The following is a 55,830-nucleotide window of genomic DNA, read 5'->3' on the forward strand; positions in this document are numbered from 1 at the left end:
CTGCCCATTTCACTTCACTTGAATATACGTTTTTGCCCACGCAAAAACACCTCCGATGCTAGCACTTTTTTAAAGTGTACCACTGCGAAGGTGTTTTTATATTGTCTCAAAAATTTAGGTTAGCCCACTCAACTCGTGAGAACGGGCCTGTTTTCAGGTGACGATTGAAATGAATAGCGGGATGCCGACGAGCAGATTGAACGGGAACGTGACGGCGAGGGCGAGCGTCAAATAAAACGACGGTTCCGCTTCGGGCACCGACGCCTGAAGCATGGCCGGGGCGGCGATATATGACCCGCTCGCGGCGAGCGTCATGAAGAGAATCGTCCCCCCGTCCGACAGTCCGGCCATCCCGGCCGCGATGTAACCGATGACGGCCCCGACGAGCGGAAACGTCATGCCGATGACTAAAAACTTGAGGCCATAGGACGGCACCGCCTTCAACTGATGACCGACCTTGACGCCTAGGCTGAGCAGGAACAAGAGCAAGACGCCCGGGAACAAGTCGATGAAAAACGGTTCGAGCGCTGATGTATCCGGTGTGACGATTCCGACGACGAGACCGGCCAACAACAGCAGGATGCTCTTCGAGAGCAGACTGTCGCGGATGACCGTGAACGATTGAGTCGGGGCCGCCGTGATCCCGAGGACCCGGCTCTGATTGTATAGCAACAGCGCGACGACAAGACCCGGAATCTCGAGCACGACGACGAGCGTCGTCATGAACGGTTCATAGACGATACCGAGACGTTCGAGTTGGGCCGTCGCGGCGACATATGTCACGAGCGAGACCGAGCCGAACGTGGCCGCCATGGCGATCCGTTCCGGGAACGTGAATTTGAGTAGCGAGCCGATTCCAAAGGCGACGAGCGGCAAGATGATGCCGACGACGAGCGTCACTGCTAGCGGGAGCGCCAACTCGTCCATCGACACCGAGGCGAGACCGATTCCCCCTTTCAAACCGATGGCGAGCAGTAAGTACAAGTTGAGCGTGATGCTGAGCGACTCCGGGATTCGTAAATTCGATTTTCCGAGAGCAGCGATCACACCGGTCACGAATAGGAGCACCGGGGCGCTCGTCAATAAAAACGTCAATAGTTCCATACATTTCCTCCTAGACGACAAAAGCGCACACCAAAGAAAGGTGTGCGCTGCATGCCGACGGCTCGAACATGTTCGCTCCGTCTAGCCGACAACTGTCGGATGTGTAGTTGGTCAGCTCCGGGTCAGGACGAAGGGGATGTCTCGCGGACACCACCCATCCTGAACCGTCTCTGCTTCTAGTGTAAAAACGTCGTCACGGCTTGTCAATCCCGTTCTCCCACGGTGCATCGAGTCGAAAGACGATGAGGCGTTCCCCTGTCTTCGTGCTGATGTCCGTATGGAGCGAGACGAGTCGCCGCCCGAGTACGTCGTGCACGATGGCCTCGAGCTGAGGCCGACCGGATTCGACGAGGTTGTTGCGGTACTTCTTCAATTGCTCGCGTCCGGCCGATTTGGCGGCCAGTTCGTACTCGGCCGGGGTCAAGACGCCTTGGAGCGTCACGATCGCCAGGTCGCGGAGCAAATCTGCTTTACACGTCAAGGAACCGCGTCCGAGATACTCTTTCTCCCATTGGGTGATGCGAGCACTCAGCTCCATCTCGAGCTGACCTTTTTTCGGCATCGTTACTTCACGAACCCGATCATCATCTCGCGAAGAATCTTCGCGGCGGCGATGGCCGTCATGTCCGACTGATCGTACGCCGGTGACACTTCGACGAGGTCGGCCCCGATGACGTCGACGTCAGCGTTCGCGATGGCGTGGACCGCTTCAAGCAATTCTTTCGTCGTGATGCCACCGATCTCTTGCGTTCCCGTTCCCGGTGCAGAAGATGGGTCGAGGACGTCGATATCGATCGTGACGTACACTTTCTTCCCGGCGAGCGTCGGCAACACACGTTTGAGCGGTTCGATCACTTCATATTTATACATGTTATAGCCGACTTCTTTGACCCAGTCGAACTCTTCTTTCATCCCAGAACGAATTCCGAACGAGTAGCAGTTCGATGGCCCAATCAAGTTGGCCGCTTTTTTGAGTGGTGTCGAGTGCGACAACGGCTCGCCTTCGTATTCGTCACGGAGGTCCGTGTGCGCATCGAAGTGAAGAATGACGAAATCGTCGCCGTATTGATCATGCATCGCCTTGATGACCGGCCAAGTGACGAGGTGTTCCCCACCCATACCTAGTGGGAACTTGCCTGCTTGAATGACGTCCTTGACGAACGACTCGATCATGTCGAGCGACTTCTGAGCATTCCCGAACGGAAGCGGGATGTCACCAGCGTCATAGACGGCGGCTTCACTCAAATCTCCGTCCAAATACGGGCTGTACTCTTCAAGCCCGATTGAGACTTCACGGATTCGGTTCGGACCGAAACGTGATCCTGGACGGAAACTGACCGTCCAGTCCATCGGCATCCCGTAAAGGACCGTCTTCGCATCTGCGACTTCTGGCAGGCTCGCGATAAACACTTTGCCTGAATAGGCTTCATCGAAACGTTTAATCATTTCGTCAAGTCCTCCACGAATTTAGGAAGGACGAATGCTGCATTGTGAAGCTTCGGCGTGTAGTACTTCGTCTCGATGTCGTGGAAACGCTCCGGAGCCACTGCTTCCGGGTCATACTGCTTCGAACCGATTGTGAATGTCCACATGCCGCTTGGGTACGTCGGTACGTTCGCTGTGTAGAGCTTCGTGATCGGGAAGATTTCTTTCACGTCACGTTGGACTGTCTGGATGAGCTCTGGCGTGAACCATGGGTTGTCCGTCTGCGCGACGAAGATTCCATCGGCTTTGAGCGCTCTCGAGATTCCGGCGTAGAATCCTTTCGTGAACAAGTTGGCCGCTGGGCCGACTGGTTCTGTCGAGTCGACCATGATGACGTCGTACTCGTTCTCAGACTCGGCGATATGCATGAAGCCGTCGCCGACGATGACTTCAACGCGTGGGTTGTCGAGTTCGCCTGCGATATTTGGTAAGTATTTCTTCGAATATTCAATGACTTTCCCGTCGATGTCGACGAGAACTGCTTTTTCGACTGATGGGTGTTTCATAATCTCACGGATGACGCCGCCGTCTCCACCGCCGACTACAAGCACATGCTTCGGATTCGGGTGCGTGAAGAGTGGGACGTGAGCCACCATCTCGTGATAGACGAATTCGTCCTTATCCGTCGTCATGACCATTCCGTCAAGTAACAACATTGTTCCGAACTCGTCCGTTTCGACCATTTCTAGTCGTTGAAACTCCGTTTGTTCGCTCTCATAAACGTGGTTTACACGGAACGTGATTCCGTAATCTTCTGTCTGGTGCTCCGTAAACCATAATTTTAATTTTTGGTCCATCGATAGAACCCCTTTCTGATTAAAAAGTTGTTCGTATGCGAGTGGCGTTTTGAGGCGCTTCTTATTCATACGATAGGAAGTATACAAAAACTACCCGCAATTTGCACGATTTTTTTATTTATTTGTCCTGCCATGTGAGTTTTATGTGAGTTTTATCCGATAAAGTATAGAGAGAGTACTTTAATCATTCGAAAGGAGGGATCTTATGTGGTCTCCGTGTACTGCCTGCTCTACAAACATCCCATTTTTTGAACGAGGCCTTGTCGTCGTCAACGACACTTTCCATCCGTATGAATCGTTAGATGAATTAACCGCACACCTTTCCACCGTCGAAGAGGACGTCTATTGCGTCGATCAAGTGACGAAACGGCAAACCGCAATCATCTCGGCCAGCAATCTGCTCGAACAGATTGCCAACCGCGATACGATCGAACTCATTCAACACGGTGAATTCGAGAGCCATCTGCAACCAATCGTCCATCTCGATACCGGTGAACGATTCGGTTACGAAGCGTTACTCCGCAGTCGCAATAACGTCTCTCCCGGAGAACTGTTCCGCGCGGCCAACCGTTTCGGCCTGCATTCCAAGCTTGACCAGCGCGCTCGCGCCGAGGCCATTAAAGCGACCTATCATGCCGTCGCCCCGCACGAAAAGACGTTCATCAACTTCTTGCCGTCGACGATTTATAACCCGGACTATTGTCTGCAACACACGTTCGAGATTATCGATCAATACGGGCTCAGTCCCGACCGTTTCATCTTTGAAGTCGTCGAGACGGAAAAAGTACAAGACGTGGCCCACTTGCAGCACGTGTTCTCTACATATAAGAAGCGCGGCATGAAAGTCGCCCTCGACGATGTCGGGGCCGGTTTCTCGACGCTCGATATGTTGAAACGCCTCGAACCAGACTATGTCAAAATCGACCGGTCGTACATCTCGTTTTGCGATCAAGACGCCGAAAAACGGGCATTCTTGAAAAATGTACGTCAATTGACCAAATCGATGGACATCACGATTCTGGCCGAAGGCATCGAACGCGCCGAAGAAGTCGACGTCTGTCGTGAACTCGGCTTCGACCTCGCCCAAGGCTATTACTTTGGCAAACCGTCCCCGTATTCGCTTTGACGCAATGAAGGCCTAGAGCATCCGCTCTAGGCCGTTTTTTTAATCGTCTTCTTCTTCATCCATATCTTCTTGCATTTCTGTATCTTCATTGTTCATCGGTTCTTCGTCTGCTCCTCCGCAAGCCCCGAGAATGATGCCTGTCGCCAAGAGCGACGCGGCCAATGCACCTTTCTTCTTCATCGCTAACACCCCTTTTACGTTGTGTCGTACAGTTACGATAATTCCCTTCGCCCATATCGTGAAACGTAATTTTAGATTAACAATGTGTAAACGGTGGAATGAATTCAGTGATGACAACTGAACAGAAAGAAGGTGTACGTGTTGAAACGACGCGTCTGGCAACTCCTCACCATGATTGTACTCGGCCTCCTCCTTCTCCTCGTCCTCTACTCCGTGGACGGATTGATCCCATTCCTGATTGGTCTCGCGATCGTGGCGCCGCTCCTCGTCGGCTGGCATATTTTATTCGACCAGGTCCAACCGCAGGCCAAGCTCGCTTGGCTACTCGCCGTCCTGTTCATCCCGTTCCTCGGCGCCCTCGCCTGGGTACTATTCGGAAGGACACCGCGACGTCACCGTCGGATCAAACGGACCTCGGCCGAGATTCGTATGTTCCGCCAAGCGATTGAAGAGGAACGCGTCGAGACTTCCAATGACGTATCCGATCGTTATCCGCTCACGCGCACGCTCGAAAAACTCGGGGCGACCGGCGCGGACGGCCACACGTCGACGAAACTACTCGTCAATGGCGAGCAAAAATTCGATGCAGTGATTAAAGATATCGAGCAAGCGACCCATCATATCCACGTCCAGTATTATCTGTTCCGGACCGATGAAATCTCGCTCAAGATTCGTGACGCTCTCATCAAGCGATCCAACGAGAACGTCACCGTCCGCCTCTTGTATGACGGCCTCGGCAGTCAAGAGATTAGCGAAGCGTTTCTCGAACCACTCCGCGAGTCCCGTGTCCACGTCGAGGCGTTCGACCCGGTCGTCCACCCGCTCCTCGTCTTTAATGCCAACTTCCGCAATCATCAGAAGTTGATCGTCATCGATGGACGAATCGCTTACACGGGTGGCCTGAACGTCGGAGATGAATATTTGGGCAAACATAAAAAGCTCGGATTTTGGCGCGATACCCATCTGCGTCTCGAAGGGCCGCTCGTCCGGGAATTGCAGCGCCTGTTCGTCGAGAATTGGCTGTATGCCGGTCATGAGGAAGACAAAGAGACGTGGGCCTTGTTTGCCGACAGCAAACACTTACCGGAATACTTTATCGATGAGCCGCAACAAGAAAACGGGGCGACGCAACTGCTCGTCACATCACCAGGGAAAGACGTGACGATTCGAGACGGGCTCATGGCTCTGTTGATGCAGGCGAAGGAATCGATTTGGATGACGACCCCTTACTTGATTCCGCCTCCCGAAATGCTCGCGCTGTTAGAAGTCGCCGGCAAGCGCGGCATCGACGTCCGAATCGTCGTCCCCGGAAAAGGAGACGAATGGTTCAGTTTCCATGCGACCGAGTATTATTTTGAGCAATTGCTCAAACGGAACATCCGGATTTATAAATACAATCGTCATTTTATCCACGCAAAAACCGTCCTCATCGATGGCAAAATTGCGCTCGTCGGGACGGCTAACTTTGATTTTCGGAGCATGTATTTGAACCATGAGATGACGATCGCCCAGTTCGAGACGTCATCCATTCAAGAGTTGCACGAAGCGTTCTTGAACGACTTCGATGAATCGATTCTCGTCGACTGGTCGATGATGCGTAAGAAATCGAACGGCAAACGCTTCGTCGAAGCGTTCTGTCATATCTTCTCGCCGCTTCTCTGAGACAAACGCCACACGGCGTACAGCACGGCGAGTACGGCGATGAGAACGAGTTGCCACCCGCTCGCCACGGTCAGGACGGCCGTGACGGCAAGCGCCTCAATCAATAGCGCCGGTACTTTTCCAATCGTGCTCGCTACAGCGAACGAGGGGAGCGACATCCTGCTAAATGCAGCCGACAGCGTGACGAGACCAGACGGCACGATCGGTAACAGCCGGAGCCCGAGGACGAGGAACCAAGCCTCGACCCCTTCGGCTTCACGGAGACGCCGCAGCCGCTTTCCGTCCGGTGATGTGTAGCGATGGAGTGCCTGCCGATACAGGATAAAGCTGAGCACGGCGCCGACGGCCTCACCGACGATGGAGACGGCGACCCCTGGTCCAAATCCTAGCAGTTGAACGTTCAGTGCCGTCAAAAAGGCGCTCGGCAACACGCCCGCGATGGCGATGATGCTGTTTAAGATGATGCTGACCACGACAAACAGCGGGATTGGCAGAACTTCCCATTCCATTCATTAAAACCTCACTTCATTTGAAAAGGCTGGCCCGGTATGAACCGGGTCAGCCTTTAGGTTATTTTGCGTCCACTTCATCCCACGAGTCTTCGTCGACTGGAGGAAGATGTTTCTCTTCGAGTTTCGAGACGACGACCGCACAAGCGGCGTCACCTGTAATGTTGACCGACGTCCGGAGCATATCGAGGATCCGGTCGACACCGATGATCAGGGCAATCCCTTCGACCGGTAAGTTGACGGATTGTAAAACGAGCGCGAGCATGACAAGTCCGACACCTGGTACGCCCGCCGTCCCGATTGAGGCGAGTACCGCTGTGATGACGACCGTCAAGAGCTCTGTCATCGTCAAATCAGCATTGAACACTTGCGCGATGAAAATCGTTGCGACCCCTTGCATGATGGCCGTTCCGTCCATGTTGACCGTCGCACCGAGCGGTTGGACGAACGACGAAATCGAGCGCGGGACACCGAGTTTCGTTTGAGCCACTTCCATCGACACCGGGAGTGTCGCATTCGATGAAGACGTCGAGAATGCGAACGTCATCGCCTCATAGAAGTTTTTAAAGAAGAAGACGGGATTCATTTTCCCGAGCAACGCCACTGCACCGCCATAGACGATGACTGAATGGAGCGCCAACGTCAAGACGACGGCAATCATATACCATGCCATCGCTTGGACAGCCTCTAATCCAATGCCACCGATGGCTGAGGCGATCAAAGCGAACGCACCGTACGGCGCAAGTTTCATGACCAAATGAATCAAGTACATCATGATGCGGTCACCTTGTTTGACGAATCGGCGCCATGTGCGCGCTTTTTCACCGAGCGCAATCATCGCGAATCCGATGAGTGCCGCGAAGACGATAATTTGAAGCATATTGCCTTCGGCAAGTGCTTGAACCGGGTTCGTTGGAATCATGTTGACGAACGTCTGCACGATATTCGAAGATTCTTCCGAACCTGACGCATCAAACTCTAATCCCGTCGTCGGGAAATCTCCACGTTCTCCTGGTTGGATGACATAAGCGACACCCATCGCCAAGACGATAGCGAGCGCCGTCGTCGTCAAGAAGAAGATCAATGATTTCGTTCCGACACGACCGAGTTCTTTCGGGTCACCGAGACCCATGACACCAAGAATGATCGAGAAGAAGACGATCGGGACGACTAACATTTTAATTAAGTTCAAAAATACGGTTCCGACTGGCGAGAGGACATACGTATTGGCCATATCATAAATATTGCCCGGTAATCCTGCTAATGCTAAACCGACGGCTACCCCCAACAGTAGCCCAATCATAATTTTCTTAGTTTCACTCATCGTGTCACCCTTTCTCTTTTACACAAGTGCGTTTATTATAGCATAATGCTGAATATTCATACAATTACGGTGAAATCACAACATCATAACAAATTCATGTTCCCAAATCGGAGCACATGAAAACAAAAAAGATTGGAGACCGAAACGGTCCAATCTTTTCACTCGGCGCTCAAACGCTCAAGCTCGGTTTGAAGTTCGGTCGATTGTTCCCAGATTTCAGGACGATGTTCTTTCAAAAAGGCAGCGAGCACGTCGCGTGACGGTGCATCCATCATGTCAATCAAGATGCGGCCTTTGAGCGACTTGTCCATCTGGTTGACGTGATACGGCAACAGTTTATAGCCGCGCCGTGCCTCGAGGTCAATCGACATGTCACAAGCTGCGACACCGCCGTAATAGAATCCTTCTGGCTTTCGTCCGACCGTGACCCAGACGATCCAATACGGTTTTCCGTTCGGCACCGCTTCTGGATCCGTCAAAAATTTGATGCGTTTCTCGATCGCCGATTTGGCATGCATGGCCCCCATATCGATGACCGCGGTCCCCGCCTCGACATCGATGATGACGGGAGACATATTGTTCAAACTGAGCGAACCGACCCCAAAACCGCCGTGGCCATCGGTCGAATCGTCAGCGACGATGTTAAAATTAATCTCTTTCATGGCATTCCCTCCCTCTCTACTGTACACAAAGACGAGGGAATGTGGCAATCCGGAACGTCAACACCACTCGATTCGAAACTTCGTGCCCGGTCCGATCGATTGGATGAGCGGCCGGTCTGCCTCGATGACGCGCCCAAGGACGTTGATCCGATCGTCTGCCACCAAATCGCGTTTTGTGATTTGCAGCTCACCGGCATAGCGCCCGTACTTCGCATTATCGACCGTGATCGTTCCGAGCGGACGCGGTCTTGCTGCCATCGGCTCGAACAAGCGGTCCCCCGGACGTCCATAGCCCCTCGATTCGACCGAACGGACGACGTCACGTGCCGGGTCCATCCGGTTCGTCTGGACGCGATAGAAGGCGGCCTCAATCGTCGTCTCCGCTTCGGCCCGAAGAACGAGCATTTTGTCGGCGTGTGAGGCGAACTGTTCAATCGTCTCATCGGTGAGTCCCGGGTCGCCGATTAAGATGCGATCGACTGAATCCATGAGGTCCATGTAGCAGGCGAACGTCGACAACAGGCGATGGTCCTCGAGCGTCGGCAGCCGTTCGAACAGCGGTCCTCGGAGTGTCCCGTCACCAGGGATGAACGCCTGGACGCTCAACCCTTGCCGCTTCAGCCAATCGTTCTTGGCATCGAACCAGTTACGATCGAGCCCCGTCTCCGGGCGCGGATAGAAGTTGTGCCACGCCTCGACGTTGTCCGTCACGAGGCCGTGTTGCTTCATCTCTATGAGTTCCGCTTCAGACAGCGTGCTCGCGTTCAAGGCGACCGTCATTCGGGTCGACAAGTCGGCGACTTGTTTCGGCGTCACGCCGTAATCGACGCGCAGCCCCGTCACGCCCCAATCGAGAAGTGTATGGGCATCGTCCCACGTCTTGCCGAGCGCGGCGAGCGACGTCGGTGCGATATCCGCAAACAGTTCCATGTCGAGTTCTCGTGCGAGCGTCCCGAGGTCACGAAGCCGTTCCGCATACACCGACGTGTCGTCCTCGGGGATATGCAGTGACGTGAACATCGAGGTGAAGCCAATCTCGCGCATGCGTCCGACCCATATCTTGAACTGCGGTGTGAGCGGTTCGCTCAAATAAACCGATAATCCCTTCATCAGAAATTCCTCCTCATCAAATGAAAAGGCGACTCCAAAGAGCCGCCTCAGTTGTTAAATCCCGTCTGCCATTTCTTCTTTGAAGCCGAAGAAATACGTGAAGATGAAGCCAGCCGTATACGAAATGACAAGACCTGCGATGTACGTCAAGTACATGCCGTTATCGATGAGCGGCGTAAGCGAGAGACCCGAGACCCCAATCCCGAGTGCTGCCGTCTTCATCGTCGCTTGGAAGGCACCGCCGACCGCGGCCCCCATACAAGCCGTCAGGAACGGACGGCCAAGCGGGAGTGTGACCCCGTAAAGGAGCGGCTCGCCGATTCCAAGGAATCCGACCGGGATGGCCCCTTTAATGATGTTACGAAGACGTTGGTTGCGTGTCTTCACGAAAATCGCGAGCGCCGCCCCGACTTGTCCAGCCCCAGCCATCGCCAGGATTGGCAAGAGTGCCGTGTTACCGACCGTGTTGAGCAATTCCAAGTGAATCGGTGTGAGTCCGTGGTGCAACCCGACCATGACGAGCGGCAAGAAGAATCCAGCAAGGACAGCCCCTGCTACCGGTCCACCGACTTCAAGCACGGCGTTCAACCCTTGCATGATCCCGTCTGACAAGATGCCTGCGACCGGCATGATTGCATAGAGCGCCGTGAAACCGACGACGAGGACCGTGAGAAGCGGTGTAAAGATGATATCGACCGCCGTCGGCATGAAGCGACGAACGTGTTTCTCGATGTACGTCATGAGCCAAGCGGCAAAGATGACCCCGAACAGTCCACCCCGCCCGACAACGAGCGGTTCCCCATAAATCGTGATGTCCGCGAGCACCGGGTTGAAGAGAATCCCCCCGGCGATGGCACCGAGTACCGGCGTCCCGCCGAACTCTTTGGCCGTGTTCCAACCGACGAGGATGGCGAGATACGCGAACACTGTGCTACCGAGCAATAAGAGGATTTGCATCCACGTCTCGGTCGGGTCAACGCCGGCGTTCTTCGCGAAGTTGGCTCCCCCGTTAATGATACCTGAAGCGACAAGCCCTGGAATGAGCGGAATAAAGATGTTCCCTAAGCGACGCAAGAAGCGCTTGAACGGCGACTTCTGTTTGTCTTTCACTTTTTGACGTTCGATGGCCGCCCGTTCGTCCGGCGTCAAATTCGCATCGACCGACTCTTCCCCGATGGCGAGCCCCGTCTCACGACTGAGATGGTCCGCCACGCGGTTGACCGTCCCCGGGCCAACGACGATTTGCAACGTCTCGTCATCGATGACACCCATGACACCATCGATTTGTTTCAATGCAGTGAGATCCGCTTTCGTCGGATCTTTGAGCGCTAAACGCACACGTGTCATACAGTGCGCGAGTTGACGAATGTTATCTTTCCCCCCGACATGCTCTAATATCGCATGTGCAAGAACCTCTTCTTTCTTCATCTCGAATCCCCCTTATAATGCGTCACGGACGAATCCGTTCGCACGCTCTAATCGCTCGACTGCCTCCGCATGCGGGACGTCGGCTAAAATCATGACAATCGCCGTCTTGACGTGACCACCGGATGAATCGAAATAACGCGCGGCCGTCTGTTCGTCGACCCCTGTCGCTTCCGCAATCATCCGTTTGGCCCGCACTTCCAACTTTTCGTTCGTCGGCTGCACGTCGACCATCAAGTTTTGATACACTTTCCCTACCCCAATCATCGACGCCGTCGAGATCATGTTGAGGACGAGTTTTTGCGCCGTCCCTGCTTTCAATCGGGTCGATCCGGTCAATACTTCTGGTCCCGTCTCGACTTCGATTTTGAACTCGGCGTGTTCGCTGATTTTTGAACCTTTGTTACACGATAGCGCGGCTGTCGTCGCGCCGACCTCGCGGGCGTAATCGAGTCCGCCGATGACGTACGGTGTCCGTCCGCTCGCGGCAATCCCGATGACGGTGTCGAACGCATTCAAGTGAAGCGCTTTCAAATCATTGACCGCCAAATCCTTGCTATCCTCTGCTCCCTCGACCGCTTTAATCAACGCCCGTTCGCCACCTGCGATGAGTCCGACGACCATGTCCGGTGACACGCCAAACGTCGGCACACATTCCGCCGCGTCTAAGATTCCGAGCCGTCCGCTCGTCCCTGCGCCGATGTAAATCAAACGTCCGCCTTGTTTGAAGGATGCGATGGCACGCTTCGTCACTTCGGCAATGACCGACAGTTCTTCTTGAATGACGTGTGGGACCGATTGATCTTCCTCATTCATCACTGCAAGGAACTCCTCGACCGCCATCTCGTCCAAGTGCATCGTTCGTTCATTTCGTCTTTCAGTAGCCAGTTTGTCTAACATCGCCACCATCCTTTCTTCTCTCTAATTTTATTGTACTAACTTGAAATTAAAAGTCAAACTTATTTAAAAAAATAAGGAAATAAAATTTCATTATAGGTCAAGCGTATACGTGTATGCATGTAAATTTGTATACATGTATACATGTATGGAAAACGCCCGGCCCTATTGGACCGAGCGCTTTAGCTGATGACTTTTTTCAACACGTGGACGTGATCGCCGCGTGCCGTGATGGAATCTTTTTCATAGACGTAGCCTTGCCGTTCCCAAAAGCGACGCGCCCGCTCATTGTGAGGTAACACCCCGAGTCGGAACACCGTCTGGAACGGACGCATATATGTTTGTTCGAGATGTTCATACAACCGCGTCGCAATCCCGGTGCCGTGCAGCCGTTCATCGACGACGAACAGACCGAGCCAAAGCGAGCCGTCGACCGGGTGTTGCTTCAACAAGTCGGCGACGGCGATGACGTCCCCGTCCTCAAAGACGAGGCTGACGGTCTCCTCCGTCTCAAAATCGGCCACGTTTTCATCGCGGAACGTTTCGGGCGCCTGTCCGTTCAATTCCGCGAACGACCGTTGTTGTAAGAGGAACGCCGCCACCGCATCGCGCCACGTTGGGTCATAGACGTGAATCATCGGCGCAACTTCACCATCTCGTCACGTGCCTCGGCGTAGCGATCAATCAATCCCTCGCCTTTTCGGTGCAACAGCCCCATATAAAGTGTGTCGATAATCGTCAACTGTGTCATCCGTGAAGCGATGCTCGCAATCCGGAAATCACGTTCGACGCTCGGCGTGCATAGTCGGACATCCGCTTCTCGATAGAGCGGAGATTTATCGAGGTCCGTGATGGCGACGACCGGCACCCCTCTTTTCTTGGCGAAGCGGACGAGTTCGAGTACGTCTTTCGTCCGACCCGACGTACTGATGGCGACGAAAACGTCGTTCGGGCCGAGATGCGGAATGAGAGACAACATGTAATGGAAATCTTGCGATGTCTGGGCCGCATAGCCGAGCTTTGTGAATTTATATTGCGCGTCATAGGCGGCCGTCGACGAACCGCCGACCCCATAAAACACGACCCGGTTCGCTCGGGCGAACGTATCGATCGCATGCTCGAGCTCACGCTTGTCCATCGCCTCGGCACATGCCTCGATGGCCATTTTGTTCACATGGATGACTTTTTGAAACGAATCGTAAGGTGTGTCTTTCTGCTGCAACACGTTGAAATCGGTGAGCGTCGTCTCGGTGATCGCCAAGTCTTTGACGAGGGCGAGTTTGAACGCCTTGAAGCTATCGATTCCGACGACACGCGCAAAGCGAACGATACTCGCCTCGGACACGTCCGTCTTTTGAGCGAGCTCTTTCGTCGTCATATTCGGAACGAGCGTCGAGTGGGATAAAATATAATCGGCGATTTTTTTCTCCACGGACGTCATCTCGCTTTTGGCGAATTCGATTTTTTTGAGTAAGGATTCCATCGGGTCATCCCCTTCCTACTTCTAGTTTCTGTTTCCATGATAGCGGATTCTTTCTTCACAAGCCAACTTGGACATGGAAAAAGGTCAAGCCATCGCTTGACCTCATGGTTATAAGTTTTTAGCGTTGAACGTATCGCCGCCTTGAATCGTCCCGTTTTGGAACCCTTTATCGAACCAACGTTTCCGTTGTTCGGACGTCCCGTGCGTGAACGAATCCGGCGTCACATAGCCGCGCGCCTGTTTCTGAAGGGTGTCATCCCCGATTTGGTGCGCCGCATTCATCGCCTCTTCGACGTCGCCGGACTCGAGGTAACCCATCCCTTGAGCGTGGTGGGCCCAAACGCCTGCATAATAATCGGCCTGGAGTTCGAAGCGGACCAAATATTTGTTGAACTGTGTCTCACTCATCTCGTTTCGGAGCGGCATAATCTCGTCCGTCGTGCCGAGCAACGTCTGGACGTGGTGACCGACCTCGTGGGCGACGACGTACGCCATCGCGAAGTCACCCGGTGCATTGAACTGTTGACTCAGGTCATCATAGAAACTCAAATCGATATACAACTTCTGATCACCCGGACAGTAGAACGGTCCGACAGCCGATCCGGCAATCCCGCACGCCGATTCGACTTGATCTTTATAGATGACGAGCGTCGGCTCCCGATACGTCAATCCGTTCTCCGCAAAAATATCGGTCCACACTTCTTCGGTATCCCTTAGCACGACCGACACGAAGTCGGCCATCTCTTCTTCCCGCGCCGAGCCTTCATACGCTCCAGAGGACTGTTCCGGTTCTCCGAGTCCGATGTTGTTGACGATATCGCCCGGATTGCCCCCGTTGAGCAGTGTGAAGACGATGACCAAGATGAGACCAAAGCCCCCACCGATTCCTGCGATGCCTTTCCCTCCGACACGTTGCCCCCGTCGATCCTCGACGTTTCGACTTGCTTGTCTACCCTTCCATTTCATCCGCCTGTTCCTCCTACGACTAGTCTGTCTTGTTCCTTACCCCGTTTTCACATATTTCGCACCTGCATTTTTTATTTGTACCGTCCGCCCAATCGATTTTCTGCTTTCCACTTGCCTCACCTTTCACTAGAATGAAAGGGAACGAACTAAAAGGAGGAAATGTGATGCCATACGTAACGGTTAAAATGCTCCCAGGTCGCACGGTCGAACAAAAACGTGCGTTGATTGAAAAGGTGACAGACGCCGTCTCCGAGACGACGAACGCCCCGAAAGAAAACATCACCGTCTTCATCGAAGAGATGGACGCGACGCACTACGGCCAAGCCGGCGTCATGCACGCAGATAAGAAGTAAACACAGCGACCGCCCTTCCATCTCGGAGGGCGGTCGTTTTTCAATCTTCCAGATTCACTTCAAACCGCTCGCTCGGGACGGTCGGTTTAATGAGGTGACGCGTCGCTCGCCAAATATGATAGCCAATCCGGTCGAGCCAGAGGAGCGCCTGGACTTTTTGAATCGTCTGGTCCATCTCGAGCTGATTCGCCGCCGTCTCCTCGAGCAGTTCGGCCCGATGCGCTTTTCGATATTCAGCGAGCTGTTTCGAGGCCGTCTTCCACTGACGCGACTCTTCCGGGGGCGTGTGATGGTTAAGCGTCTCGACCATGTCGAGTTCATGCAAGACGAGCTGACGCGCGACCAGGAAGTCCGTATCGCGGAGCGCGTCGACCGGGTCGACTTCACGCATGACGAACAGCCACCGCTCCAAGTGGTCGATTGTATGGAGCAGCGACAGATGTTGGCCGTAGTCGTTGCGTCCTCGCCCTTCTTCCAATTGAATCGTGCTCAAAAAGACACGGACGTCGCCGAGCGTCTTCTCGACGAGTTGAAGCTCGTCGTCGCGTTTACGTGCCTCGTTCAGCAACAGTTGCGTCTCTTTGGCCAAATAGCGCTCAATCTCAATCAACGAGCGCCGGGCCGCCTCGAGCGCGACCGTCGGGATGCGGGCCATATTCGGGTCGAGGAACCGGGTCAGCTTTTCCGCCCGGCTCGGGATCCACTTGAGCAACTGACGACTGAACGCCTGATGGAACGGCAGGAACGTGAACACCCCGAGCAAATGGAACGAGGTGTGGAACAAGGCGAGCCGCAACAGTTCGTTCCAATTGAGGCGATCGGCCACACCGTTCACGACACCGAACAAGAGCGGGAACGTCAGCCAGCCGATGAGTAAAATCGAGCCGTGGACGAGCACGTGCGCCAAGACGATGCGGCGGGCCGACTTCCAGCCTCCAATCGACCCGATGGCGACGACGAGACTCGTCCCGGCGCTTTGTCCAAGCACGAGCAGACAGGCTTGGGCGAGCGTCACCGTATCGGTCGCGAGCGCCGTCATCGTCAAGACGAGACCAATGCTCGAGGACTGTAATAGGACGGTCATCAGTAATCCTGTCCCAAGCAGTGCGAGTTGATGCAACGGTGTGTCCGCTTCCCAACCGGCGAATGAGAACGTGACGACGTCGCGCATCGCCTCTTGAAGTGTCCCGATGCCAACGAAAATCAGACCGAGTCCGACCATGAGCATACCGATGCGCTTGACGCGCCGTCCGATCAAACGTAGCGTCATACCGACCCCGATGAGCGGGAGCAACAGTTCGCGAATATCCACGTTATAACCTAAGAGCGCCACAATCCATCCGGTCGTCGCGCTGCCCGCGTTCGCTCCGATGACGAGTGTGAGCGCTTGGGTGAACGTCAACAGACCGGCGCTGACGAAACTGATCGTCATGAGCGTCGTCACGGTCGACGACTGGAAGAGTGTCGTCATTGTAGCCCCGAGAAACGCACCTGAAACCGGTCCCTCTGCCAACAGGTTCAAGCGTTGCCGGAGCCTTTCCCCGGCCATGTTTTTCAACGTATCCGTCAACAGCATCATCCCGAGCAAGAAAATCCCGACCCCGCCGACCAATGTGCCAACTCCCATGGTGTCACTTCCTTTTCAACGATTCACTCTCCCCGTAACGTTGACAACATCCATGTTTTTTCTGACGCGTAATCTTTCAAATTGAGGAGCACGTCCTCAGGATAATAGATTTTCTCGTCTGACTGGCGCGAGTTCAAAATCGATTGGACGAGCATCGATACTTCTGAGATTTCGCGACGGTCGCCGTCGTTCATTTGCAGGTAGATGCCTTCGTATTTGCCATGCCCTTTATACAAGTCGTACGGCAGTTGACTGAGCTGGTCCTCGAGTAAGTAGTAGCGGGTCGGCAACCCGATTGACTCCATCGTCGAACGCAAGCGGTCCATGTAGCGGACGCGGTTCGCTTCCGGGAAATTCTTATACTTCAACAGGCGGCGGTTGACGAACCGGCTCGCGAGATCGGCCAAAATCGGGTCCGCCTCGTCCATCCATTCTTGGAAATAGAAATAGACGATCGTCTCATCGAGCTTCAAGTAATGCTCGAGCGTCATGTCCTCATGATTGAAAATCGGCAAGAAATGCTTCGGCGTCATCTCGAAGGCGTAGCCCGACTCGTACAGCTCTTGCGCCCGCTCGAGCACGGCTTTGAGCAACAGGTCGCTCGACCGCGTCGCCGGGTGCAAATAGACTTGCCAATACATTTGATAGCGCCGCATGATATAGTCCTCAATCGTATGCATGCCCGACTGTTTGACTACGACTTGGTCCTCATCGGGACGCAACACCCGAAGCATGCGCTCAAGGTCGAACTTACCGTAACTGACACCGGCGAAATGGGCGTCACGGAGCAGATAGTCCATCCGATCGACGTCGAGTTGCGAACTGAGGATATTGACGAGCAGTCGGTTCGGGTGTGTCTTATTGATGATGGCCGCCACTTCTTCCGGGAAGCCGCCCCCCATCTCGGACAGCACTTTGTTCACTTCCGTGTCCCCGAGGATGATGCGTTCGGTCCACACCTCGTGACGGACGGCGAAGACGTGCTCGAACGCGTGCGAGAACGGACCGTGTCCGACATCGTGCAGCAGCGCCGCCGCGAGCAACAACTCCCGGTTGCGGTCATCCCACTCCGGATACTCATGGAACTGATCGATTAGCTGTCGGGCGATTTCGTAGACGCCGAGCGAATGATGGAAACGCGTATGCTCGGCCCCGTGGAACGTCAAAAACGACGTCCCGAGCTGCTTGATGCGACGTAACCGTTGAAACTCTTTCGTATTGATCAATTCCCAGACGAGATGATCATAGACGTATATATATCGATGAACCGGATCTTTGAACACTTTCGATCCTGACAATTGACCTCGTGACGTATACATGACGTTGCCCCCTACGTTTCATTAATGATTGGATTCGACTTCTAGCGCGTGGTTCCTCCCATGTTATAATGGGAAGGAGATTATTTATTGAAAAGGAATTATGTATATGACCCATCCATTATTACGACAACCGACCTACCGTGTCATTGACCAATCTTCGCTCGGTTCGGCGTTCCAAGCCGAGCAATCGTTCGCGACGGACGATACGCTCTGTGCCTCGACCGCGACGTCAGGTGCCGTCCTGCGGGCCTGGGTTCATCTAAACACGGTCGTGCTCGGGATTCAAGACGCCCGTCTGCCCCACTTGGCAGATGGCATCCGTTTGCTTCATGAACACGGCTTCCGTCCTGTCGTCCGCAATTCAGGAGGACTGGCCGTCGTCTTAGACGCGGACGTGTTGAACTTATCTTTGATTTTACCCGAGAAAGACGGGATTCAAATCGATAGCGGCTACGAGGCGATGACGTCGCTCATCCAACTCATGTTTCAAGACGTGACGACAGACATTGTCGCTGGCGAAATCGTTGGGTCTTACTGCCCCGGCAGTTTCGACTTATCCATCGGTGGCAAGAAGTTCGCGGGCATCTCACAGCGCCGTGTCCGTGGCGGTGTCGCCGTCCAAATTTATTTGAGCGTTCGCAAGAGCGGGAGCGAACGCGCCGCCCTCATCCGTGATTTTTATGAGCGCGCCATCCAAGGCGAAGCGACAAAGTTCACCTACCCGGCCATCGTCCCTGAGACGATGGCGTCACTCGAGGACTTGCTTGGTATCCCGCTCACCGTCGATGACGTGTTGCGCCGCGCCTACACCGTCCTTAGTGACGTGAGCCGGCTCGTACCTGGCACTCTCGATGCGGAAGAGCAGGCGACGCTCGTGACCCAGCTCGACCGGATGTGGAAGCGCAATGAACCGATCCGTGAGATTGAACAACAATTAATAGAGGAGTGACCGCATGTTTAAAATCATAACCGATACCGGCGCCGATTTGACCCAAGACCAGATCGTCGAGTACGGTCTCGAAATGCTACCGCTCGGTGTCGTCATCGACAACGACGAATTTTTAGACGGTGAGACGATTCAACCAAAAGACGTGTACGACGCGATGCGTGCCGGGAAGACGCCGAAGACGTTCCAAATCGAGGCGGCCCGCCTCGAACAATGTTTCCGTCAACATCTCGAATCGGAAATCCCGTTCCTGTACCTCGCCTTCTCCGGTGAGCTTTCAGGCACCTATCAGACGGCCGTCATGGTCGGCAACCTACTTAAAGAAGAATACCCGAACAGCACGTTCCATATTCTTGATACGCGTGCCGCGTCCGTCGGCCAAGGACTGTTCGTCAAGACGGTCGCCGAGTATGGTCAAGACCATACGTATGAAGAGACGGTCGCCTACGCTACGTCGCTCGTCGGCAAAATCCGGCATTTGTTCACGGTCGAATCGCTTGAATATTTGATGCGCGGCGGTCGTGTCTCAAAAGCGAGCGCGTTCATCGGGGATTTGTTGACGATTCTACCGCTTTTGACAGTCGAAGACGGCAAGCTCGTCCCAATCGAGAAGGTGCGCGGTCACAAGAAAGTGTTACGCCGCATCGTCGAATGGATGACCGAGTCGAAACCGCTCGTCGAGGGTGGGCACGTCTTCATCGGCCACGGCGATGATCCAGTCAAAGCCGACCAATTCGAGGCGTTGTTACAGGAACATGTGAACCCGGCGAGCGTCACGAAGACGATTGTCGGTTCGGCCATCGGGGCGCACACAGGCCCAGGCCTTCTCGTCGTCGGCTATTTTGAGGCGTGAAGAAACGACGCGTTTGGCTCACAATCGGATTACTCCTGATTATTGGAGCATATGCATTGTTTCAAATCGATGAAGCCAATAAACGAAGGTTTCTTCAGAATTATTTGCAGGAACATCATGCACTTTCTGATTCGTCTTATTCATCGCATGCCAGTATTACTCAATTCGGTACCATGTTCCATGTCACGTTAGTTGATGAACCGGACATCATGTACGACTTTTTTATCAAACGACGCGATGGTGTCATGCATGTCGTTTACAGTTTTAATTTGGAACAAGGACACGGTCTCCGTGACCGCGAGTTCAAAACCGTCAACTACGCCATCCTTGATACGTTATTCAAATGACAAACCGCGAGCACCCTCATGGGCGCTCGCGGTTTTTTGTTCATTTATTCCAGTTGCGGAATCCGTCACCGAATTCAAGGTGGAGATCGTCGCCGAACGCGCCGTTCTCGAACGTGGGTACGTCGACCGGGAGTTTGCCCGTCGGTTTGACTTCGCCGAAGATGGCGCGAATGCCGGCCGGGAGGTTCGGTCCTGCCGATTTGGCATTGCCCGCCTCTGAGTCCGGTCCGTTCGGGTCACCTTTGAAGCCGTAGATGATGAGCTGGGCCGGTGCGTCCGGCTGAACCGCCACATCGTACGGGTTACGCAGGCTGAGCAAGACTGACTTCTTGCCCGTCTCGTTCGCGTAACGGAACACTTCGGCCGGCACGTAGTTGTCAGCCGACGTCGATTTCAGCTTGGCGCTGTTGTTCACGTTCGAACCGACAATGATATAGTCGGCCGCATCGAGTTTCGCTTTCAAGTCTGGGTTTTGATCTAAGTGTTTCGTCGATGCCGTATAGTTCGCGGCGATGACGTTCACGTCTTTCATGTTGCCGGCGTTCTTCTCGAGCGACTTGATCGTCTTGATCATGCTGTCCGTCTGGTCTTTCGCCGGTGACAAGACGAGGACCGTCTCACCTTTTTTCGGTTTGAACGGAAGCGTCTTGTCGTCGTTCTTCACGAGCGTGACGGCCGCTTCGGCGATTTCACGTTCTTTCGCTTTATGCTCGGCACTGCCGACGACCGCGTTCGCCTCAGCGAGTTTCGCTTCAAGCGTCGTCGTGTCGACCGACTCTTGCCAAATGCCGCGTTCCGCTTTGAGTGTCAAAATCCGTTCGACGGCCGCATCAATCTTATCTTCTGACAGGCGTCCATCCTCGACCGCTGCCATCACTTCTTCAAAGATAGTCTCGAGCTTCACGACGTCCGCGTTCGACCGTAGGATCGTCGGCATGAGCGCGATATCCACGCCCGCCTCGAACGTCTTGATGACCGCTTCCGCTTCCGTGAAGTTATCGGCAATCGCCTGCATGTTCAACGCATCCGTGATGACGATCCCCTCATAGCCCATGTCTTCACGCAAGACGCCCGTGATGACGTCATCTGAGAGCGTCGCCGGGAGCGGGAACGTGCCGCGCGGCGAGTTGACGACCTCATCCTCGATTTGCGGCATCCCGATGTGTGCCGTCATAATCATATCGATGCCTTCGGTGATGGCCCGTTTGAACGGCAACAGTTCAAGTCCACGCAAGTCCTCGAGCGATTTGTCGACAATCGGCAGGCCATAATGCGAGTCGACCGCCGTGTCACCATGACCCGGGAAATGTTTCGCTGTCGCGGCGACGCCCTGGTCTTGAATCCCTTGCGTCATCGCTGAGCCGAGCTCGCCGACGAGTTCCGGGTCGCTCGAGAACGAGCGCACGCCGATGACCGGGTTGGCCGGGTTGTTGTTGACGTCAAGTACGGGACCGAAGTTGACGTTCACCCCAAGTGCGTTCAGTTCCGAACCGATGATGTTCCCCGCATCATAGGCGTACTGACTGCTCCGTGTCGCCCCGAGCGCCATGTTACCCGGCAAGTTCGTGCCCGTTCCGAGACGTGTCACGATTCCACCCTCTTGGTCAATCGTGATGAAGAGCGGTACGTCGTTGCTTTCGTCTTGTTTGACGACTTCTTGGAGGTCGTGGACGAGTTTCGTCGTCTGTTCGGTCTCGGTCACGTTTTCCGCGAACAAGATGACACCCCCGAGGTCAAACCGATCGACGACGCGCGCCACATCTGTCGCGAGTGCCGTATGGTTCGCCCCGTTCCATAATCGGAAGTCTGGCATGATCATTTGACCGAGCTTTTGTTCAAGCGTCATCGACGCGAGCTTGGCGTCCACACGCTGCTCAATCGACGTTGCTGGCGTCTCCTCCGCTACGACCGCAGTCGCCATCGGGACCGATGAGACGAGTAGCGCTGTCGTTAGCCCCAGTGTCGCCGTCCAGTTCAATGCTTTGTTCATGTTCCCCACTCCTTTTTTGAAAGTTTCCCCGACCCCCAAACAAAAAGGCATGGAGGAAGAAGCGTTGCCTCACCAACGCTCGTTCACCCCATGCCTGATCGTATCAGTTACATATGGTCCTTATTCAGGTGGTCAACGTCAGTATAGCAATTCAAAAAATGGGAAACAACACTTCACATGAAAGCGTAACCATTTTGAAATATATGTTCTGTTTTGACACACAGCCGACCTGTATTGGCAAAGCCAATAATTTCGCTGGTTCGAATTCGCCTTCATCTTTGGTAAACTCTTTTTGTTAGGGGTTAACTTTCAAAAAGGGGGAAATCATCTTGGCACGAGGGGAACTGAAACGAAAGCCGGAATGGTTAAAGATTAAACTGAACACGAACGAGACTTATACCGGTCTCAAAAAGATGATGCGCGAGAAAAACTTACATACGGTCTGTGAGGAAGCGAAATGTCCGAACATCCATGAATGTTGGGCCGTTCGCCGCACCGCGACGTTCATGATTCTCGGGAGCATCTGCACCCGTGCCTGCCGCTTCTGCGCGGTCACGACGGGTAAACCGAATGAGCTCGACTGGGAGGAACCGAAACGTGTCGCCGAGTCGGTCCGCCTCATGAATTTGAAGCACGTCGTCATCACAGCCGTCGCCCGCGACGACTTGAACGACTACGGGGCGACGGTGTTTGCCGAGACGGTCCGCGCCGTCCGTAGCATGAACCCGGAGACGTCAATCGAAGTGCTCCCGTCCGATATGATGGGTGACTTCTCGGCGCTCCAGACGCTCATCGATGCCGGCCCGGACATCATGAACCATAACTTGGAGACGGTGCGCCGCTTGACACCGAGAGTCCGCGCTAAAGCGACGTACGACCGGACGCTCGAATTTTTAAAACGGTCGAAAGAACTGAACCCGGACATCCCGACGAAGTCGTCAATCATGGTCGGACTCGGCGAGACGAAGGAAGAGTTGATTCAAGCGATGGACGACCTCCGGGCCCATCACGTTGACATCCTCACGCTCGGCCAATACTTGCAGCCGACGAAGAAGCACCTCGACGTCGAGCGCTACTACCATCCAGATGAGTTCGCCGAGCTGAAAGAGATCGCGTTGGCGAAAGGCTTCTCCCACTGTGAGGCCGGACCGCTTGTGCGTTCCTCGTATCACGCGGACGAACAAGTCCACAAGGCACGTCGTCACACGATGTTGCCAATCGATTAAGAGAAAGAAGAGACCGATATGACTGGAACGACATGGCATTTGCTCCACACCGCCCCGCTGTCCCCGGCCGAGAACATGGCAATCGATGAAGCCATCGCCGGCTGGGTCGCACGCGGCGACATGAAACCGACACTCCGTTTTTACGCCTGGGCACCGCACGCCATCAGCGTCGGACGCTTTCAACGGGCGACGCGTGATCTTGATCGCGAGGCGCTTAACGCGAACGGCATTCCCGTCGTCCGCCGCTTGACCGGGGGACGGGCCGTCCTCCATGCGGACGAATTGACGTATAGCGTCATTCTGCCTGAGACGATGCCGTCCTTGCCGACGAACGTCATCGAGAGCTATCGCCTCCTGACCGAAGGGGTGCGGCGCGGCTATCACGCGCTCGGCGTCCCGGCCGAATTCTCGGTCCCCTTGACCGAGGCCGATCGCGAGGCGCTCCGAAAACCGAAGTCGGCCGTCTGTTTCGACGCCGCCTCGTACTATGAGCTCGCTGTCGACGGAAAAAAGATTGCCGGGAGCGCCCAAGTCCGCCATCAAGGCGCAGTCCTTCAGCACGGATCAATCCCATTGTCGATTGATGATGACGTCCTGTTCGACTGTTTCAACCTCGAGGCCGATGAAAAGGCCGAGGCGAAGGCACGTTTCGGCGACAAGGCCGTCTCGTTGAACGAGACGCTCGGCCGGAAGGTCGCGTTCGACGAGGTCGCCGCAGCTTTCACGGACGGGTTCCGCGACGCGTTCGATTTGACGTTCGAACCGCTGACGTTCACCGAGGCACAACAACATGAGATTCAGGAACTCGTCGCCAAATACGAGAGTGACGAGTGGGTCTGGAAACGCTAAATTCAAACAACACCCGATCGAAGAGAGGATCACCTCACTTCGATCGGGTGTTTTCGTTATTGTTGCGTATAAATCGAGACCGAGCCTCCGTTGACGAAGAACTGACCCCAGCCGTCAGCATTGATCGTGACGAGACGGGCGTTGTTGTTCGTCATGTCTTTCCATACCTCGCCGGCGTTCTGTTTGCCGACGTACATCCACTTCGAGCCGCCCGGACCGTCCGATAGAATCGTCGCGAGACCCGATTTGGCACGGTCGGTCACACCTTCACGTGTCCAGCCGATGACGTCCTGATGATCGAGGTAGTCATGCTGCGTCCCGTAGGCGAAGTCTTTTCGTGCCTTCAAAATCGGTTGGAGCGTGCCCGACATGTTCGGGATTTCGCGGTTCGTCGTCCCTTTCGTGCCGTAATAGTCTCCATAGAAGAGGGCCGGATAACCCTGACCGCGCGTCATGATCGTCGCGTAGGCGAGCGGTTTGAACCAGTTGGCGACCGTCGACTCGAGCGACTGGCCCGGCTGTGAGTCGTGGTTATCGACAATCGTCACGGACAGCGACGGATGCTGTTCGGTGACGGTTCCTTTCAAGATGTTGCGCATATCGTAATACCCGCCGCCGTTACCGGCCGCTTGGAAGTTGTAATGGAGCGGCACATCGAAGACGGAGTGCGTGTAGCCCGTCTTATACAGATAGTCGTTGATGGCACCGAGATCGTTCTTCCAATACTCGGCGACCGTGAACATCTCTTTCCCGGTCGTCTGGCGCACGCTCGTCACCCACTCCTTCAAGTACGAGTGGCTGATATGTTTGACCGCATCCAACCGGAAACCGTCGAGCCCGAGCGAGTCGGCGTACCATTTGCCCCAGTTCTTCATCTCTTGGCGGACCTCGGGATGCTCGAAATCGACGTCGGCATACATAAGATAATCATAGTTGCCGTTCTCGTTCGACACGTCCGTGTCCCACGCCTTGCCTGTGCTCTTGAACTTATAGATGCGGCTCAAGCTGCGTGACTGATCCCAATCGGTACCGTCAAAATGGTACCAGCGCCATTTGAACGGCGAGTATGTATTGTTACGGGCCGCAAAGTTAAAGCCGGTCCAGGCCGAGATGGCGTACTCGCCGGACGTCTCTTGGTTCCGGTTCGACGGATTGACCTCAATCGCCTGAACGGATTCGGTATAGTCGGCCCCGCCCTTATGGTTCATGACGACATCGCCGTACACGCCGATCCCTTTACCACGCAAGTTCGAGATGGCGGTCTGGAGCTGCGCTTTCGTCCCGTACTTCGTCCGGGTCGTCCCTTTTTGGTTGAACTCGCCGAGGTCATACAAATCGTACGCGCCGTAGCCAACATCGTTTTGCGACGTGCCTTTGTACGCCGGCGGAATCCACACCGTCGTCACCCCGATGTCTTTCAAGTGCTGCGAATCGTTCGATAACCGGTTCCAATGCAGACCGTCGTTCGGGACGTACCATTCAAAGTACTGCATCATCGTACCGTTTTGCGGCGTCGCCGCCTGTGCGACCGGTTGCCCGGCAAGCAGTGCAATCGCAGTGACACCAGCTGTCACCGCTAAACCTTTCCGTCGTTTACCCATGCCCGTTCCTCCTCTTCAAAATGAATGCAAGCGCTTTCGTTATTCATCATGCCCGATTCTATTTTGGTTGAATAGAGGATTTCCATAAAACAGTTCTCTGCGCCTAACTATTTTTTCTTTGAATAGTACAGTCGACCAAAGCAAAAACGGATGGCTTGTGCCATCCGCCTAGTCAGTCATTCCGTTCCAGACGTTTTCGCTTCACGAAATATCCGAGATATGGGAGTCCGGTGAAGATGAGCCCGATGGCGACCAGCGTCTGTAGCACCAAGATGATGGCTTCCGCCGTCTGCGGCCAATCTAGTTGAAGCATGAACACGAATCCCAGTGATAACAGTAAGCAAATAAGCGCCCCCCGGCCCATCGTCCGCTCGACTTGGCCGTATTTCTCTTCGGTCGTCTGGCGATCGGTATAGAGAGGCGTCGCGTCCGGACGACCTTTGAACACATGAATCTCTTCACCTGTCGACGTGACATGCTCCCAGCCGCTCGCGGCGAACAGCTCGAAATATTCCGCGTCCGGTTGTTTCCGATAATCGAGACTGTAGCGCACATCCATCGGTTCGCCTTCAACGAGCGTGTAGCCGAGCGGCGCGAACTTCTCTAAATGCCAGCCTTGAGCGGCCATCCGTTCCAATTTTTTCATTTCCCGTTCTTCGGCGAACGCCAGTCCCCAACTCGACATATATTTCCGTTTCATCGCTGTCCCTCCCCTTCTAAAATGAAGCGTGCATCATCGACGATCGCTTGCCTGCGTTTCAAGTCTTCCGCCACGAGCGCACGCCCCTGTGCCGTGATCACATAACGTTTCTGTTTCCCGTCCCCGTCAATCGGCTCGATCAGCTGTGCGTTCACGAGTTTCTTGATGATTGTGTACATCGACGCCGGCCCGATTTTAATCCGCCCGTTCGTCAACTCGTCGACGAACTGCATAATCAAATAGCCGTGACGCGCCTCGGTCAAGGCGAGCAGGATATAGAGCATGCTGTCGGTCAATTCGCCGAGCTCGATCGTATCATTACGCGGCATCCCGCCACCTCCTATATCATTCATTGATATATCTTACCCTTAATATATATCGTTGAATGATATATGTCAATGAATGATATAAAAAAAGCCGCAGACAATTTGTCTGCGACCTGGTTAACTGGTGACGTAATCTAAATCATGCAAGATGTACGCCAAGAAGAACAACATGCTCGGGTTCTCGTAACGCATCTGCACTTTACGGAGTTGCTCGCGATACGTGACCTCATATTCGGCCCCGTTCATCTTCCGCTCCATGTTCATCTTGATGAGCGCGTCGAGCTTGTCCATCATGTCGACGAGCATGCCTTCATACGTGTCATCTTTCGAATCGGCCATATAGCGCCGGAACGCCGGCTGCATATAGCCCGGGAGGAGCGACAAGAGCGCCTCGCTCTCGGCCCGTTCATACGCCTCGAACGCCGCACCGGTCTCGGCAGTTGAATGTTTCACCGGGCCGAGCACGTCCCCGGTCACCCCTTCGACGAGATCGTGACAGAGCAGGCGCGCTGTCAGCTCGGCGACATCGACATCGACGTCATATTTCTCACGCTCGAGCAATCCGCTGAACATCCCGAGCGCGGCCGCCCGGAAGCCATGGATGGCGTCGTTATCGTCAATCGTGTTGAATCGGCCTTTCCACCGCCGGACACTGTCCATCCGCATGACGTTCTCGATGAACGTCGCCACGTCTGTCTCCGCTTCGACTTGTTCATACAGCCAACGGACCGATTCGAGCGGATGTTCGCGCAGGGCCGCTTTCATCTCTTCTAGCTTGGCGACGAAATGGGGCGAGCCGTGGCCGACTTCCCGACGAACGAACAGCATCGCGTCGAACGAGTCGATTCCATCGACGAGCCGTCCTTCGAATGAGTCGTCCTCCGCTTCGACGAGGAAACGATAAAAATGCGGCCGGAGCGACTGCGACAACAACTCGACGAGTCCGAGACTCGCCGTCCGCTCCATCCGTTCGATATGTTCTTTGAGCGTCGGTTCTTTTTTCGTCCGGTGCATGATTGGACCGGTCTGCACTTCGTTCATATCATGGAACAGCGCCTTGCCGAGCACGTCGAGCAAGTTGACGTCCCGTCCTTTGTTCTCTTCGTAGTATGCCGCGATCAAGCTGAAGACAGCGACGCGGAAACTGTGGCTTGCCGCGTTGTCATGATAATGCGGCGCATACTCGTCCCATCGTTGCACGTTCTGCATGCGTGTCATCTTGCGGATAAACGTTCCGTTATACATCAAATTCCTCCTTGGTTCAGTCGCTCCCACGAGTCATCGTGACAGACGATGTAAAGCATATCGCTCGCCTGAAGCGGTGTATCGAGCACCGTCGCGTAATCGAGACGGTCGTTGACGGCGATTAACGTGACGCCTTGATGCAACAAACTTTCCGCAGCGTCCCGGATGGTCGTCCATTCCGGTTTCGGTGCGAGCGCCTGGATGTTGCCGCCTGACTGTTTACTAAGCAGCTGACGGAAAATCGATGTCGTCCCCGGCTGCAGCGTCGCTTTCGCCATGAGGAGTGACACCGAGTCGTTCGCGAGAATAAAGTCGTCGATTCGGACGTGTTTGAATTTCGAGATGTTCCGTTCCTCGCACACCTCGACGACCGTATGCAAATCGACGCCACGTTCAGACGAGAGCGCTTCGACCGCTGACGCGATGAGCAACGATTTCCCGTCAGCGAGGAGTGTCTCCGTGATGCGGGCATCCGCGAAGATGGCGACCCGGCGCGCCTTTAAAATATTGGCCTGCAAGAGTACGGCCTCATCCGACGCGTCACCGTGGACGAAGTGGACATTGTCGTGGTCGTACGCTTCTTCCTTCAACTGATCGATTAAGACGATCTCAGCCTTTGGCTCATAGACGAGCACTTCATCAATTGCCTTTTTCGTCTTCGGCGACCAGCCGATATAGACGTAATGCCCTTCTCCTCGATACACTAACTTCCCCTCCCGTTTTAACCGTTGAAACGTCGCACCGACTTCAACGAGTTTTCCAATCAACGCCCCGATAATCCCGATCCCGAACAGGAACAAGAAAATCCCGAGCCAACGTCCCGCGACCGATGTCGGGAAAAAGTCACCGTATCCGACGGTCGTGAGCGTCGTCATCGTCCACCAGAATGAGTCGAACATCGACGGGAACGTCTCCGGCTCGAGCACAAACCCGAGGACGGTACCCGTCAAGATGATGACGAGCGATGCCAAGACGACGTTCAAAAACGATAATTTCGATAATCCGCGCCAGACACGAAAAAAGATATGCACAGAAAAACCCCTCCTTTTCCTATATACTAGAGACAACTTACTTGATTTACGAAACCACCTTACGTTCGGTTCCGTATAGAAAGAAAAAAGAAAGGACGACGTCATGAACTCAATCGTTTTGGAATATCGACTTTATAAAAATGAACTTTCATTCGAGCCACTCTACCATTATACATCGCTCGGCCTCGATGAAGTACTTGCCCGTCGCGAATGCGAATTTTTCGTCAAGGACGGCATGACCTACAAGCAACGCTCATCGGCGCTCGAAGGCGAGCAATACTTCTTGATTTACGTCGACCGTTACACGGAAGGCCCGGTCGACAAGCATGAGACGACCGACATCAAAGTCGAGATCCGGACGCTCGACGACCGGTTCGCCAATCCGATGCTCGAGGCGTATTACGTCGACCGTCATCTCGACGCCCTTGCCATGCTCGGCAGCCAATATTTGTACGTCGCCGGCAAAGAATATGAACGTGACTCGGCCGAGACGGATGAGGATCGCGGCGTCTATGTCATTTACGTCACCCCTACAGGTTATACATTGGAGGAATCAACATGAAGACAAGCAAAAAAATCTTGAGCGGTCTGTCGGCCGCAGTGTTAACCGCTTCGCTCGCGGCGTGTGGCACCGACGAAACCGAGCAAGCGACGTTACCGGAAGAACCGACGGGCTACGAATGTGACGATTGGGACTGGGATGATGAGACGGAGTCATATTACTGTGACGATGAGCGTTCTCCTCACTTCGGCAGCTTCTTCTTGCTCGGCAGCCTGTTCAATTCAAAGAGTGCATTGAAGAATTCCTCGTCTTATAAAAATTACCGTTCGAATGGCGGCGCCAGCAGCATCACCCCGAACAAATCGAACTCAGGCTCTAACTCGGGCCTCGGCAGTGGCTCAAAAGGCGGCTTCGGGGGATGAAGCGCGACGCGTTGTTCGGCCAAATCCCTTTCTTTTGGCCTGACTTGAACGACGAGGAGTACGCCCTTTACGACTGTCTCGCCATGTCGGGTGACACGGTGAGACAAATTCGGAAGGCGACGCGTGACGTCGATACGATTTTCCGCAAGGCGAATCGCCTGCTGCGCACGCTCCCGGACGACACGCTCCGTTTGCTCGGTTACCCTGAGGCGAGCTTGCCGTTCCTCCGGGACAAGTCACTGCCGCAAGAGACGATTATCGGTCGCTATGACTGGATCGTCAAAGACGGCACCATCAAGTTGATGGAATTCAATGCCGATACACCGACGTTCATCAAAGAACTGTTCGATGTGAATGGCTATGTGACGACAGAATTCGGGCTCGACGACCCGAACGCGGCGTCGACCGAAGAGCTCAAGGCCGAACTTCGAAAAGCCGTCATCGCAGCGTGGCAACGACTCGGTCGGGACGGGACACCGAAAATCGTCTTTACGGCCCACGATGACAACATCGAGGACAAATGGACGACGCGCTTCCTTCAAGAGACGCTCGATTTGCCGTCCGAATTCGTCCCGCTCGACCGATTGCTCGTCGAGGCGGACGGCGTCTTCACACCATCTGGGGAAAAAGTCGACGTGTTATATCGTCAGACGTACCCGATCGAGCATCTGGTCGACGACCAGGCACCCAATGGTGATTTGATCGGCATCCGCCTGCTCGAACTAAACGCGGCCAAACGCGTCTCGGTACTCAATCCGCTCTCGGCGTTTCTCATGCAGTCTAAAGGCGTCCAAGCGCTCATTTGGGAACTGTATGAGGTCGATACATATTTCGACGAAGCGGAACGTTCCATCATCGAGACTTATTTTTTACCGACGTATCTCGAGCCTGATCCGTTTATCGGCCAGAGCGCGTACGTGCAAAAGCCCGCCTTCGGCCGGGAAGGCGACTCGGTCATCCTCTATGACCAAGCCGGCGTCCCGTTCCATAAAGAGGCGCTCCAGACGTACGCGGACGAGACGGCGGTGTATCAACAGTTCATCGAGCTGCCGACCCGTCTGACGAACACGGTCAACGGTCCGCTCGAGACGCACTACATGGTCGGCTGTTTTTGTTTGAACGGCCATCCGTCCGCCCTCGGCGTCCGCGCCGGCAGCATGATCACGAACAACCAGTCTTACTACTTAGCCATCGGCACAACAAAGGAGAATAACTTATGACGTTCATCACGCTCGATTCCATCTTGAGCTTCCTCGCTCACCTCGGCACAGGGTTTGGCCTGATTTTAGCCGGACTCGTCGTCTTCGCCCTTACGACGAAGTATTCGGAACGTAAATTGATTAAAGAAGGTAACGTCGCCGTCGCCTTGAAACTTTGGGGGAAAGCAATCGGACTCGCCATCGTCATCTACACGGTGTGGGCGAACAGCGTCAACCTGCTCGACGCCTTCATCTGGGGACTCGTCGGGATTCTTGCCCAAGTGCTCGCCTTCTGGACATTTGAATACGTCCTGACACCAGGCGTGAACTTAGAGAAAGAAGTCGAGAACGGCAACCTCGCCATCGGGATTAGCCTCTTCTCCGCCTCACTCGTCGTCGGCATCATCGTCGCCGCGAGCTTGACGTACTAATCAAACAGCCCATGCGCTCAGGATTGAGGCATGGGCTGTTGCTATAGAAAGGAAGAGACAAATGTTCAAACGAAAAATTATCGGAGTGTTGCTAGCTTGTATCGCACTTATCGCCTTGATACAAAACGGACCTACATTTTTAGAGAATCGAAAGCTTGATCGCTATTTGGCTGATGACGGTTTTCACGCCTATACATTCGATCAATTTGATGAATCAAACCTCGCCCTGTTCACAAATGAGAACGAGACAATGCTTGGACTCGCCGAGATGAGTGGTGACGGGTATGGTGCCACAACTGTCGAGACAGTCGATGCAGCTCCGTTCGACTATATCGAGCTTGAACATGAAGGCACTTATTATTGGGGGGTGCGTCTCAACAACAACCCTCAAAAAGTGGCTTCTCTCCGCATCATCGGAGAGCGTATGCAAGGAGAACACGTCCTCAATCGTCCCGAAGAGGATACATTTTCTAAATATCATATCTTGAAATTACATAACGTCCCTCAAGAAGATTGGACGATTCAAACGTTAGACCAAAATGAGCAAGTCATTGACTCGATCGATTTCTGAAAACTGAACAAGGAGAGGCAAAATGTCAAAACGTAGACTCGCATTATTCCTTACAGGTATGATCATTATCATCGCCATTTCAGTCACGGCCGGTATCCGGTCTTATAACGACGAACAACGAAAACAAGCATCCGAACAGGTACAACAAGAATTGAACGACCAGATGACTGCCCAAGGGTGGTCTGCTTACGAATACCATAAATTAGAAGGATCGACCGTCACGCTATTCACGAACGCAGACGACACGATTCTCGGTCTAGGCATCATGAAAACGAACGGTGAGTTTAGTAGCTCGACCCGTGACACAATTGAAGAAACACCATTCGACTGGGCTCATCTTGGCAATGGAACAGACGAATACCTTGGGGTTCGGTTGAACAATCAACCCGAAGACGTCGTGTACTTGCGGTTACAGAATTCCGATTGGAGTAAAACCTACATGGTCAACGATCCTCGAGACGAAGGATATATCAGGACTTACTTGATTACTCTAGAGAAGACGCTACTTGGCGACTGGACAATCGAAACGCTCGACCGCGACAAAAACGTGATCCACGCTGAGCAACTATAAAAACCGCAAACCGATAACCGGTCTGCGGTGATACGACGACTGCTTTCGCGGTCGTCTTTTCTTATGCTTTGGCGAGTACGGCCGATGGACCGAAGAACTCGTAACGGGCTTGTGGAATTGTTTGGACGACCGTCTCCATCATCGCGGTCGGACCGCACGTGTAGACGTCGTGTCCGTCGACATCGAGTGCTTCGAGCTGTGTCGCACTCATGCAACCTGATACGTCATCGACGTGTGTGATGAGCTGGAGACCAGCGTTCACAAGTTCATCGAGCTCTTCACCGAGCGGACGGAGGCTCGTGCTGCGGACAGCATGGAGCAACGTGACCGAACGGCCTTGACCGAGTGCCGTCTTCGCCATGTTGAAGAGCGGCGTGATACCAATCCCGCCAGCGACGAGTGTGAGCGGACGATCCGATGCTTCGAGCACGAATTCGCCAGCCGGGGCACTCACTGGAATCTCCGTACCGACCGTCTGCTCGTGGAGCCAGTTTGAGACGAGCCCTTCCGCTTTCGGCGCAATCCAGTAACCGTCTTCTGTCGTTTCGACGACGCTATATTGACGGTGGTGCAAGATGTCTTCCCCAGCGATACGGGCTTGAACCGAGATGTATTGACCTGGGATGGCCGTCCCGACGACTCCGTCGTTCGCTTTGATGTGGAATCGTTTCACTTCCGGTGTGTCTTCAATCACTTCAGCAACCGTGAACGGTTTGAAACCGATCCATGGTGCATCATCGTACATTTGTTTCTCGAGCGAGATGAAGACGTCAGCGATGACACCGTATGCTTTCGCCCAAGCGTCGATGATATCCGGCGTCGCTGCTTCACCGAGCACATCTTGAATCGCTCCGAGTAAGTTCTCGCCGACAATCGGATAATGTTCTGGGCGGATGTTCAAGCTCTTGTGTTTATGGAGTGCCGGTTGGATGGCCGGAAGGATCGCTTCGAGACGATCGATATGGACGGCTGCTGCGTAAACGGCGTTGGCAAGCGCCTCTGGCTGCCGACCGCGTTTTTGATTCGTATGATTGAAAAATTGACGGACCTCTGGGTTGTTTTCGAACATGCGCTTATAGAAGTGACTCGTGATGGCGACACCGTGGTCTTTCAAGACCGGTGCGGTCGCTTTGACGATATCCATCGTTTGTTGATCTAACATTTTATTTCCCCCTTTTTGAAAGTTCATGTTCATTATGTGAGGTAAGTCACTTCAAAAGCAATATATAAAATACTTGTTTAAATACAAGTTCAAATTTCCGCCTTGAATCCGCCACGCTTTTTTCACATCTTCCATCGTCGCGCTTTCGCGAGATGTCTTGTACAATGAACGAATGAAGAGGTGAATCATCATGCGGCTCACGCAAACGTGCGACTACGCACTCCGAACACTCATGTATAGCGCCACGTTCTCCCATCGTCTTGTGACGATTCAAGAAGTGGCGGACCAATATCAGATTTCAAAGAACCACGTCATGAAAGTCGTCTATGAGCTCGGGAAGCACGGATATCTGGAATCGGTACGCGGCCGTGGCGGCGGCTTCCGGCTCGCCCGCCCGATGGAAGACATCAATGTCGGCGACGTCGTCCGGACGATTGAACCGCTCGAGCTCGTCGAATGTTTCGGCGAAGGACGATGTGTCATCGCCCCCGCGTGCGACCTGCGGAGCGTCTTGAACGAGGCGATGCTCGCGTTCCTGCACGTGCTCGACCGCTATACGATTGCCGACCTCGTCGCCAACCGGACGAACGAACTGGCTATGTTGCTAGGCATACAAAACCCGACGGACTGAAATAGTCCGTCGGGTTTGTCTGTTATAGCGGTTTTAATTTGGCCTCAATCTCGGCTCGTCGCGGCTCGAGAAACGGCGGCAGCGCCAAGCGTTCCCCGAGTGACTCGACCGGCTCATCCGTCGCAAATCCAGGGCCATCCGTCGCCAGTTCCACCAAAATCCCGCTCGGTTCGCGGAAATAAATCGATTTGAAATAATAACGGTCGATTAGGCCCGAATGACTGATACCGAAAGAATCGAGCCGCTCGACCCAACGCGCCATCTCGTCATCATCCTCGACGCGAATCGCGACGTGGTGGACACTGCCCCGGCCCGGCCGCTCCGACGGTAAATCGGGACGGTCGACGAGATGAATCTCTGTAGCCACACCCCCGTCGCCCGTCTCGAACACACGAACCGATTGTCCGTTCCGTTTGAACTCAGACGCGAAGCGATAACCGAGCACGTCCGTCAGTACGCGTTCCGTCTTCTCGATTCGCCGCACCGTCCACTCGCTGAACCCGAGGCCGAAGATGGCGACGTTTGCCGGTACCGTTCCGTTTTTCCACGGCGTCCCTGACCCGCCCTCGACGAGACAGAGCCGTTGCCCCTCCTCGTCCTCGAAATAAAGAGTCGGACGACCGAGCACATCCTCTAACGGAGCATGGAGTACACCGAATTCGAAAAATCGTTCCAGCCAGTACGACAATGCGCCGTTCGGCACCCGGAGCGCCGTCCGCGAGATGCTGCTCGACCCTTTATACGTTTGCCCGAGAAAAGGCAGCTCGAAGAACGTCAAATCCGTCCCCGGTGTCCCCGATTCATCTGCGTAAAACAAGTGATACATCGATGGATCGTCTTGGTTGACAGTCTTTTTGACGAGTCGCATCCCGAGTACCTCCGTATAGAATCGCAAGTTCTTCGACGCGTCCCCTGTCATCGCCGACACGTGATGTTGTCCTAAAATCGCCTTCATCCGACTTCTCCCCTTTCAACTTTGATTATATTGTACCATCCACAAATAAGTAAAGTTAGCTTTACATTAAGTAAAGTTTACTTTACACTAAGGATAGAAACAAGAAATGAGGTGGCGGCATGCCATTAATCAATCGCGTCAAAGAGTTGCGGGCCCGGCATCAATTGACCCAAGGCGACTTGGCGGCCAAAGTCGGTGTGACGAGACAGACGATCATCTCGCTCGAAAAAGGGAGCTACACGCCGTCGCTTCTGCTGGCGATGCAAATCGCCCGCGTGTTCGAGGAACCGGTCGAATCTATTTTCACAATCGAGGAGGAAACAAATTGAAACACGTCGTCATCCAATCCATCTCCAGCATCATCTTGTACGTCCTGATGGCATTTCTGTTCAGTTCGTTCTTGTCTGACGTGTCGACCGTCATCGAGACCGACCGATTTGAAATTGAGTTTAACTTATTGCCGCTCTTGCTGTTAGTCGGCTTCTTTATCATTTGGACAATCTATTCGTTCAAGACACGCCCGAACCAAAACTTAAGCTTTGGCCAATGGTCGGTCCGGATGACGGAATTTAGCGAAGTCGACGAACGCGAGCAGATCATCACGGCGAAAGCGACGAAAGCCGCCTACGTCTCGTTCGGGATTACTGTGCCGCTCCTCATGGCGTCATTCATGTTTTATCCGCTGTTCGAGAACGCGCTCCCCGCCTATCCGATTTACGCACTAGCCTCGACACTCATCATCTCGACACTCGTTTATATGACGACTTGGATCCGCGCCTATACCCATTAAGGAATTCACATCGAATTCCTTTTTTTGTGTCGATTTTTCGTCGAGTCGTTCCCTACGATTGCGAATTCAGTCACGTCGTGCTTATATATAACTAAACGGTTATATACTAAATGTATTGAAGGGGTCTTTCATCGTGAAAACCATCGATTTGACGACCGGTCAGGTTCAACGCGTCATCGTGGCGCTTGCCCTCCCGCTCGTCGGCAGTTCGCTTTTACAATTCACGTATAGTCTCGTCGATATGTTCTGGGTCGGTGCGCTCGGTAGCGACGCCGTCGCCAGCATCGGCGCGGCCAGCTTTTATATCATGCTCGGTCAGGCCATCCAATCGTTGATTGTGGTCGGCGCCGGCATCAAAGTGTCACAAGCCGTCGGACGGCGGGATCAGGCGTTGATTCAGCGCTACATCCGGGCTGGGAGGCGGATGAATCTTGGTCTCGGCCTGTTGTTCGTCACCGTCCTCGCCGCGTTCGGCCAGGCGCTTATCGGCTTTTTGAACATGGACGCACCGGCTGTCGAGCAGTTGGCGTACAGTTATTTGCTCGTCAGTGCACCGATGCTCATCTTCTCGTTTTTCAACTTGTTGTTCGCCCGACTGTTCAGCGCTTATGGCAATACGACGACGGCGATGCGCATCAACGCGACCGGGGTCACGCTCAATATGATTCTGTCGCCGCTCTTCATCTATCCACTCGGACTCGGCGTCGTCGGGGCCGGTCTGGCGACGCTCGTCGCGAACGTCGTCATGTTCGGCTTCTTCTGGTACCGGGCCCGCGTCTTGTTCGATTGGGAGGAGACGGTCGAACCGAATCGCACAGACTATAGAGAAATTCTTCGCCTCGGCTTCCCGATGGCGACCCAGCGCGTCTTGTTCACCGTCATCAGTATTTTCCTCGCCCGCATGATCGGTTCATATGGGACCGAAGCAATCGCGGCCCAGCGTATCGGGCTTCAAATCGAGTCGATCGCCTATATGATGATCGGCGGATTGAACGGTGCTATCGCAAGTTACACGGGGCAAAATCTCGGCGCCCGCAAAGTAGACCGGGTCCATGAGGGGTATCGGGTGACGACCCGGCTCGGCATCTTGTATACCGGGTTAATCACACTCGTCTTCCTCTTCGTCCCAGACGTCCTGATTGGGCTGTTCGTCGATGACCCGACAACGATTGAAATCGGTGCGAACTATTTACGGATCATCGGGATTTCGCTCATCTTCGCCTCACTTGAGATGATTGGGAATGGCTACTTCTCGGGACTCGGGCTACCGAAAATTCCGGCGACGATCTCAATCGTCTTCACCGTCGCCCGCATTCCGCTCGCGCTTGCCCTCGAGCCTTATCTCGGTATCGATGCCATCTGGTGGAGCATCGCCCTCTCGAGCATCATCAAAGGGCTCGTCTCTGCCTTCTATGTCCGACTAATGAAAAAGGAAGTGAGTTCCCTTGCAGAAGCGATTTAATCAACTAACTAAACAATTGTTGCACGGGCGCTTCGCCATCGAACGTGAAATGCTCCGCGTGACACACGATGGCACGCTCGCCGTCACGAAGCACCCGACAGCACTCGGAGACAAGGCAACACACCCATATATTACGACCGACTTCTCGGAAAGTCAGATCGAGCTGATCACCCCGACGTTCCCGACCGTCGAGGCGGCGCACGACTTCTTACAGACGCTGTATGATATCACGGCACTGAATATCGGTGACGAACGGCTTTGGCCGCAATCGATGCCGTGCGCGCTTCCTGACGGCGGGGTCATCCCGCTCGCAGATTTTGGAAGTTCAGGCCTTGAGGCCGGTCGCTATCGGGAGCATCTGCTCCAAAAATACGGGGCGAAAAAACAGCTCATCTCGGGTATCCATTTCAACTTCTCGTTCGCAGACGAGTTGATTGCCTCCCTCTATGAAGGGTCACCCGAACGATACGACCGTTTCAAGAACGACCTGTATTTAAAACTCGTCCGCAACTACTTACGGACACGCTGGCTCGTCGTCTATCTGTTAGGCGGGACTCCGGCCGTCCACACGAGCTATGAAGAACGCTGCGTCAGTCAAATGCAGGCGCTCAGCGAAGATGTGTATTCGAACACGACGGCGTTATCGTACCGGAATAGTGACTGCGGCTACACGAATGTCGAGCCGCTCTATCCGGACTATTCAACGCTCTCGGACTACACCGCGAGCGTGCGCCGCTTCATCGCCCAAGGTGACATCGCCAACCCGAACGAGCTCTACTCTCCGATTCGACTGAAGACGTCACGAGGAGGCAATGACTTGGAACGACTCGAGACGAACGGCATCGATTACATCGAGATTCGCAATATCGATTTGAACCCGTTCGAGAAGACCGGCATCGCCCTGTCCGATTTGAAGTTCTTGCACGTCTTCTTGCTCTACTTGACGTTGAAAGACGAGACACGATTTGCGGATTGGCAGGCCGAGGCGTTCCACAACCAGCAACGCGTCGCGAAAGAAGGGTTATCCCCGACGCTCACGCTCATGCGGGACGGCGAGGCGGTGGCGCTCCAGACGTACGCTCGCGATTTGCTCGACGAGATTGAAGCGTTCAATAAACATCACGACCTCGAGTTCGACGCGATTTTCGCCTCCGTCCGTGATCGGATCGATCATGTCGCGGCGACTTACGCGTCACGCCTCACCTCCGCTATGATGACTGACGGCTATACAAAGTGGTCGCTCCGACAAGCGGAAATGTTCTATCAAGACGCCTATGCCAACCGGTTCCGGATGCACGGCTACACAGACATGGAGCTGTCGACACAGATTTTGATGAAAGCAGCCCTAAAACGTGGGTATGCGGTCGAAGTCATCGATCGAGACGACCAATCCATCCGCATCCGTCACGGCAACCAGACCGAGTACATCAAACAAGCAACGAAAACGTCGAAAGACAACTACGTGTCGGTACTCATGATGGAAAACAAGACGGTGACGAAACACGTGCTCGCCGAACACGGCATCCGCGTTCCGGGAGGAATCGAACTCCGCAGTGAAGCCGATTTAGAAGACGCCTGGACTATGTTCGCGAATGAACCGATTGTCTTGAAACCGAAATCGACGAACTTCGGGATTGGCATTCACATCTTCAAGGACGGGACGACGTTCGAGGAAGCGCTTGAGGCGTTCCGTCACGCTCTTACGTTTGACGACGTCGTCCTGCTCGAGACGTTCCTACCTGGAAAAGAATATCGTTTCCTCGTCATCGGTGACGAGGTCGCAGGCATTTTACACCGCGTCCCGGCAAACGTGACCGGGGACGGCGTATCGACGATTCGTGAACTCGTCGCCAAAAAGAATGAGGATCCGCTCCGCGGGAAAGGCTATAAGACGCCGCTCGAGAAAATTGACATCGATGACATTGTCGTGGCGTTCCTGCGTCCACAAGGCAAGACGCCGGACAGTGTCCTCGCGGATGGCGAGCTCGTCTTCCTTCGTGAGAACTCGAACATCAGCACGGGCGGTGACAGTATCGACTATACGGACCGGATCACCGATTCATACAAACGGATTGCGGTCGAGTCAGCCCGAGCAATTGGTGCGACGATATGCGGGGTCGATATGATGATTCCGTCACTCGAACGTGAAGGTGACTACGGTATCATTGAGCTGAACTTCAATCCGGCCATCCATATCCACTCCTTCCCTTACGAAGGCAAGGAACGACCGATTGGCGAGACCGTGCTCGATTTACTGTTCGATTAATCAATATTCCTAGTTTGGAATATTCTCAAATGGGAATATTTTAAGTAAGAGGACGGTGACGAGGATGGAAGAAAATTTGAGTCCGTTGTTTCACGCGTTGGCCGACCCGAATCGCTTACGAATCATCGAGTTGTTGAGGCAAGAAGCTTTAACGGTCGGTGCCATCGCCGAACGACTCGACATCAGTCAACCACAGACGTCCAAGCAACTGCGTGTGCTCTATGATGCCGGACTCGTTTCGGTGACCATCGAAGCCAATCGGCGGCGCTACGCCCTGAATCTTCAGGCACTTGCCCCGATAGATATTTGGCGTTCACGGCTCGAGGCAGAGACGGCTCGGCTCGATCGGTTGGAAGAGTTTTTGCAACAGTCAAAACGAGAGGGGAAATCCTAATGGAAACGCTCAAATCGTACGTCGAAGGCAACACGTTAGTCGTGGAACGGAGTTTTAACGCGCCGCGCGCGCTCGTGTTCGAGGCATTTTCGACACCGGCCCATCTTGAAGCATGGTGGGGACCCGCTGGATGGAAAACGGAGGTTCGCACGTTCGAGTTCGAACCCGGCGGCACGTGGCATTATTGCATGACGTGCGTCGACAAAGAGCAAGGCGACTATTACGGCATGGAATCATGGGGCAAATCGACGTTCCTCGAGATTGACCCGCATCGTAAAATCGTCTATACGGACGCCTTCTCGGACGCGGACGGCCACGTCAATCCTGAACTTCCCGTCATGACCATCACGAACGAATTTGTCGACATCCCGAACGGCACGCTGTTCATCAGCCGCTCCGAATTCACGGACGCCGAGTCGCTCCAACAAGTCGTCGATATGGGAGCCGTCGAAGGTTTCGCCTCGCAGCTCGACCGTCTCGACGCCATCGTCTCCAGATAACAGCAAGCACCGCTCCTCGGATGAGGAGCGGTGCTTTTTCGAATTCCTCATCGCTCTAGTTGTTCGAATAGTCGATCGAGTTGAGGTGCATCAATCGCCTCATACGCATCTCCGACACTGATTTCGGTCGAACAATAGCCGTCATGGGGTACGAGATAGCCCGTTATGCCGATTCCGGTCACGTCTTGAACGGATTGAATCCAGGCCGAGACTGCCTCCACGTCCCCCTCAACATGAAGGTGGAACATATTCGTCACCGGGACGTCCGGTGTCGTCCACACCCTATCGATCGCATTGAAGCGGCGCGCCAGTTCCTTCGCCTGTTCGTAGTAGCTTGCCATCCGCCTTTTCCGAAGCTCATAGTAATAGTCGGCCGGGATAATGTACGGATACAGTCCAATCAAATCCCCGCCATAGCGACGTTTCCACACTCTCGCCTCGGCGCAGAACGCTTTCGGTCCGGCCAAGATGGCTCCGGCAATCCCGCCGATGCCTTTGTAGAATGAGACGTAGACGCTGTCGAACAGTGCACATACTTCTGCTGCCGTCTTCTCGTAATACGGGAGCGTCTCGAATAATCGTGCCCCGTCGAGATGCAGACGAATCCCCCGCTCCCGGCACAAGTGACTGATTGCCTCCAGTTCATCGAACGGTGGCAAATAGCCCCCGAGTTCCCGTTGCGGCAACTCGATCAACAGGCAGGCGATATCGGGCAACGCCTGCACTTCCTCGAGCGTCATCAACCGCTTGTCATCTCCAATCAAGATTGGCTCAAGGTGATGCAGCTCCTTCAATCCGTCCTGCTCATGAATCTCCAAGTGACAGAGCGGATGATAGGCGACGTTTCGATTTCCGGTCTCGTCCGCCCAAATCCGTAACGCAATCTGCTGCGCCATCGTGCCGCTCGGAAAGAAAATTGCGTCTTCCATGCCGAGTTTTTGCGCCAGTTTTTGCTCGAAGCGCGCGATGATTTCACCCGTCCCGTAATGGTCGCTCGCCTGATTCGGGTCGACCTCGGCGAACGCTTGCTGCAAGACGCCGACGTTCCGTCGACCGTGGCCGTTCAATTGATGCGACGTCTGTTGATATGATGTCCGTAACTCCATGTCATTCCCTCCACAACAAGCCCCCTGTCCATAGACAGGAGGCCATCAGTTAGTCGCGCATGCGGACGATTAATTTGCCGCGTACTTTTCGTGTTTGGAGCTGTTCGAGACCGTCTTTCAACCGTTCAAACGGCAAGACGTCCGTGACGAGATCGTTCAACTCACCCGCCTCGAGCAACTTCATTAATTCTTCAGCCATATACGCCAAATTGCGGATGGCACGCTCATCCTTACTCGCATGGGCCGCGCCGAGGGCGACCTCATGAATGGATGGCGACAACGTAAAGCCTTTCACGTTTGACGTATCCGGTGGACCGGCGATATAAGCGAGCTGTCCACTGAATGCGAGTCGATCTAAATCGGCCGTCGCCACATCGCGTCCGACTGTATTCAAAATCAGGTCGACACCACGGCCGTCTGTATCTTCCATGATTTTCTCCGTCACGTCCTCAACGTTGTAGTCGATGGCGACATCGGCACCGAGTGATGTGACCCAGTCAAAGTTTTCCGGCGATGCTGTCGTGAACACTTTAAGCCCAAGTTTTTTGGCAAGTTGAATCGCATAGCCACCGACTCCGCCCGCACCAGCATGGACGAGAATCGTCTCTTTGTCGCGCGTGTTCAGTTTCTGCATGAAAGCCTCATACGCCGTCATACCGGCACAAAGGATGGCTGCTGCTGCCTCATCGCTAACTTCCGGTGGCACGACTGCACAAGCACGCGCATCGACGACCGCATACTCGGCGAAGCCGCCGTTGTTCCCGAGGCTCGTATGGACGGCGACACGTGAACCGGTAATGATATTGGCGAGACTCGAACCGACTTCGACGACTTCCCCGACCAGGTCGACGCCAAGAATGTGTGGATACGACCAATTCGGATTGCCGTTCGTGCCGACTTTATAGTCGACCGGGTTCAATGCGACCGCTTCGACTTTGATGAGCAGTTCGCCCGCGCCTGGTGTCGGACGCTCTATCTCACCGATATGGAGATGTTCTAATCCAGGTTCATCAAGTAACCACGCTTTCATGCTCAATACGCTCCTTCCGAATACGTCAGTTCATACGAATGTGAATAGATTTCGACAAGATTGCCGAACGGGTCTTCACAGTACACCATCCGATACGGCTTATCGCCCGGGTAATATTCCCGAATCGGCATCCGTTGTTTCCCACCATGGGCTACGATTTTCTCGACGAGTCCTTCGATGTCCGGATCTTGGACGCAGTAGTGGAAGATGCCTGTCTTCCAAAACTCGAAATTGTTCTCCGGCTTCTCATTGTTCGGAAACTCGAACAACTCAATCCCGATTTTGTCACCGGTCGACATGTGGGCGATTCTGAAACTGCCCCAGCCCGGTCCGAATACGTCCGTACACATGACACCGATCGGCGAGTCGTCCTCGACGACGTCTGACGGCTGCATGATGGTGTACCAGCCCATCACGTCCTCATAAAATTTAACTGCTTCTGCCACACTCGGGACCGATAGTCCGATATGTGAGAATGTACGTGGATATGTCACTGTCATCCGCTCCTTTTTGTTTGCTCAATTTGATGGATAACGATACGATACCTTCATCGAAGCAATAAAAAAAGTACGCACATTCAAGTAACTACCCGAAAGCGAGGCGAATTGAACATGACGACCCCGTTCCCCGTCAACAAAGCGCTCGACATCATCGGCGGTAAATGGCGGCCTCAAGTGTACTGTACGCTTGAGAACGGTCCGCGCCGTTTCTCGGAGATTCAACGCGCCATCCCTGACGTCAGTCGAAAAGTATTGACCGATCAACTCCGTGAACTCGAACAGCTCGGCATGGTCCGCCGCATCGACTACTCGACCGAGAAACAGCTGCACGTCGAATACTCGCTCACCGAAGAAGCGTTCAGCCTACAACCGGCGATGAAGGCGCTCTGCTCTTGGGGCGAGACACACGACGAATAAACCCTCGCCATCCGGCGAGGGTCTTGTCATGCGGCGAATAGACTGATGAGGTTTCCGTCCGGGTCGATGACGATGGCATAACGTTGCCCCCAGAACGCATCCCACGGTTCGCGATGTGAGGCATAGCCGTGCCCGACAATCGCTTCATAGCACGCGTCTAGCTCATTTCGACTATCGCACAAGAAGGCGAGTTCGACCCGATGCCCCGTCGCCGGGTTCCATTCCCCGTACACCGATTCGGCCACTTCGACCGTGTCGAAGGCGAGCCGGACCCTGCCGTCATCGACCTCGACATGCGCTTCCTCATTACTCGATTCCGGAATCGACAGACCGAGCATCCGATAAAAGTCGAGCGCCCGCGTCATATCTTCAACGACAATCCCAATCATGTCTAGCTTGATTCCCATGTGATCACCTCATTTTCCAAGTTGGTGGTGCTATGATGAGTGTAGCACTACATCCTGCTCGTGAAACGAGGAAATTCAAATGACCCATCAATTCGCTGTCCTGACCCAGCCACAGGCGGAAACAATCGCCTACACATGGCACTACGAAGGCGATTATGCGTTTTACAATATGGCGGCCGACAAAGACGATTTAGCCGAATTTTTAGACGTCGAACAGCGCGGACAGTCGGTGTTCGCCATCACGTCTGACGGTGCACTCGTCGGGTTCGTGAGCGTCGCGCAAACGGATGCTGAAACGGTCGATATCGGTCTCGGCATGAAGCCCGATTTGACCGGGAACGGGAGCGGACGAGCGTTCGTCACATCGATTCTCGACTTCGTCAAAGCGACTTACTCATCGCATCGCATCACCTTGTCCGTCGCCGCCTTCAACGTGCGGGCGATCCGTGTCTATGAGACGTGCGGGTTCAAGCAGACCGGTTCGTTTCAACAACCGACGAACGGGAGCACGTTCGATTTTATTCAGATGGAACGTCAAGAAAGTCCTCAGAACCAACCGTTCTGAGGACTTTTCCTATGTGAGCTGTTTCTTTTGGATGTATGACAAGCCGAGCGCCGCAATCAAAATTGTGCCTTTGACGATGTCTTGGGCGTAATACGGCACGTCCCACATCGTCAGTCCGTTCAACAAAATCCCAATCAAGACGGCACCAATCAACGTGCCGACGACGTTCGGTCGTCCGGTCCCGAAGACGGCGTAACCGATATAAGCGGCCGCGACGGCGTCCATGAGGAGCGGTGCTCCGGCCGATACTTGTCCGGTACCGATGCGCGACGCCAAGATGATGCCGCCGATGGCTGCGAACAGACCACTCAACACATACGCGTACAGCTTGATGCGCGTGACGGCGATGCCGGAGCGGCGGGCCGCCTCGACGTTCGAGCCGACGTAATAAAATTCGCGTCCTGTCTTCGAATACGTCAAAAATAGATGCGCCCCGGCGAAGAAGAGAATCATCAAGATGGCGACGAACGGGACAGGTCCGATTGAACCTTGGCCGATGAAGAGGAACGACGGGATAAAACGTCCCGGTGCCGTCCCTCCTTCAATCGGCATGTTGTCGTAGATTGAAAAACCTTTCGTATACGTCAATTGGACCCCGTTGATGACGTACATGATGGCGAGCGTCGCGAGCAAATCCGGTAACCGGAACTTGATTGTCACGAGCGCGTTCAACAGCCCGACGAGCACACCGAGCGCAATCGGGACGAGCAGGGCGACGAGCAGTTCTTGACTATGTAACACGAGGCTCGATGCCGCCCCGATTGTTGCGAGGCTCGCCGTCGAGCCGACCGATAAGTCGAATCCGCCGACGATGAGCGAGAATGTCACCCCGAGGGCGAGCAGGGAGACGATCGATACGGATTTGATGATGTCGCTAAAGTTCGCGTACGTCAAAAACTGGTCGTTCGTCACACCGAAGACGGCGATGAGTGCGAGAATCGCGAACAGCGTTCCGTATTGACCGATGCCACTGAAACGTTTCGTGCGTTGTTTGATGACGAGTTGGGCCATGTTAGACGCCTCCTTTCTGTTGCCAACGGCCGCGGTCGAGCCAGAGCGTCCGGTTGGCGACCAATTCTAATTCATGCGGTTCGCTCGATGTGAAGATGACGGTCTTCCCGTCTTTGGCAAGGCGGGTGACGAGTTCATAAATGTCCCGTTTCGCCGTCACGTCGACACCTTTCGTTGGTTCGTCGAGCAGATAGACGTCCCGGTCCTCGAGGAGCCATTTGCTGAGGACGATTTTTTGTTGATTCCCGCCGCTCAATTCTCGGACCGGTTGCCCGACCTGGTCGTATTTCACTCGCAGCGAGGCCAATACGCGTGTGATCGCGTTCGCCTTCCCTTCAATCGCGAGGACGTTTCGTTCAATCGAATCGTCGAGGAAAAGCCCCTGTTTCCGGCGTTCTTCTGGTACGAGGGCAAATCCGGACCGGACCGCCTGACGCGGTTCACGAATCTTGAGCGGTTTCCCGTCCAACGTCACTTGTTGTTCGACACCGGAGAGACCGAATAGCGCCTCGATCAACTCCGTCTTCCCGCTCCCGGTGACGCCGCCAATGCCGACGACTTCGCCTTTATATGCCGTGAACGACAACTCGGTTCCGAACGTCGGTAACGTGAGGTCGGCTTGAATCCGTATCTCGGTTTCCGGAACGGCTTTCTCTAACGCTTCTGCCATGTCGGATCCGCTCAAATACGTATGTATATCCCGTTCTGACAATGCCTGAAATGGCCCTTCGTAAGCGATGCGCCCATCCCGGAGGAACGTCGTCGTCGTGGTGACGCGCGACAGTTCATCTGACCGGTGAGTGATGAGAAGAATGCCGACGCCTTCTTCTGCGAGCGATTGCAATAACGTAAGCAGTGCTGCCGCGTCATCTGTCGACAGTGCGGCCGTCGGTTCGTCGAGCAAGAGGTAAGCCGCATCACTCGCGAGCGCCCGGGCAATCAAGACACGTTGTTTGACACTGAGCGGGAAACGCCCGACCGGTTCGGTCACGTCAATCTGTAATCCGACGCGTTCCAAATAGACAGCTGCTCGCTGTTTTAGTTCGCGAGGACGAATCCGTTCGACCGCCTGCCACGGCACGACGTTCTCATAGATCGGTAAATCGAGATAGAGAGCGTCATCGACTTCTTGCGACACCGTGATGACCCCGCGGCGAATCGCCTCGGCCGGTGTGAGTGTGACCGCCGTCTCGTCGAGCTCGACCGTCCCAGACGTCGGGATGATGGCGCCACTCAACAGCTTGACGAGCGTGCTTTTTCCGGCCCCGTTCAACCCGAGCAAGCCATGAATCTCGCCACGGCGGAGCGTAAAACTGACATCGTCGAGCACCGTCACGTCGCCATAACGTTTCGTGACACGTTCGAGCCGTAACATCAGTCCGTCCCCTTCATCCAGTCCGACCAGGCCGCGTCTGATGCGCCCCAGTTCGGGACGTATTGGCCGAGGTCGTCCATCGTCACTTTCTCGTCCGGCAAGACGTCACGGTCGACGAGATATGGGTCGACCGAATGAATCGACGGCGTCTTTTCACCCGCTAATTTTTGATACGCGTAACGGACTTGGATGCGTCCGATTTCAGCCGGGTCGGTCGCCGCCGTCACTTTCCACGGGCTGCCGTCCTCTTGCATGAGTTGCAGGTCTTCGTCACTCAAATCGATGCCATAGACTGCGATTTCATCACGTCCGGCCTGTTTGATGGCACGGCTCGCTCCTTTGGCGAACTCGTCCCACATCGCGAATACGGCATCAATCTCGCCTTCCGGATACTTCTTCAAAATCGCTTCCATCTGGCTCTGTGTATCGAGCGCCGTATTATTCGTCGCCGAACCGAACTTGGCGACTTCCGTAATGCCTGGGTAGCGTTTCAAGAACGCATCATAAATCGTGTGGCGTCGTTCCATCGGTGTGAAGCCGCCGACCCAAATCGTGACGATGTTGCCTTCACCGTCCAAATCTTCGGCGAGTGCCTTGAGCGAACGCCAGGCGAGCGAATAGTCGTCCTGGTCGATGACCGTCACGCCTTCGTTCGTCAAATCGTTGTCGAACGCGACGACTTTGATGCCTTTGTCGAGTGCACGTTGGACCGGTTCTTTCAACGCATCGGCGCGGCCATGGTCAATCAAGATGACATCGACGCCTTGCGTCGTCGCCGTGTCGACGTAGCTCGCCATCTTCGACAGATCGTTGTCGGCGTTGTACACTTTCACGTTGCCGCCGAACGATTCGACCTGTTCCGTCACCCCATTGATATACTGCGACGAGAACGTGCCAATCGACATCTGCATGATGAGGGCGACATCGATATCTTTCGGCAACGTCCCGTTCGATACCGAGACGGGTTTCGTCTCTGCCGTCTTCTCGGCCGGCTTCGATGGGGCCGCTTGCTCGTTCGTGCAACCGACGAGCGCCAAGACGAATGTGAATAACAAAATCAATAGTTTTTTAGACATGAATCGTTCCCCCTACATGATGTGTGATGGCGGCCTCTGTCGGTTCGAACACACCCGCCTCGGTGATGAGTCCGGTGATGAGGTCCGGTGTGGTGACGTCGAACGCCGGATTGAAGACGGTGATGCCGACGGGTGCCGTCGGTTGACCGCCGATATGTGTCACTTCTGACGGGTTCCGCTCCTCGATTTCAATCGTGTCATCCGCCGTCAAATCGAACGTCGAATGCGGCGCCGCGACGTAGAACGGAATGCCGTAATGTTTGGCAAGGACGGCGAGCTGCAACGTCCCGATTTTATTGGCGACGTGACCCGTCCGTGTGATACGGTCGGCTCCAACGATGATGGCGTCGACTCGTTTTGACTGAATCGTCCAAGCCGCCATATTGTCTGTGATGAGCGTCACGTCGATATCGGCCCGGTCGAGTTCCCAGACAGTGAGGCGTGCCCCTTGCAGGAGCGGCCGCGTCTCACAGGCGAAGACGTTGAAAGATACGCCCTGTTCTTTTCCGACGTAAAACGGCGCGAGCGCCGTGCCGTATCGCGATGTCGCGATGGCACCGGCGTTGCAAATCGTCAACACGTTCCCTCCGGCCGGCAACACCGTCAGTGCATGCTCGCCGATGGCCCGATACGTATCGACGTCCCGGTCGTACAAAGCGATGGCGCGCCGTTTGATTTCCTCGGCAATCGCCTCAAAGTCGTCCCCGACATTTAAATCAAGGAGCGATTCAATCACGTTTTGCAAATTGACCGCTGTCGGCCGGGTCGCAATCAAGCGGCGTCCGACGAGGTCGAGCCGACGCGTGAAGTCCGGGTCATCGATTAACCGGCCCGCCTCTTTGGCGAGGACGAACGCTCCGAAATAAGCGATGGCCGGGGCGCCGCGGACTTGGAGCGTCTCGATGGCATGTTCGGCCTGTTCAAGCGTCTCGATTGTCACGTAACGCTCTTCGTGCGGCAACAACGTCTGATCCAATAGGATGAGTTCGTCCGTTTGCGAATTAAAGCGGATGTTTTGGACCGTCATACGCGCACCCCCGACAAAAGCGTCACCAAGTCGTCAATCGATTCGACGCTGTGGCGTTCTTTGATGAGCGCCGTCCCGAGGGCAAGCGCGTCACGTTTTCGTTCGAGCCGCGTCGCTTCCGGCAACGTCTCGAGATCGGCGACACCGGCGAGTCCGACGGCACGGCGAATGAGTTCGCAACCGGCGTAGCCGATCGTGTCGCTGAAGATCGTCCGCAACAACTCGTCGACAAAACCGTCCGTGTTGAACGGTTCGACGGCGCGCTCAAAGTTGGCCCGGAACGTCTTCTCAAACGTCTCCCACACCGTCAAGACGTCTGTGAAACGTTCGAAGCGTTTGAACGGGTCATAGAACGTCGACAGCGTCAAATGGGCGATGATTTGGCCCAGGTCGAAGCCGAACGGTCCGTAAAATGCGAACTCTGGATCGATGATTTTCGTCTCTTGTTGGGTCGCGAAGATGCTGCCCGTATGTAGGTCACCGTGCAGAAGCGCCTCATGTTTCGTGACAAATCCGACTTTCAGTTTCGTCACCTCGACCTTCAGCGCCTGGTCTTGCCAAAGGCGTTCGACATCTTCTCGAAGCGCTGCCTCGATGTTGTTCGACTCTGCGTCTTTGAACGGGTCGGTGAAGATGAGCTTCTCGGTGATGTCACACAGTTCCGGATTGTAATAGTCACGTTCAATCCGCTTCTTCGCAATTGGTCCGGCCGCATAATCCGACGTCGCGAACAGCGTCTCTCCTAAAAATTCACCGACATGACGCGCGAGTTCCGGATAGCTCTCCCCCTTCAAATAACCGGTGCGGACAATCTCATAATCAGACAGATCTTCTAAAATCGTGTAGGCGAGCGTCCGGTCGCTGCCGAGGACGTCCGGGACGAAACGCGGCGCCACGTTCGCAAACTCACGGAGTGCCAACTGTTCAATCCATGCCCGTTCGAGCGTAAGCGGCCAGCTCTCGCCGACAACTTTGGCGTATGGGAGCGCCTGTTTGACGATTAGGCGCTGTTCGCCTTGGCGAATCCGAAACACGAGATTCAAATTACCGTCCCCGATTTCCTCACACTCGGCGATTCCGTCTTGCAAGTATCCTAGTTGACGGACGTGCTCGACGACGGTCTGTTCTGTAAATGGTTGATATGACATGATGTTTTCCCCTTCCTGTAAGTTGCCCACAAAAAAAGCCCCTTTCTCCGCGAGAAAGAGGCACAGCCAAAATGGTTGTTCCTCTCATCTGTCAGACATTCGTCTGGTGGATGTAGCACCGTGCCTAGTGGTCGGTTGCTGCGGCGTCATCGGGCCAATTCCCTCTGCCAACTCGCGATAAGAGTGGTTTATTCGATTCGGTGAACTTATGTGATGAATATTACGGACTTGACGTCACAATTGTCAACGTCATTTTCTCCGTGCACCTCCGTCTTTTTTTGTGCATATATGGAAACAACTCCCCAAAATATTTTTTTTGGAAAAAAAGGAATTGACGACGTGACGATTCTGTGCAAAAATTCAATTAAATTTCACAACTTCAAATCACATTCTTATCAAGAGCAGACGGAGGGACGAGCCCGATGATGTCGCAGCAACCGACCAGAGATGGCACGGTGCTAATTCTTGCAGCGAAAGCTGAGAGATAAGAGTTCATTTTTTATGATGACCTCTTGCCTCGGCATGGGGTCATTTTTTGTTTGCCTGGAAGGAGGAACCATATGAGTATCACTGCCACATATGAAATCAAACGAACGGACGCGGTCGCGACCGTCGCCGACAAAATCGCCCTCGAGCTGACCGTCGGTACTTGGACGGAGCTGCCTCACTTAGAGCAAGAGCAGTTACAGGCGTACCGGGGTGAGGTCGTGTCGACCACACATACGGATACGACGAGCCGCTTCACGATCCGCTACCCGTTACATAATGTCAGCCCTGACTTTTCATCCATCTTGACGACGACGTTCGGGAAACTGTCCCTCGACGATTCAATCCGGTTAATCGATTTGACGTTGCCCGAGACGCTCGCGCCTCATTTCAAAGGCGCCAAGTTCGGCGTCGAAGGGATTCGCGATTTGCTCGGTGTCCATGATCGCCCGCTCGTCATGAGCATCTTCAAAGGTGTCATCGGCCGTGACCTCGCGTTTCTCGAGCAGCAACTCCGCGATCAGTTTGCCGGAGGCATCGATATCGTCAAAGACGACGAAATTTTATACGACAACCCGCTCACCCCATCGCTCGAACGGGCCCGCATCGGAGCGGCCGTCATTCAAGCGCACTTTGAGGCGACCGGGAAGCGTGTCCTCTATGCCATCACGTTGAGCGGTCCTGTGTTCGCTCTGCGCGACCAGGCACTCCGGCTGATTGAGGCCGGTGCGACGGCGCTTCTATTCAACGTCTATACGTACGGTCTTGACGCACTGCGCGAACTTGCGAACGACCCAGACATCCGTGTGCCGATTTTGGCTCACCCGGCCTTTGCCGGCGCCTTGACCGGGTCCATCAGTCATTCGCTCTTACTCGGTAAACTCCCACGCCTCGCCGGGGCCGATTTGACGCTCTTCCCGTCTCCGTACGGTTCGCTCGCGACACCACGGGACAAGGCGTTCGCGATTCGTGACTTGAGCGCCGAACCGCATTGGTCGAAACCAATTTTACCGGTCCCGTCAGCTGGGATTCATCCGGGGCTTGTCGCCGATATCATTCGTGATTTCGGGACAGATGTCGTCATCAACGCCGGCGGTGGCATTCATGGTCACCCGGACGGTGCAGCCGCCGGGGCCCGTGCTTTCCGCCAAGCCATCGCTCACGTCCTCGGTCACACCGAAGGACAGACGGACGAACTCGATACCGCGTTAAAGGCGTGGGCGTCGCGATGACGATCCATATCCTGTGCGACTTCGACGGGACGATCACGGTGGAAGACAATATCATCGCCTTGATGAAAGCGTTCGCCCCGCCGGCTTGGGTCGAGTTGAAAGATGCGGTCCTCGAACAACGGATTTCAATCCGCTCCGGCGTCGGTCAACTGTTTCAACTATTGCCGAGCGCGGCTGCCCCGGCTTACCGTGATTATTTGTTGGAGCGGATCACGCTCCGCCAAGGGTTCCCGGCATTTTTAGAACAAGTTCGGGCCCACGGCTGGAAGTTTGACGTCGTCAGCGGCGGGATGGACTTTTTCGTCCATCCAATTTTAGCAGGCCACGTCGACCCCGAGCATATCTACTGCAACGTCGCCGACTTCTCTGCTGAGACGGTAACCGTCACGTGGTCGCACGCTTGCGACGAACAGTGCACGAACGATTGCGGCTGTTGCAAGCCGACGCTCGCTCGCCGCATCGTCAATCCCGCCGACCGCTTAATCGTCATCGGCGACTCGGTGACCGACTTCGAGGTCGCGAAGCGTGCCGACTTCGTCTACGCCCGAGGTCAACTCATCACGCTCTGCGAAGACGCAGGCATCCGTTACGCCCCGTTCGAGACGTTTGACGACATCACCCATCACTTGAAGGAGGTGGCCGTATGAGCCTTACGGCACGTTGGCTTGAACTGGCCGAGATTAAAGACGAACTCGCCGCCCGCGACTGGTTCCCCGGAACGAGTGGGAATTTGGCGATTCGCGTCTCTGACGACCCGCTCGAATTTCTCGTCACGGCGAGTGGACGCGATAAACGGAAACGAACGCCAGACGACTTTGTTCATGTCGATGCGGGCGGACGCTTAATCGGCGAACAGACAGGAAAACCATCCGCCGAGACGCTGCTACATGTCGAAGTGTTCAATCGGACGGATGCGACGTGTTCGCTCCATGTCCATACGGTCGACAATAATGTCATCTCCGAGCTCCATGCCGCCACCGGCGAAGTCGTCTTCACCGGTCAAGAAATCATCAAAGCGCTCGGCTTCTGGGACGAGGATGCGGTCGTCCGCGTACCGATTATCGAGAACCATGCGGACATTCCGACTCTTGCGGCCGCTTTCGCCCCTCACATTCACGCAAACGCCGGTGCCGTCCTCATTCGCAATCACGGCATCACCGTCTGGGGCGAGACCCCGGCCGCGGCCAAACGCTATTTAGAGGCTTACGAGTTCTTGTTCAGCTATACATTAAAACTACGCGCCCTAGGCGTCCATTCATAAGGAGGAACCAACCATGGCAACTGTCTATTTCCAACAAACCGAAGAGCGTTACGTCGATCAAACTGAAGTGAGCGCCTTTTTAGAGTCTCGCGGGATTTTATATGAGCAGTGGGACATCACAAAGCTCCCGGAAAACCTGCAAGAGAACTATCAGTTGACGGACGAGGACAAACAAGCGATCTTGTCGACGTTCCGTGACGAGATTCGTGATGTATCGGAGCGCCGCGGCTATGAGACGGCAGACGTCATCTCATTGTCAGACGCGACGCCGAACTTGGACGAATTGCTCGTCAACTTCCAAAAGGAGCACCATCATACGGATGACGAGGTCCGCTTCATCGTCAGCGGCCATGGCATCTTCGCCATCGATGACGCCGAGCGTGGCTACTTCAACATCGAGCTCAACCCCGGCGACCTCATCTCGGTGCCGGTGAACACGCGCCACTACTTCACGCTCCAAGACGACCGCAAAGTCGTCGCCGTCCGCATCTTCGTGACGACAGAGGGCTGGGTGCCGATTTACGAGAAACAAGACGTGACCGCATGAAAAATGGTCTCTCGCTCAAAGGCGAGAGACCATTTTTTTAATGTTTGGCAGCGGCTGTCGGTTTTGAAGAGAACCAACCCCATACCGCGATACCGACCATGACCGACCAGAAGAACACGGTCCACGCCGTCGAGTGGACGAAGCCGTCCGGAAGACCCATGAACGCGAACGGTGTACCGGCAATCAATTCCTTGAAGCCAGGGTGTTCAAGGACGAGCACCGTCAACTTCACACCGACCCAGCCGACGATGATGAAGGCGGCTGTCTCAAGTGTCGGACGTTGATGCAACAGCTTGACGAAAATTCGAGCAGCGAAACGCATCAAGATGACCCCGATGAGTCCACCTGTCAAGACGACGAAGAACTGACCAGAGTCGATCCCACCGATTTCACCGAGACCGAGCGGCGGCAAGCTGACCGCGAGCGCGACCGCTGCGAGAATCGAATCGACCGCGAAGGCGATATCAGCAAACTCGACTTTCGCAACCGTCAACCAGAACTCTTTCTTCGTGACCGGCTTCTCTGTGACAGCCGTCTCTTCTTTCGCCTCAGCAGCGAGATCTTGTTTCGGCTCCGTTTTACGAGCCTTATAGGTCATATACAGATGTCGTGCGCTCATTCCGATCAAGTAAAGCGCACCGAGCGCCTGGACTTGCCAGACGTTGATCAAGAATGAGATCAAGAACAAGGCGATGAAGCGGAAAACGAACGCTCCAAGTAATCCGTAAAATAGTGCCTTCTTCTGTTCTGTCCGCGGCAAGTGCTTGACCATGACCGCCAAGACGAGCGCGTTGTCTGCAGAAAGTAGCCCCTCGAGACCGACGAGTACGACGATGATCCAGGCGTACTGCAGAATTAACTGCCAATCCATTAAAAACATCCCCTTTTTTGTTGTGTTCCTTCATATTTAACAGTGATCTATTTTTTAAGTTCACAGGAACATTTTATTCCCGATTCATATCGAAATCAATCTTCTTTTCTTCAATTGCTGAAGTTTTTTTATTCACGAGCACGTTCAAAGCATGTTCAGAGAGCAAAATGGTACCCGGTTGATGTACATTTCGTGATAAAATCCTAACAAGAACGAGTGGCAGTCATTTGCCCTCTCAAAAAAGGAGAATCCGATTATGTCTACAAGCCATGTCGCTTTACCTACTAAAGCAGAACGACATAAATTATTCGGTTCGGTCCCGCCCATCAAAGGCACGAAGCCGACTGAAAAAGAACAAATGGTCGATCTACAAAATACACCTAAAAACTTCTTGTTCGCGCTCGACAGCGTCGGCATCTCAAACGTCAAACACCCTGTCAACATTGAGACGCCAGACGGCATCCAAGCGACGGTCGCCACGTTCGAGTTGACGACTTCGCTCGTCCAAGACCGTAAAGGCATCAACATGTCACGTCTCACTGAACAGCTCGACGCGTACCACACACAAGGTTGGACGTTATCGAACCGCTCGCTCATCGAGTTCGCACAAGAACTCGCCGAGCGTATGGAACAGACGGAAGGCCAATTGACGGTCCGTTACCCATGGTTCTTCAGCCGGAAAGCACCAGCCACAGGTCTCAGCGGTCTCATGAACGCGGACGTCATGCACAACGTGACGTACAACCTCGAGACAGGCATGGCTAGCGTGACA

Annotated in this window: 62 protein-coding genes and 2 riboswitches (1 of these 64 only partly in view); of the genes, 28 read left to right on the top strand and 34 right to left on the bottom strand. The window is 54.4% G+C overall.

All coding sequences use genetic code 11. The features are described 5' to 3' along the window. Nucleotides 1–153 precede the first annotated feature (153 nt). The 4 genes from KNP80_RS04855 to speE all read right to left on the bottom strand — a co-directional run bounded on the left by KNP80_RS04855 (nt 154) and on the right by speE (nt 3,386). The gene (locus tag KNP80_RS04855) at nt 154–1,104 is read right to left on the bottom strand and encodes a sodium-dependent bicarbonate transport family permease (RefSeq protein ID WP_214833938.1); all 951 of its coding nucleotides are present in this window, start codon (nt 1,102–1,104) and stop codon (nt 154–156) included. A 193-nt stretch (nt 1,105–1,297) separates the two neighbouring features. Further along, the gene (locus KNP80_RS04860) at nt 1,298–1,666 is read right to left on the bottom strand and encodes a Na-translocating system protein MpsC family protein (protein WP_021066069.1); all 369 of its coding nucleotides are present in this window, start codon (nt 1,664–1,666) and stop codon (nt 1,298–1,300) included. 2 nt (nt 1,667–1,668) lie between these two features. Beyond that, entirely contained in the window at nt 1,669–2,550 is an 882-nt protein-coding gene (gene speB, locus KNP80_RS04865) for an agmatinase (RefSeq protein ID WP_214719267.1), read from the bottom strand. Then, nucleotides 2,547–3,386, bottom strand: a complete 840-nt coding sequence (gene speE / locus KNP80_RS04870; RefSeq protein ID WP_029594637.1) for a polyamine aminopropyltransferase — start codon at nt 3,384–3,386, stop codon at nt 2,547–2,549. The genes speB and speE overlap by 4 nt, the downstream gene beginning before the upstream one ends. A 205-nt stretch (nt 3,387–3,591) precedes the next feature. On the opposite strand from speE, the gene KNP80_RS04875 reads away from it, so the two are divergent. Continuing rightward, on the top strand, nt 3,592–4,512 hold the full coding sequence (locus KNP80_RS04875; protein ID WP_251132334.1) for an EAL domain-containing protein: 921 nt from the start codon (nt 3,592–3,594) through the stop codon (nt 4,510–4,512). A 39-nt stretch (nt 4,513–4,551) separates the two neighbouring features. Here the strand turns inward: KNP80_RS04875 and KNP80_RS04880 are convergent, their stop codons facing one another. Then, nucleotides 4,552–4,692, bottom strand: coding sequence for a hypothetical protein (locus KNP80_RS04880; protein WP_021066065.1), 141 nt, complete (start codon nt 4,690–4,692; stop codon nt 4,552–4,554). Between the two features lie 138 nt (nt 4,693–4,830). Between KNP80_RS04880 and cls the strand changes: the two genes are divergently transcribed. Further along, nucleotides 4,831–6,354 (top strand): cardiolipin synthase, encoded by a 1,524-nt coding sequence (gene cls, locus KNP80_RS04885; protein WP_353047972.1) that lies wholly within the window; start codon nt 4,831–4,833, stop codon nt 6,352–6,354. Here the strand turns inward: cls and KNP80_RS04890 are convergent. From KNP80_RS04890 to ypfJ, 9 genes are all read right to left on the bottom strand, one after another. After that, nucleotides 6,330–6,863 carry a TVP38/TMEM64 family protein gene (locus KNP80_RS04890; protein WP_214833944.1) on the bottom strand — a complete coding sequence of 178 codons (534 nt, stop codon included), beginning with the start codon at nt 6,861–6,863 and terminating at the stop codon, nt 6,330–6,332. The genes cls and KNP80_RS04890 overlap by 25 nt on opposite strands. A gap of 61 nt (nt 6,864–6,924) precedes the next feature. Continuing rightward, entirely contained in the window at nt 6,925–8,187 is a 1,263-nt protein-coding gene (locus KNP80_RS04895; protein ID WP_214833947.1) for a dicarboxylate/amino acid:cation symporter, read from the bottom strand. A gap of 158 nt (nt 8,188–8,345) precedes the next feature. Continuing rightward, complete coding sequence (locus KNP80_RS04900) at nt 8,346–8,849, bottom strand: YwhD family protein (RefSeq protein WP_021066061.1); 504 nt, start codon at nt 8,847–8,849, stop codon at nt 8,346–8,348. Between the two features lie 57 nt (nt 8,850–8,906). Beyond that, nucleotides 8,907–9,959 carry a DUF871 domain-containing protein gene (locus tag KNP80_RS04905; protein ID WP_214719251.1) on the bottom strand — a complete coding sequence of 351 codons (1,053 nt, stop codon included), beginning with the start codon at nt 9,957–9,959 and terminating at the stop codon, nt 8,907–8,909. Between the two features lie 54 nt (nt 9,960–10,013). Then, nucleotides 10,014–11,387 (bottom strand): PTS transporter subunit EIIC, encoded by a 1,374-nt coding sequence (locus KNP80_RS04910; protein WP_029594632.1) that lies wholly within the window; start codon nt 11,385–11,387, stop codon nt 10,014–10,016. A gap of 12 nt (nt 11,388–11,399) precedes the next feature. Next, entirely contained in the window at nt 11,400–12,293 is an 894-nt protein-coding gene (gene murQ, locus KNP80_RS04915; RefSeq protein ID WP_256442315.1) for an N-acetylmuramic acid 6-phosphate etherase, read from the bottom strand. Between the two features lie 170 nt (nt 12,294–12,463). Then, complete coding sequence (locus KNP80_RS04920; RefSeq protein WP_214719249.1) at nt 12,464–12,919, bottom strand: GNAT family N-acetyltransferase; 456 nt, start codon at nt 12,917–12,919, stop codon at nt 12,464–12,466. After that, on the bottom strand, nt 12,916–13,764 hold the full coding sequence (locus tag KNP80_RS04925; protein ID WP_214719248.1) for a MurR/RpiR family transcriptional regulator: 849 nt from the start codon (nt 13,762–13,764) through the stop codon (nt 12,916–12,918). The genes KNP80_RS04920 and KNP80_RS04925 overlap by 4 nt, the downstream gene beginning before the upstream one ends. A gap of 108 nt (nt 13,765–13,872) precedes the next feature. After that, nucleotides 13,873–14,730 carry a KPN_02809 family neutral zinc metallopeptidase gene (ypfJ, locus tag KNP80_RS04930; RefSeq protein ID WP_214719245.1) on the bottom strand — a complete coding sequence of 286 codons (858 nt, stop codon included), beginning with the start codon at nt 14,728–14,730 and terminating at the stop codon, nt 13,873–13,875. 164 nt (nt 14,731–14,894) lie between these two features. Between ypfJ and KNP80_RS04935 the strand changes: the two genes are divergently transcribed. Then, nucleotides 14,895–15,083 (top strand): 2-hydroxymuconate tautomerase, encoded by a 189-nt coding sequence (locus tag KNP80_RS04935; RefSeq protein WP_012727443.1) that lies wholly within the window; start codon nt 14,895–14,897, stop codon nt 15,081–15,083. 40 nt (nt 15,084–15,123) lie between these two features. On the opposite strand, the gene KNP80_RS04940 is transcribed toward KNP80_RS04935, so the two are convergent. Together KNP80_RS04940 and KNP80_RS04945 are read right to left on the bottom strand one after the other, a co-directional pair. Continuing rightward, entirely contained in the window at nt 15,124–16,710 is a 1,587-nt protein-coding gene (locus KNP80_RS04940; RefSeq protein ID WP_214719243.1) for a Na/Pi cotransporter family protein, read from the bottom strand. Between the two features lie 23 nt (nt 16,711–16,733). After that, nucleotides 16,734–18,029 carry an HD domain-containing protein gene (locus KNP80_RS04945; RefSeq protein WP_214719241.1) on the bottom strand — a complete coding sequence of 432 codons (1,296 nt, stop codon included), beginning with the start codon at nt 18,027–18,029 and terminating at the stop codon, nt 16,734–16,736. A gap of 100 nt (nt 18,030–18,129) precedes the next feature. Between KNP80_RS04945 and KNP80_RS04950 the strand changes: the two genes are divergently transcribed. The 3 genes from KNP80_RS04950 to KNP80_RS04960 are packed head-to-tail and all read left to right on the top strand — an operon-like array spanning nt 18,130 to nt 20,175. Beyond that, nucleotides 18,130–18,978 carry a lipoate--protein ligase family protein gene (locus KNP80_RS04950; protein ID WP_214719239.1) on the top strand — a complete coding sequence of 283 codons (849 nt, stop codon included), beginning with the start codon at nt 18,130–18,132 and terminating at the stop codon, nt 18,976–18,978. 4 nt (nt 18,979–18,982) lie between these two features. Continuing rightward, complete coding sequence (locus KNP80_RS04955) at nt 18,983–19,828, top strand: DegV family protein (protein WP_214719237.1); 846 nt, start codon at nt 18,983–18,985, stop codon at nt 19,826–19,828. Beyond that, nucleotides 19,825–20,175: a hypothetical protein gene (locus KNP80_RS04960; RefSeq protein ID WP_214833950.1), complete on the top strand. Its 351-nt coding sequence runs from the start codon at nt 19,825–19,827 to the stop codon at nt 20,173–20,175. Before KNP80_RS04955 ends, KNP80_RS04960 begins: the two co-directional genes overlap by 4 nt. A 40-nt stretch (nt 20,176–20,215) precedes the next feature. On the opposite strand, the gene KNP80_RS04965 is transcribed toward KNP80_RS04960, so the two are convergent. Beyond that, a complete protein-coding gene (locus KNP80_RS04965; protein ID WP_214833953.1) occupies nt 20,216–22,165 on the bottom strand; it encodes a glycoside hydrolase family 3 protein in 1,950 nt (649 codons plus the stop codon). Nucleotides 22,166–22,491: 326 nt separating this feature from the next. On the opposite strand from KNP80_RS04965, the gene lipA reads away from it, so the two are divergent. Both lipA and KNP80_RS04975 read left to right on the top strand, forming a co-directional pair. Next, complete coding sequence (lipA, locus tag KNP80_RS04970) at nt 22,492–23,391, top strand: lipoyl synthase (RefSeq protein WP_353047974.1); 900 nt, start codon at nt 22,492–22,494, stop codon at nt 23,389–23,391. 18 nt (nt 23,392–23,409) lie between these two features. Then, a complete protein-coding gene (locus KNP80_RS04975) occupies nt 23,410–24,240 on the top strand; it encodes a lipoate--protein ligase family protein (RefSeq protein ID WP_029594622.1) in 831 nt (276 codons plus the stop codon). Nucleotides 24,241–24,296: 56 nt separating this feature from the next. Here the strand turns inward: KNP80_RS04975 and amyS are convergent, their stop codons facing one another. From amyS to KNP80_RS05000, 5 genes are all read right to left on the bottom strand, one after another. After that, entirely contained in the window at nt 24,297–25,841 is a 1,545-nt protein-coding gene (amyS, locus tag KNP80_RS04980; protein ID WP_214833956.1) for an alpha-amylase, read from the bottom strand. Nucleotides 25,842–26,013: 172 nt separating this feature from the next. Next, entirely contained in the window at nt 26,014–26,541 is a 528-nt protein-coding gene (locus tag KNP80_RS04985) for a DUF2812 domain-containing protein (RefSeq protein ID WP_214833959.1), read from the bottom strand. Beyond that, nucleotides 26,538–26,870, bottom strand: coding sequence for a PadR family transcriptional regulator (locus KNP80_RS04990; protein WP_214719225.1), 333 nt, complete (start codon nt 26,868–26,870; stop codon nt 26,538–26,540). The genes KNP80_RS04985 and KNP80_RS04990 overlap by 4 nt, the downstream gene beginning before the upstream one ends. A gap of 114 nt (nt 26,871–26,984) precedes the next feature. Beyond that, nucleotides 26,985–28,112, bottom strand: a complete 1,128-nt coding sequence (locus KNP80_RS04995; RefSeq protein WP_214719224.1) for a YfbR-like 5'-deoxynucleotidase — start codon at nt 28,110–28,112, stop codon at nt 26,985–26,987. Beyond that, entirely contained in the window at nt 28,112–29,143 is a 1,032-nt protein-coding gene (locus tag KNP80_RS05000) for an ion channel (protein ID WP_214833544.1), read from the bottom strand. The genes KNP80_RS04995 and KNP80_RS05000 overlap by 1 nt, the downstream gene beginning before the upstream one ends. Nucleotides 29,144–29,246: 103 nt before the next feature. Between KNP80_RS05000 and KNP80_RS05005 the strand changes: the two genes are divergently transcribed. The 6 genes from KNP80_RS05005 to KNP80_RS05030 all read left to right on the top strand — a co-directional run bounded on the left by KNP80_RS05005 (nt 29,247) and on the right by KNP80_RS05030 (nt 32,839). Beyond that, the gene (locus tag KNP80_RS05005) at nt 29,247–29,705 is read left to right on the top strand and encodes a hypothetical protein (protein ID WP_214833964.1); all 459 of its coding nucleotides are present in this window, start codon (nt 29,247–29,249) and stop codon (nt 29,703–29,705) included. Beyond that, entirely contained in the window at nt 29,702–30,067 is a 366-nt protein-coding gene (locus tag KNP80_RS05010; RefSeq protein WP_214719221.1) for a hypothetical protein, read from the top strand. Before KNP80_RS05005 ends, KNP80_RS05010 begins: the two co-directional genes overlap by 4 nt. Continuing rightward, the gene (locus tag KNP80_RS05015; RefSeq protein ID WP_214719220.1) at nt 30,064–31,287 is read left to right on the top strand and encodes a glutathionylspermidine synthase family protein; all 1,224 of its coding nucleotides are present in this window, start codon (nt 30,064–30,066) and stop codon (nt 31,285–31,287) included. The genes KNP80_RS05010 and KNP80_RS05015 overlap by 4 nt, the downstream gene beginning before the upstream one ends. Beyond that, nucleotides 31,284–31,697: a DUF350 domain-containing protein gene (locus KNP80_RS05020; RefSeq protein WP_021066039.1), complete on the top strand. Its 414-nt coding sequence runs from the start codon at nt 31,284–31,286 to the stop codon at nt 31,695–31,697. Before KNP80_RS05015 ends, KNP80_RS05020 begins: the two co-directional genes overlap by 4 nt. 61 nt (nt 31,698–31,758) lie before the next feature. Then, complete coding sequence (locus KNP80_RS05025; RefSeq protein ID WP_214719218.1) at nt 31,759–32,268, top strand: hypothetical protein; 510 nt, start codon at nt 31,759–31,761, stop codon at nt 32,266–32,268. 22 nt (nt 32,269–32,290) lie between these two features. Beyond that, nucleotides 32,291–32,839 (top strand): hypothetical protein, encoded by a 549-nt coding sequence (locus tag KNP80_RS05030; RefSeq protein ID WP_214719216.1) that lies wholly within the window; start codon nt 32,291–32,293, stop codon nt 32,837–32,839. Nucleotides 32,840–32,900: 61 nt separating this feature from the next. Here the strand turns inward: KNP80_RS05030 and KNP80_RS05035 are convergent, their stop codons facing one another. Beyond that, nucleotides 32,901–34,001: a globin domain-containing protein gene (locus KNP80_RS05035; RefSeq protein ID WP_214719214.1), complete on the bottom strand. Its 1,101-nt coding sequence runs from the start codon at nt 33,999–34,001 to the stop codon at nt 32,901–32,903. A gap of 190 nt (nt 34,002–34,191) precedes the next feature. Here KNP80_RS05035 and KNP80_RS05040 point away from each other — a divergent pair, with 190 nt between their 5' ends. Then, complete coding sequence (locus KNP80_RS05040) at nt 34,192–34,632, top strand: RrF2 family transcriptional regulator (RefSeq protein ID WP_214719212.1); 441 nt, start codon at nt 34,192–34,194, stop codon at nt 34,630–34,632. A gap of 22 nt (nt 34,633–34,654) precedes the next feature. On the opposite strand, the gene KNP80_RS05045 is transcribed toward KNP80_RS05040, so the two are convergent. Continuing rightward, nucleotides 34,655–35,587 carry a ring-cleaving dioxygenase gene (locus KNP80_RS05045; RefSeq protein ID WP_214719210.1) on the bottom strand — a complete coding sequence of 311 codons (933 nt, stop codon included), beginning with the start codon at nt 35,585–35,587 and terminating at the stop codon, nt 34,655–34,657. Nucleotides 35,588–35,706: 119 nt separating this feature from the next. Here KNP80_RS05045 and KNP80_RS05050 point away from each other — a divergent pair, with 119 nt between their 5' ends. The 6 genes from KNP80_RS05050 to KNP80_RS05075 all read left to right on the top strand — a co-directional run bounded on the left by KNP80_RS05050 (nt 35,707) and on the right by KNP80_RS05075 (nt 40,999). Further along, nucleotides 35,707–35,916 carry a helix-turn-helix transcriptional regulator gene (locus KNP80_RS05050; RefSeq protein ID WP_021066034.1) on the top strand — a complete coding sequence of 70 codons (210 nt, stop codon included), beginning with the start codon at nt 35,707–35,709 and terminating at the stop codon, nt 35,914–35,916. Further along, entirely contained in the window at nt 35,913–36,377 is a 465-nt protein-coding gene (locus tag KNP80_RS05055; RefSeq protein WP_021066033.1) for a hypothetical protein, read from the top strand. Before KNP80_RS05050 ends, KNP80_RS05055 begins: the two co-directional genes overlap by 4 nt. 133 nt (nt 36,378–36,510) lie before the next feature. Next, nucleotides 36,511–37,839, top strand: a complete 1,329-nt coding sequence (locus KNP80_RS05060; protein WP_214833536.1) for an MATE family efflux transporter — start codon at nt 36,511–36,513, stop codon at nt 37,837–37,839. After that, nucleotides 37,823–40,105, top strand: coding sequence for a bifunctional glutamate--cysteine ligase GshA/glutathione synthetase GshB (gene gshAB / locus KNP80_RS05065; protein ID WP_214833969.1), 2,283 nt, complete (start codon nt 37,823–37,825; stop codon nt 40,103–40,105). Before KNP80_RS05060 ends, gshAB begins: the two co-directional genes overlap by 17 nt. A gap of 64 nt (nt 40,106–40,169) precedes the next feature. Then, the gene (locus KNP80_RS05070; RefSeq protein WP_214719202.1) at nt 40,170–40,499 is read left to right on the top strand and encodes an ArsR/SmtB family transcription factor; all 330 of its coding nucleotides are present in this window, start codon (nt 40,170–40,172) and stop codon (nt 40,497–40,499) included. Next, nucleotides 40,499–40,999, top strand: a complete 501-nt coding sequence (locus KNP80_RS05075) for an SRPBCC family protein (RefSeq protein ID WP_214719199.1) — start codon at nt 40,499–40,501, stop codon at nt 40,997–40,999. Before KNP80_RS05070 ends, KNP80_RS05075 begins: the two co-directional genes overlap by 1 nt. 47 nt (nt 41,000–41,046) lie before the next feature. On the opposite strand, the gene KNP80_RS05080 is transcribed toward KNP80_RS05075, so the two are convergent. From KNP80_RS05080 to KNP80_RS05090, 3 genes are read right to left on the bottom strand one after another with little or no spacing between them, the layout of a single operon-like run. After that, nucleotides 41,047–42,105: a threonine aldolase family protein gene (locus KNP80_RS05080; protein WP_214833972.1), complete on the bottom strand. Its 1,059-nt coding sequence runs from the start codon at nt 42,103–42,105 to the stop codon at nt 41,047–41,049. A 49-nt stretch (nt 42,106–42,154) separates the two neighbouring features. Next, nucleotides 42,155–43,135 carry a zinc-binding dehydrogenase gene (locus tag KNP80_RS05085; protein ID WP_214833975.1) on the bottom strand — a complete coding sequence of 327 codons (981 nt, stop codon included), beginning with the start codon at nt 43,133–43,135 and terminating at the stop codon, nt 42,155–42,157. Between the two features lie 2 nt (nt 43,136–43,137). Next, nucleotides 43,138–43,629 carry a lactoylglutathione lyase family protein gene (locus KNP80_RS05090; protein WP_214754523.1) on the bottom strand — a complete coding sequence of 164 codons (492 nt, stop codon included), beginning with the start codon at nt 43,627–43,629 and terminating at the stop codon, nt 43,138–43,140. Nucleotides 43,630–43,746: 117 nt separating this feature from the next. On the opposite strand from KNP80_RS05090, the gene KNP80_RS05095 reads away from it, so the two are divergent. After that, nucleotides 43,747–44,052 (top strand): winged helix-turn-helix transcriptional regulator, encoded by a 306-nt coding sequence (locus KNP80_RS05095; protein ID WP_021066025.1) that lies wholly within the window; start codon nt 43,747–43,749, stop codon nt 44,050–44,052. A 26-nt stretch (nt 44,053–44,078) separates the two neighbouring features. On the opposite strand, the gene KNP80_RS05100 is transcribed toward KNP80_RS05095, so the two are convergent. Then, nucleotides 44,079–44,459, bottom strand: coding sequence for a VOC family protein (locus KNP80_RS05100; protein ID WP_214833977.1), 381 nt, complete (start codon nt 44,457–44,459; stop codon nt 44,079–44,081). Between the two features lie 79 nt (nt 44,460–44,538). On the opposite strand from KNP80_RS05100, the gene KNP80_RS05105 reads away from it, so the two are divergent. Then, a complete protein-coding gene (locus KNP80_RS05105) occupies nt 44,539–45,024 on the top strand; it encodes a GNAT family N-acetyltransferase (RefSeq protein ID WP_214719184.1) in 486 nt (161 codons plus the stop codon). A 9-nt stretch (nt 45,025–45,033) separates the two neighbouring features. Here KNP80_RS05105 and KNP80_RS05110 read toward each other — a convergent pair whose 3' ends face one another. Genes KNP80_RS05110 through mtnK form a run of 5 tightly spaced genes read right to left on the bottom strand, consistent with a single transcriptional unit; the run spans nt 45,034 to nt 50,661 of the window. Next, nucleotides 45,034–46,035, bottom strand: coding sequence for an ABC transporter permease (locus KNP80_RS05110; protein ID WP_214719182.1), 1,002 nt, complete (start codon nt 46,033–46,035; stop codon nt 45,034–45,036). A gap of 1 nt (nt 46,036) precedes the next feature. After that, nucleotides 46,037–47,410, bottom strand: a complete 1,374-nt coding sequence (locus KNP80_RS05115; protein WP_214833980.1) for a sugar ABC transporter ATP-binding protein — start codon at nt 47,408–47,410, stop codon at nt 46,037–46,039. Beyond that, entirely contained in the window at nt 47,410–48,486 is a 1,077-nt protein-coding gene (locus tag KNP80_RS05120; RefSeq protein ID WP_214833984.1) for a sugar ABC transporter substrate-binding protein, read from the bottom strand. Before KNP80_RS05120 ends, KNP80_RS05115 begins: the two co-directional genes overlap by 1 nt. Next, nucleotides 48,479–49,513: an S-methyl-5-thioribose-1-phosphate isomerase gene (mtnA, locus tag KNP80_RS05125; protein WP_214833989.1), complete on the bottom strand. Its 1,035-nt coding sequence runs from the start codon at nt 49,511–49,513 to the stop codon at nt 48,479–48,481. Before mtnA ends, KNP80_RS05120 begins: the two co-directional genes overlap by 8 nt. Continuing rightward, a complete protein-coding gene (gene mtnK / locus KNP80_RS05130) occupies nt 49,510–50,661 on the bottom strand; it encodes an S-methyl-5-thioribose kinase (RefSeq protein ID WP_214833514.1) in 1,152 nt (383 codons plus the stop codon). The genes mtnA and mtnK overlap by 4 nt, the downstream gene beginning before the upstream one ends. Before the next feature lie 81 nt (nt 50,662–50,742). Next, nucleotides 50,743–50,845: riboswitch (SAM riboswitch) on the bottom strand. Between the two features lie 205 nt (nt 50,846–51,050). Beyond that, a riboswitch (SAM riboswitch) is annotated at nt 51,051–51,152 on the top strand. A gap of 69 nt (nt 51,153–51,221) precedes the next feature. Here mtnK and KNP80_RS05135 point away from each other — a divergent pair. From KNP80_RS05135 to KNP80_RS05150, 4 genes are read left to right on the top strand one after another with little or no spacing between them, the layout of a single operon-like run. Next, the gene (locus KNP80_RS05135) at nt 51,222–52,379 is read left to right on the top strand and encodes a 2,3-diketo-5-methylthiopentyl-1-phosphate enolase (RefSeq protein WP_214833992.1); all 1,158 of its coding nucleotides are present in this window, start codon (nt 51,222–51,224) and stop codon (nt 52,377–52,379) included. Continuing rightward, complete coding sequence (locus tag KNP80_RS05140; RefSeq protein ID WP_214834204.1) at nt 52,376–53,026, top strand: 2-hydroxy-3-keto-5-methylthiopentenyl-1-phosphate phosphatase; 651 nt, start codon at nt 52,376–52,378, stop codon at nt 53,024–53,026. The genes KNP80_RS05135 and KNP80_RS05140 overlap by 4 nt, the downstream gene beginning before the upstream one ends. Beyond that, nucleotides 53,023–53,640, top strand: coding sequence for a methylthioribulose 1-phosphate dehydratase (locus tag KNP80_RS05145; RefSeq protein ID WP_128123584.1), 618 nt, complete (start codon nt 53,023–53,025; stop codon nt 53,638–53,640). The genes KNP80_RS05140 and KNP80_RS05145 overlap by 4 nt, the downstream gene beginning before the upstream one ends. Nucleotides 53,641–53,653: 13 nt before the next feature. Beyond that, complete coding sequence (locus tag KNP80_RS05150) at nt 53,654–54,187, top strand: 1,2-dihydroxy-3-keto-5-methylthiopentene dioxygenase (RefSeq protein WP_021066014.1); 534 nt, start codon at nt 53,654–53,656, stop codon at nt 54,185–54,187. A 37-nt stretch (nt 54,188–54,224) separates the two neighbouring features. Here KNP80_RS05150 and KNP80_RS05155 read toward each other — a convergent pair whose 3' ends face one another. After that, a complete protein-coding gene (locus KNP80_RS05155; RefSeq protein WP_138858690.1) occupies nt 54,225–55,058 on the bottom strand; it encodes a TerC family protein in 834 nt (277 codons plus the stop codon). A gap of 256 nt (nt 55,059–55,314) precedes the next feature. On the opposite strand from KNP80_RS05155, the gene folE2 reads away from it, so the two are divergent. Then, a protein-coding gene (folE2, locus tag KNP80_RS05160) for a GTP cyclohydrolase FolE2 (RefSeq protein ID WP_214754495.1) crosses the window boundary here: on the top strand, nt 55,315–55,830 show its 5' portion. Its footprint extends 393 nt past the window's final position; 516 of the gene's 909 nt are visible here — the first part of the coding sequence; the start codon lies at nt 55,315–55,317; the stop codon falls past the right edge of the window.

The organism is Exiguobacterium sp. E4787 (assembly GCF_018618375.1).
In the GTDB taxonomy this organism is placed as follows: domain Bacteria; phylum Bacillota; class Bacilli; order Exiguobacteriales; family Exiguobacteriaceae; genus Exiguobacterium; species Exiguobacterium chiriqhucha.

Bases quoted from the DNA above. Each gene is read 5' to 3' on its own strand.
- KNP80_RS04855 (WP_214833938.1), bottom strand. From the start codon at position 1,104: ATGGAACTATTGACGTTTTTATTGACGAGCGCCCCGGTGCTCCTATTC.
- KNP80_RS04860 (WP_021066069.1), bottom strand. From the start codon at position 1,666: ATGCCGAAAAAAGGTCAGCTCGAGATGGAGCTGAGTGCTCGCATCACC.
- speB (WP_214719267.1), bottom strand. From the start codon at position 2,550: ATGATTAAACGTTTCGATGAAGCCTATTCAGGCAAAGTGTTTATCGCG.
- speE (WP_029594637.1), bottom strand. From the start codon at position 3,386: ATGGACCAAAAATTAAAATTATGGTTTACGGAGCACCAGACAGAAGAT.
- KNP80_RS04875 (WP_251132334.1), top strand. From the start codon at position 3,592: ATGTGGTCTCCGTGTACTGCCTGCTCTACAAACATCCCATTTTTTGAA.
- KNP80_RS04880 (WP_021066065.1), bottom strand. From the start codon at position 4,692: ATGAAGAAGAAAGGTGCATTGGCCGCGTCGCTCTTGGCGACAGGCATC.
- KNP80_RS04890 (WP_214833944.1), bottom strand. From the start codon at position 6,863: ATGGAATGGGAAGTTCTGCCAATCCCGCTGTTTGTCGTGGTCAGCATC.
- KNP80_RS04895 (WP_214833947.1), bottom strand. From the start codon at position 8,187: ATGAGTGAAACTAAGAAAATTATGATTGGGCTACTGTTGGGGGTAGCC.
- KNP80_RS04900 (WP_021066061.1), bottom strand. From the start codon at position 8,849: ATGAAAGAGATTAATTTTAACATCGTCGCTGACGATTCGACCGATGGC.
- KNP80_RS04905 (WP_214719251.1), bottom strand. From the start codon at position 9,959: ATGAAGGGATTATCGGTTTATTTGAGCGAACCGCTCACACCGCAGTTC.
- KNP80_RS04910 (WP_029594632.1), bottom strand. From the start codon at position 11,387: ATGAAGAAAGAAGAGGTTCTTGCACATGCGATATTAGAGCATGTCGGG.
- murQ (WP_256442315.1), bottom strand. From the start codon at position 12,293: ATGGTGGCGATGTTAGACAAACTGGCTACTGAAAGACGAAATGAACGA.
- KNP80_RS04920 (WP_214719249.1), bottom strand. From the start codon at position 12,919: ATGATTCACGTCTATGACCCAACGTGGCGCGATGCGGTGGCGGCGTTC.
- KNP80_RS04925 (WP_214719248.1), bottom strand. From the start codon at position 13,764: ATGGAATCCTTACTCAAAAAAATCGAATTCGCCAAAAGCGAGATGACG.
- ypfJ (WP_214719245.1), bottom strand. From the start codon at position 14,730: ATGAAATGGAAGGGTAGACAAGCAAGTCGAAACGTCGAGGATCGACGG.
- KNP80_RS04935 (WP_012727443.1), top strand. From the start codon at position 14,895: ATGCCATACGTAACGGTTAAAATGCTCCCAGGTCGCACGGTCGAACAA.
- KNP80_RS04940 (WP_214719243.1), bottom strand. From the start codon at position 16,710: ATGGGAGTTGGCACATTGGTCGGCGGGGTCGGGATTTTCTTGCTCGGG.
- KNP80_RS04945 (WP_214719241.1), bottom strand. From the start codon at position 18,029: ATGTATACGTCACGAGGTCAATTGTCAGGATCGAAAGTGTTCAAAGAT.
- KNP80_RS04950 (WP_214719239.1), top strand. From the start codon at position 18,130: ATGTATATGACCCATCCATTATTACGACAACCGACCTACCGTGTCATT.
- KNP80_RS04955 (WP_214719237.1), top strand. From the start codon at position 18,983: ATGTTTAAAATCATAACCGATACCGGCGCCGATTTGACCCAAGACCAG.
- KNP80_RS04965 (WP_214833953.1), bottom strand. From the start codon at position 22,165: ATGAACAAAGCATTGAACTGGACGGCGACACTGGGGCTAACGACAGCG.
- KNP80_RS04975 (WP_029594622.1), top strand. From the start codon at position 23,410: ATGACTGGAACGACATGGCATTTGCTCCACACCGCCCCGCTGTCCCCG.
- amyS (WP_214833956.1), bottom strand. From the start codon at position 25,841: ATGGGTAAACGACGGAAAGGTTTAGCGGTGACAGCTGGTGTCACTGCG.
- KNP80_RS04985 (WP_214833959.1), bottom strand. From the start codon at position 26,541: ATGAAACGGAAATATATGTCGAGTTGGGGACTGGCGTTCGCCGAAGAA.
- KNP80_RS04990 (WP_214719225.1), bottom strand. From the start codon at position 26,870: ATGCCGCGTAATGATACGATCGAGCTCGGCGAATTGACCGACAGCATG.
- KNP80_RS04995 (WP_214719224.1), bottom strand. From the start codon at position 28,112: ATGTATAACGGAACGTTTATCCGCAAGATGACACGCATGCAGAACGTG.
- KNP80_RS05005 (WP_214833964.1), top strand. From the start codon at position 29,247: ATGAACTCAATCGTTTTGGAATATCGACTTTATAAAAATGAACTTTCA.
- KNP80_RS05010 (WP_214719221.1), top strand. From the start codon at position 29,702: ATGAAGACAAGCAAAAAAATCTTGAGCGGTCTGTCGGCCGCAGTGTTA.
- KNP80_RS05015 (WP_214719220.1), top strand. From the start codon at position 30,064: ATGAAGCGCGACGCGTTGTTCGGCCAAATCCCTTTCTTTTGGCCTGAC.
- KNP80_RS05020 (WP_021066039.1), top strand. From the start codon at position 31,284: ATGACGTTCATCACGCTCGATTCCATCTTGAGCTTCCTCGCTCACCTC.
- KNP80_RS05025 (WP_214719218.1), top strand. From the start codon at position 31,759: ATGTTCAAACGAAAAATTATCGGAGTGTTGCTAGCTTGTATCGCACTT.
- KNP80_RS05030 (WP_214719216.1), top strand. From the start codon at position 32,291: ATGTCAAAACGTAGACTCGCATTATTCCTTACAGGTATGATCATTATC.
- KNP80_RS05035 (WP_214719214.1), bottom strand. From the start codon at position 34,001: ATGTTAGATCAACAAACGATGGATATCGTCAAAGCGACCGCACCGGTC.
- KNP80_RS05040 (WP_214719212.1), top strand. From the start codon at position 34,192: ATGCGGCTCACGCAAACGTGCGACTACGCACTCCGAACACTCATGTAT.
- KNP80_RS05045 (WP_214719210.1), bottom strand. From the start codon at position 35,587: ATGAAGGCGATTTTAGGACAACATCACGTGTCGGCGATGACAGGGGAC.
- KNP80_RS05050 (WP_021066034.1), top strand. From the start codon at position 35,707: ATGCCATTAATCAATCGCGTCAAAGAGTTGCGGGCCCGGCATCAATTG.
- KNP80_RS05070 (WP_214719202.1), top strand. From the start codon at position 40,170: ATGGAAGAAAATTTGAGTCCGTTGTTTCACGCGTTGGCCGACCCGAAT.
- KNP80_RS05075 (WP_214719199.1), top strand. From the start codon at position 40,499: ATGGAAACGCTCAAATCGTACGTCGAAGGCAACACGTTAGTCGTGGAA.
- KNP80_RS05080 (WP_214833972.1), bottom strand. From the start codon at position 42,105: ATGGAGTTACGGACATCATATCAACAGACGTCGCATCAATTGAACGGC.
- KNP80_RS05085 (WP_214833975.1), bottom strand. From the start codon at position 43,135: ATGAAAGCGTGGTTACTTGATGAACCTGGATTAGAACATCTCCATATC.
- KNP80_RS05095 (WP_021066025.1), top strand. From the start codon at position 43,747: ATGACGACCCCGTTCCCCGTCAACAAAGCGCTCGACATCATCGGCGGT.
- KNP80_RS05100 (WP_214833977.1), bottom strand. From the start codon at position 44,459: ATGGGAATCAAGCTAGACATGATTGGGATTGTCGTTGAAGATATGACG.
- KNP80_RS05105 (WP_214719184.1), top strand. From the start codon at position 44,539: ATGACCCATCAATTCGCTGTCCTGACCCAGCCACAGGCGGAAACAATC.
- KNP80_RS05110 (WP_214719182.1), bottom strand. From the start codon at position 46,035: ATGGCCCAACTCGTCATCAAACAACGCACGAAACGTTTCAGTGGCATC.
- KNP80_RS05115 (WP_214833980.1), bottom strand. From the start codon at position 47,410: ATGTTACGGCTCGAACGTGTCACGAAACGTTATGGCGACGTGACGGTG.
- KNP80_RS05120 (WP_214833984.1), bottom strand. From the start codon at position 48,486: ATGTCTAAAAAACTATTGATTTTGTTATTCACATTCGTCTTGGCGCTC.
- mtnA (WP_214833989.1), bottom strand. From the start codon at position 49,513: ATGACGGTCCAAAACATCCGCTTTAATTCGCAAACGGACGAACTCATC.
- mtnK (WP_214833514.1), bottom strand. From the start codon at position 50,661: ATGTCATATCAACCATTTACAGAACAGACCGTCGTCGAGCACGTCCGT.
- KNP80_RS05135 (WP_214833992.1), top strand. From the start codon at position 51,222: ATGAGTATCACTGCCACATATGAAATCAAACGAACGGACGCGGTCGCG.
- KNP80_RS05140 (WP_214834204.1), top strand. From the start codon at position 52,376: ATGACGATCCATATCCTGTGCGACTTCGACGGGACGATCACGGTGGAA.
- KNP80_RS05145 (WP_128123584.1), top strand. From the start codon at position 53,023: ATGAGCCTTACGGCACGTTGGCTTGAACTGGCCGAGATTAAAGACGAA.
- KNP80_RS05150 (WP_021066014.1), top strand. From the start codon at position 53,654: ATGGCAACTGTCTATTTCCAACAAACCGAAGAGCGTTACGTCGATCAA.
- KNP80_RS05155 (WP_138858690.1), bottom strand. From the start codon at position 55,058: ATGGATTGGCAGTTAATTCTGCAGTACGCCTGGATCATCGTCGTACTC.